Below are 53,262 nucleotides of genomic sequence, written 5' to 3'. Positions count from 1 at the left end.
TCTTGCCATTGGTCAACTCCACGCCCTCTGTATTATACCTATTGGTGGGGCAACAATGTTGACACAGAGGGGATCGCGCCAGGATGGGTGCAGACGGGCGCCGGGTGGTGGAAGAGGCTCTCAGCGAGGATGTGGTGGTAGAGGCGACGTTGGCGGCGGTGCGCAAAGTTGGTCGGTTTTGATGTACCACTGTGGCCCTGGATTTGGCATGCTGTGGTCTCGGCAAGGAGCAGGCCCTTGCCAGCGTCCGCAGGAGAGCTATCATGACCACATTGGCGTTTGAATCGCTCAGGTATGCCCGCAGGTTGAGAGATGCCGGCGTACCGTAGCCCCAGGCTGATGCGCAGGCGGAGCTTATGGCGGAAGCGTTCGGATTTTATGCGGAGAACATCCTGACGAAGGACCACTTCGAGGCGGTGCTGGACGCCAAGCTGGATGCGCGGTTTGCGCAGCAGGATGCGAAGTTTGACAAGCGTTTTGCGGAGCAGGGTGCGAAGTTCTTTGGGTGCTTTTCTGATCAAATCGCAAGATTCGAAGGACGTTTTGGCAAAATGGAACGAACACAGTACCTCCATACATGGATGCTCGGCATTCTCGTTGTCGCCATAGTTGTGCCGCAGGTGCAGGCGTGGCTGGGGTGATGCGGCGCCTTATATTCACGCGTGTTGATTGCTTGCGCCTGGTTATAACCGAAAAGCGTCTCCGCGGAGATTTTGATTGGATTTGATGGCCAATGCGGGGACCAGGTGGTGCGGTTGAGTTCCACCAAGGCCGCGGAAATGACTAAGCTGAGACGCAGTATAAACAAAAAAGCCCTGAATCTCAGGGCCTTAGTGACGTTCCAGGATGGTGCTGGATGTGTGATTGGTGGAGGCGGCGGGAGTTGAACCCGCGTCCGCCAGTACTCTGCCTTCGGCTCTACATGCTTAGTTTCCGTTAATTAATTTAGCCTCATACAGCCCAACGGGCAGGACGTAATTGGCGAGCCTGAATAAGTTTTAGCAGATCCACCTCAGGCGGGCTTCTCAGCGATCCAGTTCTATATGACAGTCAGTAGCGCGGTACTGGCACCTTGCTAAAGACCGCTAGGGCCGAAGCCACTAGTTGGTGCTTCACGGGCTGCTTACGCAGCCAGTTGGGCACCGTAGTTGTCGTCGTTGGCAACTAATAGTTTGCAGCTTTGGATTAACGTGATTGGCTACCATCACGGCATGCACCTCAGGGTTCGCTACCGTCGTCGAATCCGTATCGCCCCCAGTGTGACTTCGCAATTGTACCTCAATTGCACAGTGTTAGACTGTGTTTTTTGCAGAAGTTCAGTATCAGTACTGTACCCGCTGTTTTCCCATTTGCAAGGAGCCTCCATGTCTGTCTGTTATGACCACACCGACCTCCAGCAGTTCTCCACCCGGCTGTTCGTGGCCGCGGGGCTGGCCGAGGACCGCGCCAGGGTGATGGCGGAGGTGCTGCTGGAGGCGGATTTGCTGGGGTTCACGACCCACGGCATGAACCGGGTCGCACATAATGTGCGCTGGCTGCTGAGCGGCGAGAGCCGCAGCGTCGGGGACCCGGAGGTGCTGGTAGACCGCGGCGCCCTGTTTAACTGGGACGCGGGGTTTCTGCCCGGCCCCTGGGTGGTCAGCCAGGCGGTGGATACGGCTCTGGCCCGCCTGCCCGAGTACGGGGTAGTGACTGCCACTCTGCGCCGCAGCCAGCATATTGCCTGTCTTGCCGCCTATCTGCCGAAGGTGGTGGAGGCGGGCTACATGGCCGTCATGACCTGTTCGACGCCCGCGGAGCATACGGTCAGCGCCCACGGCGGCATTGACCCGGTGTTTTCTGCCAACCCCATTGCCATGGCCGCCCCGGGCAATGAATATCCGCTGCTGTTCGATATCAGCATGTCCATCACCGCGGGCGGCTACGTTGCGCGTGCGCTGCGGGAGGGCAGCCGCATGCCGGAACCCTGCCTCAAGGATGCCAATGGCAAGGTGACGGACGATCCCCGCGCCCTGGCGGGCCCGCCGCCCGGCAGCATCATGCCCATCGGCGGCGCCGGTCATGGCTACAAGGGTGCGGCGCTGTCGGCGGCCACGGAAGTACTCAGCATGGCTCTGGGGGGCTACGGGCGCGCGGATCCCGACGCTGCCGGTGACGGGGAGGCCAACTCCGTGTTCCTGCAGCTGATCGACCCGGCGGCCTTTGGTCCCCTGCCGGGGTTCAGGCAGCAAATTCACGCCCTGCAGAATCTGGTGATGACCAGTGCTGTCGCCGAGGGTGCACCGCAGGCGCGCTTGCCGGGCCAGCGCGCCTGGGAGCAGCGCCGGGAACAGTTGGCGGCCGGTGTGGTCCTGTACCCGACCATCATGGAGGATCTGGCGCCGCTGGCGGCACAACTCGGGGTGCCGCTGCCGCAGTCGCTGCCCTAGGGGGCCTACTGCTTGACGTTGTCGCGGATGATCCGCTGCTTCTGCCGGTCCCAGTCGCGCTCTTTCTCTGTATCGCGCTTGTCGTGGCTCTTCTTGCCCTCGGCCAGGGCGATGCGGGCCTTGACCAGATGGCCCTTCCAGTACAGCTGGGTGCAGACGCAGGTCAGCCCTTTCTGGGAAACGGCGGTCAGGATCTTCGCCAGCTCCTTGCGGTGCAGCAGCAGGCGGCGGGTGCGGGTGGGGTCGCTGATAAAGTGGGTGGAGACAGTGTCCAGCGGCGTGATCTGGACGCCCAGCAGCCAGGCTTCGCCGTCTTTCATCAGCACGTAGGAATCCGTGAGCTGCGCCTTGCCCATGCGCAGGCTCTTTACCTCCCAGCCTTCCAGGGCTACGCCCGCCTCGAAGCTTTCCAGGAGCTGAAAGTCAAAAGACGCACGTTTGTTGCGCGCGATGACGTTGTCGTTGTTGCCGGGCTTCTTCTTGCTCATGGCGCGCATTATACGGACAAGCCCGCGCCCTGAAACGTGAATTTGGCCCTTTTCATGAGCGAGGGCGTCGGGCACTCTAACTGCATGATAAAAGGTCAGTTTTTGCAATGACGGGGGCGACCCTGAATCCACTGGGGGAGTGGCGGTCGCGCATGACCTTCGTGCTGTCCCTGGCCGCCGCCGCAGTGGGCATGGGCAGCATCTGGCGCTTTTCCTACCTCAGCGGTGAGTATGGCGGGGCGCCTTTTGTGATCGCCTATGTGGTTTTCCTGGCGCTTCTGGCGGTACCGATACTGATTGCCGAGCTGGTGCTGGGTACCCAGGGGCGGGGCAGTGTGGTGGAGTCGGTGGCGCACGCGGTGGAGCGGTCCCACTGCGCCCCCGCCTGGCGCCTTCTGCCCTGGTTGGCCTGCCTGGCAGGGGTGATGCTGCTGGCTCTCTACGTGGTCGTCGCCGGCTGGTCCCTGGTGTACGCCCGCGCCATGTACAGCGGCAGCTTCAGCGCCGCCAGTGTGCTCAACGCCGGCCAGTATTTTGCCGAGCTGGTGGCCGATGCCGGGCGCATGCTGCTGTGGCAGTCCCTGTTCCTGTTGCTGGTGCTGACAGTGGTCGCCGCCGGCGTGCGCCGGGGCATCGGTCTGCTCGCCTGGCTGCTGGTGCCCACCCTGCTGGCCAGCCTTGTCCTGCTGGTTCAGTACAGTATTACTAACGGCGATCTCATTGCGGCCGGCAAATTCCTGTTCTCCGTGCAATGGCTGGACTTTAACCGCGATGCCCTGCTGATGGCCCTGGGGCAGGCCTTTTTCACCCTGGGTGTCGGGGTTGGCACAGGCATCAGTTTTGGCAGCTACGCACCGGTGAGGGTGCCGATCGGGCGCTCGGTCATCGCGGTGGCGGTATTCGACACCCTGGTGGCGCTGGCCATGGGTCTGGCGATTTTCCCGCTGGTGTTTGCCTACAACCTGGTGCCCGCCATGGGCCCGGGCCTGATGTTCATCAGCATGCCCCATGCTTTCGGCAATATCATGGACGGCGAAATTTTTGGGACCCTGTTTTTCCTGCTGATGGCCCTGGTGGCGCTGGGGTCCTGTGTCGCGATTCTGGAACCCGTGGTCGGGGCGGTGAAACAGCGCTTTGGCCTGCGTCGGGTGACTGCGGTAGCCATTGTCGGTGCGCTGGTCTGGCTGCTGGCCTACGCTGCCGCAGTCACCCTGGACAGCAGCAGCGGCGAGGGCGGGATCGACCTGTTCCGCCTGCTGGATCGCCTGGCCGGTGGCCTGCTGCTGCCTCTGGTGGCGCTGGGCACGACCATCCTGGTTGGCTGGGGGCTGCGCCGGCCGCTGCTGCGGGCGCATCTGTACCGGGAGAGCAACCTGTTTTTTTCGCTTTGGTACTTCCTGTTGAGGTATATTGCGCCGCCGGCCATCCTGCTGGTGATGCTGGGTGCGCTGCTCACTTACTGAGTACAGCATCGCGCCATTGATTGAGACTACGATGACGATAATCCATCGCCACGCCTTGCTGCCCTACCGCGACCGGCTGCTGTTCGACCTGGTCAACGATATCGAAGCCTACCCCCAGTACATGGAGGGTTGCACCGGTGCCGAGGTTCTGCGCCGGGAGGAGGATCTGGTGGATGCGCGACTGCGGTTGTCCCGGGGCGGCATCAGCCAGAGCTTCAGCACGCGCAACCGGCTGCAGGCTCCGGAAATCATTACCCTGGAACTGCTGGACGGTCCTTTCGACTATTTTCAGGGGCGCTGGGAGTTCCGCGGGCTGGCCGAAAACGCCTGCAAGGTGAGCCTGCATCTCGAGTTCACCATCAGCAACCTGCTGGTGGGTGCGGCGGTGGGGCGCCTGTTCGACCGTGTGACCAACAATCTGGTGGACGCCCTCGGCCGGCGCGCCAGACAGCTCTATGGGTAGACAAATGACCGATGAACAGACCATTCATGTGGAAGTGGCCTTCGCCCTGCCGGAGCGGCAGGCGATCATTCCCCTGCAGGTGCTCCCCGGCACTACCGCGTTGCAGGCGGCCCAGCGCTCAGGGATAGCCGAGCGCTTCGAGAGTCTGGACCTGGAGAACGCCCGCCTGGGTATTTTTGGCAAGCTGGTCGCGGCGGACCAGGTGTTGCAGGAAGGAGACCGGGTGGAGATCTACCGGCCTCTGAAAGCGGATCCCAAGGAAGTGCGCAAGGCGCGGGCGGCGCGGGTCAAGGAGCGCCGGCAGGAGGAAGCAGAGGGCTAGCAGCGTGTCAGGGTACCTGGTTCGCCGCCCAGGTCGGCAGGTAATCGCCGCTGACGTTAACCAGGCTGTCGCCGTCGAAATGCATGGTGACAGTGGCCTCGCGGATAACCTTGGTGCCGTTGCGAATGACGTAGGGGTAGTCCCAGCGCGTGCGGTTGAAGGAGTCTTCCAGCAGGGGGGTTCCCATTATGAAACGCACCTGGCGCTGATTCATGCCGGGCTTGAGTTGGTCTACCATGTCCTGGGTGACGATATTGCCCTGCTCGACGTCAATGCGGTAGACCCCGGGGAATCCGAAGTTGCCGCAGGCGGTGAGCATGGCCAGTGCCGCTGCCAGGAAAATGCTGCGCATGGGCTTGAACTTCCACTTGAGAGGATGGAGTGGCATGATACCCGTCCTGACCAGCACAGAGAACCCCTTCCATCATGCCTGTCGATAATCAGGAGTTGCGCAACGCCGGTCTCAAGGTGACCTTGCCACGGGTCAAGATCCTGCAGATTCTGGAAGCCACCGGTGAGACCACCCAGCATCTGAGTGCCGAGGATGTCTACCAGAAACTGCGCGATGCCGGCGAAGATGTCGGATTGGCCACCGTCTATCGGGTACTGACCCAGTTCGAGACTGCAGGCCTGGTAAGCCGCCACAACTTCGAGACCGGCCACTCGGTGTTCGAGCTCGATACAGGCCACCACCACGACCACATGGTCTGCGTGTCCAGCGGCGCGGTGATCGAGTTCAATGACCCGGTGATTGAGCGGCGGCAACAGGAAATCGCCCGCGAACACGGCTACGACATTGTCGACCACTCGCTGGTGCTGTACGTGCGCAAGCGCAACGACGAGGACTGACTTCCGGCCGCACTGCACGACCTTCTGGCGGAAACTGCATTTGTGTGCAAATATGCACAAATGTATAGTTTAGTGCCCGCGCTGGCACAGGAGCAGGACCATGCAGGCCGCCATCGAATCCCAACAGCCCATTGAGGCGCTGTTCAACCCGGCTTCCCCCGAATACCTGAAGGACCCGGTGTCCCAGTTCCTCGCCCTGGCGCGGCGCGGGCGGCTGGTCTGGTATGAGCCCTGGCAGGCATGGATCATGACCCGCATGCCGGACATCATGGAGTGCTGGCGCAACGAATACCTGTCCTCCGACTTCTACGACTGGGAATTTGCCCCGCCGCGGCCGCCGGAAGACAAGTGGAGCAATTTCGAGCGGGCGATGATCGGCCACAGCCTGCTGGCGGACCATGACCATCACCGGCTGGTGCGACGCGTGGTGTCGCCGGCGTTTTCCCGCAACGTGGTGGATGAGATTCAGCGTCGGATCAAGCCCGATGTGGTGAAGCTGATCGATGCGCTGGGCGACCTCGAGAGCTTTGACTATATCGACAAGGTGGCCAACCACATCCCCTTCATTTCCATCAGCCGCATGGTGGGCTTGCCCGAGAAATACTGGCCGGAGATCAAACAGGTGGTGCTCACCTTCACCGAGGCCTGGAACCCGACCATCAGCGACGAGCGCCGGGAAGCGGCGCGGCAGGACAGCAACCGCGCCATCGAGATCCTGCAGCGGGTGATCGCCGAGCGCCGCGCCAACCCGGGCGAGGATGACTTTCTCAGCGTGCTGCTGAAGATCGAAGCGGAAAACGACAACTTCGGCGAATGGGACATCATCACCCTGGTGCTGGCGCTGATTGGCGCGGGCGCGGATACCACCCTCGTCGCCCAGCAGTGGACGCTTTACTCCCTGCTCAAGCACCCGGACCAGATTCCCGCGGCACTGGAGTCGCCGGACGCTTTCTCCAATGCGTTCAGCGAAATCATGCGCTGGTCTCTGTCCTCGAAGATGGGCTTTGCGCGTTACGCGCCCGAAGACATGGAGGTGCTGGGGCAGCAGGTACGCAAGGGCCAGATGGTGTTGATGATGCCGCACCTGAAGGACCACGACCCGGAGTACTACGACCACCCCGAACGCTTCGACGTCAAGCGCAAGTTCGATCCCGATGTGCTGTTCGGCTACGGCCCGCGCTACTGCATCGGCGCGGCCATGGCCAAGCGCCAGCTGTACCTCACCATGGTCGAACTGTTCCGGCGCTTCCCCAACCTGGAACTGGATGGCGAGCCGGAAATGGACAATTCGGACCACAACGCGGTGGTGTTTCGCGAGCTGCGGGTGCGGACGAACATCGGCAAGTCTCGCGGCGGCAGCTCGCCCGCGGGCTGAACCTTGCTCAGGCCTGGGCGGCGTCCGCCAGCATCTCACGGGCGTGGGCCAGGGACTGCTCGGTAATCTTGACCCCGCCGAGCATGCGCGCAATTTCGCGGGTGCGCTCGTCTCCCGCCAGCGGCGCCATGCGGGTCCAGGCCGCGGTCTTGTCGGAGGTTTTGCTCACCTGCAGGTGCTGGTGGCCCTGGGAGGCAACCTGGGCCAGGTGGGTCACGCACAGAACCTGGGTATCCTGCGCCAGCGAACGCAGCAGGCGACCGACCACTTCGGCCACGGCGCCGCCTATCCCCACGTCCACCTCATCAAACACCATGCTGGGCAGGGTGCCGCCGCTGGCGGTCACCACCTGTATGGCGAGGCTGATCCGGGACAGTTCACCGCCGGAGGCGATCTTGGCCAGTGGCTGCGGCGCCGCGCCGGGGTTGGTGCTGATCAGGAACTCGACATCCTCCGCGCCCTGGGGGTGGGGGTCCTTGCTGTCCCTGGTAGAGAGGGCAATCTCGAACCGGCAGTCGTCCATCGCCAGGGTCCTGAGCACGGTGGTGGCCTTGCTCACCAGGGACTTCGCAGCCTTGGCCCGCTGCTTGCCCAGAGTGACGGCGTCTGTGCGGTAGCGCTGTTCCAGCTGTGCCAGCTCTGCCTGCAGCTCTTCGATGCGCTGGCCGCCGTGGGCCAGACCCGCCAGCTCCTCCTGCAGACCGGCCTGGAACTCGGGTAACTGAGGTGGCTTGATGCGATGTTTGCGGGCGATGTCGTGGATTTGCTCCAGGCGTTTCTCCACCTCCGCCAGCCGCTCCGGGTCGATCTCCACGGAGTCGATATAGCGCTGAATTTCGCTTTGGGCCTCCTCCAGCTGGATTGCCGCCGATTCCAGCAGTTCGCGGGCATTGTCCGCCACTTTGCTGGCCCCGGTGGCGCCGCGGATCAGCTGCAGCGCGTGGCGGGCGCCGCCGGCCTGCCCCTCGCACAGCTCCAGGGCCTGGTGTGCGCCCTGCAGTATTTCCTCGGCGTTGGCCAGCTGGGTCTGGTCCCGTTCCAGTGCCTCCAGCTCGCCCTCGCGCAGGTCCAGCGCCTCCAGTTCCTCCACCTGGTAGGCCAGCAGCTGGGCGCGGGCACCCTGTTGGTCGCGGCTGCTGGTCAGCAGGGCGAGTTCACGCCCGCCGCGCAGCCACTCCGAGGCGGTCTGCTCCACGTTGCGCGCGAGCGCCGTGTGTCCGGCAAAGTTGTCCAGCATTTCCCTCTGCACCGGCTTGCGCAGCAGGGACTGGTGGGCATGCTGGCTGTGGATGTCGATCAGCAGCTCGCCCAGTTCCGCGCAATCCTGCACCGTCGAGGCGCTGCCATTGATGTACGCGCGGGAGCGGCCCTCGCCGGTGACTACCCGCCGCAGCAGACACTCGTCGCCATGATGGAGGTCCCGGGCGCGCAGCCAGGCCGTGGCCTGCGGGTTGTTTCTGATGTCGAAGCCGGCGGTCACCTCCGCCCGCTCACTGCCCGTGCGCACTGCCTTGGGGTCCGCCCGGTCCCCCAGGCACAGCCCCAGGGCGTCGAGCATGATCGACTTGCCGGCGCCGGTTTCCCCGGTGATGACTGTCATGCCGCCCCGGAACTCCATGTCCAGGGCGTCGACGATGGTGTACTGGTTGATGCTGATATGGGTGAGCATGGCTGGCCGCTGCAGGATTTGCCCTGTTATACCGCAGATCCGGCACTGTATAAACATCCATTGCGGTCACAGCTTTGTATTAAAGCTTCCCTGTGATACAACCAAGACAGGTATCAACATTGGGGACAGTATGAGCTCGGCGGACCTGTCAGAACGCGCGCGGATAATCCTCAAGGCCCTGGTGGAGCGCCACATCCGCGATGGCCAGCCGGTGGGGTCGCAAACCCTGCTCGAGGAGGCCGGCTTGCCGGTCAGCGCCGCCACCATCCGCAATGTGATGTCGGACCTGGAGGAGCGCGGGCTGCTGCATTCCCCCCACACCTCCGCCGGCCGGGTGCCCACTGCCCAGGGTTACCGCCTGTTCGTCGACCGCCTGCTACAGATGCAGCCCATTGACGAGCACGCAGTCAGCGCCCTGCGCGAGCAGCTCAACCCCGACAAATCCGCGACCGAGCTGGTGCAGACGGCGTCCTCCCTGCTCTCAGCCATCACCGCCCAGGCCGGGCTGGTGACCGTGCCGCGCCCCGACACCCACCAGTTGCGCCAGGTGGAGTTCCTGCCCCTGTCCGGGAACCGGGTGCTGGTCATTCTGGTGGTCAATGAGCGCGAGGTGCAAAACCGTATCATCCACACCCAGCGCCCCTTCACCGAAGCTGAGCTGAGGGAGGCCGCGGCCCTGGTCAACCAGCGTTTCGCCGGCCAGCCCCTGAGCCGGGTCCAGAGCCAGATCCTGCGGGAAATGCAGGAGGCGCGCAGCCGGATCGACAGCTACCTGCAGGCGGCCCTGGATCTGGCCAGCAAGGCGCTGGACCAGGACGAACCCGAGGACGAGTACCTGGTGGCGGGGGAGTCGCGGCTATTGGGCAATGTCAGTCCGGAGGATCTCAGCCGCCTGCGGGAATTGTTTGACGCATTCGAGCGGAAAAAAGACCTGCTGCACCTGCTTGAGCGCTGCTCCAAGGCCAATGGCGTGCAGATTTTCATTGGCGAGGAGGCGGGCTTCGAGGTCTTTGGTGATTACAGTGTGATCACCGCTCCCTACACCGACGGCGCCCGCACCCTGGGCGTGCTGGGGGTGATCGGCCCCACCCGCATGGCCTACGAGCGGGTCATTCCGGTTGTGGACATCACCGCCAGGATGCTGAGCTCCGCCCTGTCCCACTGAGTGCACCCGCTGTGGGCCCGCTCTGGGTGTGGGAGCCCGCTCTGGGTGTGGGAGCCAGCTCTGGGTGTAGGAGCCCGCTCTGGGTGTGGGAGCCCGCTCTGCGGGCGGGAGCCCGCTCTGGGTGTGGGAGCCCGCTCTGGGTGTGGGAGCCCGCTCTGCGGGCGATCGCGCAGGGACTGCGCTCCTACTCTGTCCGCTGCGCGGCCATTCACCTTGTCCGCGGGCGATCGCGCGGGGACCGCGCTCCTACCGTGCGTTTGCCGGCCTTGAAAAGCTAGCCTGAGTCCCAATATCCCTGTTAAGCAGCTGACGGGCGGCCCGCGTGGTCCTGTCCGTCACTCAATCCGTAACCGCCATTGATGGAGTAGCGACGTGGCCGAGAGCGAGCAGAACAAACCCGAAACTGAAGAGACCCTGGCGCCCGGGCTGGCTACCGCGGACACAGAGCCCGAAAATGTCGGCGCCGCCCAGGGTGACAATGAACTCACCCCCGAGGAGTTGATGGCGAAACTGGAAGAGGATCTCAACGCCGCCCGCGATGCCGCACTGCGGGCCCAGGCCGACGCCCAGAACATCAAGCGCCGCGCCGAGCAGGATGTGGAGAAGTCGCGCAAATTCGCGCTGGAGTCCTTCTGCAAGGAGCTGCTGCCGGTGGTCGACAACCTGGAGCGGACGCTGGCGGTAACGGCGGGTCACGACGAGACGGTGAAGCCGATCATCGAGGGCGTGGAGCTGACCCTGAAGAGCTTCACCGACGCCCTGCGCAAGTTCAACATCGAGCCCGTTGACCCCGAGGGCGAGCCCTTCGACCCCCAGCTGCATCAGGCCATGAGCCTGGTGGAAAACCCTGATGTCGAACCCAACACGGTGATCGCGGTGATGCAAAAGGGCTACACCCTGAACGCCAGGCTGGTGCGCCCCGCCATGGTGATGGTGAGCAAGGCGCCGTCGGCGCCGTAACAAGCGAAGGGCCGGCCCTTGAATTTTTTCGCTCAGGGCCAATATACAGAACAACTGAGTCAAGGTGGCCGGCAGTGCCGGCCCGCATAAGGAGACGAACACATGGGCAAGATTATCGGTATCGACCTGGGTACCACCAATTCCTGCGTTGCCGTGCTGGAAGGCGGCAAGGCGCGGGTGATCGAGAATTCCGAGGGTGACCGCACTACGCCCTCCATCGTCGCCTACACGGAAGACGGTGAGATCCTGGTAGGCCAGAGCGCCAAGCGCCAGTCGGTCACCAACCCCCACAACACCCTGTACGCCGTCAAGCGCCTGATCGGGCGCAAGTTCAAGGACGATGTGGTGCAGAAAGACATCAAGATGGTCCCCTACAAGATCATCGAAGCAGACAACGGCGACGCCTGGGTTCAGGCCAAGACCGAAAAAATGGCGCCGCCACAGGTGTCAGCAGAGGTGCTGCGGAAAATGAAGCGCACCGCCGAGGAGTACCTGGGTGAGGCGGTCACCGAGGCGGTGATCACCGTACCGGCGTACTTCAACGACTCCCAGCGCCAGGCTACCAAGGATGCCGGCCGCATCGCCGGGTTGGAGGTCAAGCGCATCATCAACGAGCCCACCGCGGCCGCGCTGGCCTACGGCATGGACAAGGCCAAGGGCGATCGCACCATTGCGGTGTACGACCTCGGCGGCGGGACCTTCGATATCTCCATCATCGAGATTGCCGAAGTGGACGGCGAGCACCAGTTCGAGGTACTGGCCACCAATGGCGACACCTTCCTCGGTGGTGAGGATTTCGATATGCGCCTGATCGAGTATCTGGCGGCGGAGTTCAAGAAGGAAAGCGGCATCGACCTGCACAACGACCCGCTGGCCCTGCAGCGTCTGAAGGAAGCGGCCGAGAAAGCCAAGATCGAACTGTCCTCCAGCCAGCAGACCGAGGTCAACCTGCCTTATATCACCGCCGATGCGACCGGGCCCAAGCACCTGGTGGTCAAGCTGTCCCGCTCCAAGCTGGAGTCGCTGGTGGAGGAGCTGGTCAAGCGTTCCATGGCGCCGGTGAAAGTAGCCTTGCAGGACGCGGGCCTGAGCCCCAGCGAGATCAACGACGTGATCCTGGTGGGCGGCCAGACCCGCATGCCGATGGTACAGAAGGCGGTCGCGGACTTCTTCGGCAAGGAGCCGCGCAAGGACGTGAACCCGGACGAAGCGGTAGCCATGGGTGCAGCCATCCAGGGCGCGGTGCTGTCGGGCGATGTCAAGGACGTGCTGCTGCTGGACGTGACGCCCCTGACCCTGGGTATCGAGACCATGGGTGGCGTCGCCACGCCGCTGATCGAGAAGAACACCACCATTCCGACCAAGAAGTCGCAGGTGTTCTCGACGGCGGACGACAACCAGACCGCGGTCACCATTCACGTGGTGCAGGGCGAGCGCAAGCAGGCGGCGCAGAACAAGTCCCTGGGGCGTTTTGACCTGGCGGATATCCCGCCGGCACCGCGCGGCTTGCCGCAGATCGAGGTGACCTTCGACCTGGACGCCAACGGCATTCTCAACGTCTCCGCCAAGGACAAGGCGACCGGCAAGGAGCAGTCCATCCGGATCACCGCTTCCGGCGGCCTGAGCGAGGAGGAAATCCAGCAGATGGTCTCGGATGCCGAGGTCAATGCCGACGCGGACGCGAAGTTCGAGGAACTGGTCGGCGCCCGCAACACCCTGGACGGTCTGGTGCACGCGGCCCGCAAGACCCTGGAAGAGGCGGGCGACAACGCCACTGCGGACGAGAAGGCAGCCATTGAGGCGGCCATTACCCAGGCGGAAGAGGCGCTGAAGGCCAACGACAAGGATGCCATCGACGCCGCGGCCACCAAGCTGACCGAGGCCACCGGCCCGGTCGCGCAGAAAATGTACCAGGCTCAGGCCGGTGCGGCTCAGGACGAGGCGCCTGGTGACAGCGGTGGTGACCAGGCCCAGGGCGGCGACGACGCTGTCGATGCGGAGTTCGAGGAAGTGAACGACGACAAGAAGTAAGCGATAAAACTTCTGTCACACGGGGCGGGCAGCCGTCCCGGATGTCAACATCGACCACGCGGGACTTAAGAGCCCGCGTGGTCATTTGCGAGGGTGCGGTTTAACGCCAGACTGTCTATGTCAAAACGCGATTACTACGAAGTGCTCGGGGTCGAGAAAGCGGCCGATGAGAAGGACATCAAGAAGGCCTATCGCCGGGTGGCCATGAAGTACCACCCGGACCGCAACCCGGACGATCCGGACGCGGACGAGAAGTTCAAGGAAGCCACCGAAGCCTACGACGTGCTGATGAACAGCGAGAAGCGGGCCGCCTACGACCGCTTCGGCCATTCCGGGGTTGATCACGGCATGGGCGGTGGCGGCTTTGGTGGCGGCAGCTTCAGCGATATTTTTGGCGACGTGTTCGGCGACATTTTCGGGGGTGGCGGTCGCGGTCGCGGTGGCCCCCAGCGCGGTTCCGACCTGCGCTATACCCTGGATATATCTCTCGAGGACGCCGTGCGCGGCACCACCGTCGAGATCAAGGTGCCCACGCTGGCCGGCTGCGATGAATGCGACGGCTCCGGCGCACGCAAGGGCAGTGCGCCGATCTCCTGTTCTACCTGTGGCGGTCTGGGACAGGTGCGGATGCAGCAGGGTTTCTTCCAGGTGCAGCAGACCTGTCCCACCTGCCGCGGCCGCGGCAAGATGATTTCCGACCCCTGTCCCAAATGCCGGGGTCAGGGCAGGGTCGAAAAGAGCAAGACCCTCTCGGTCAAGGTGCCGCCGGGCGTGGACACAGGCGACCGCATCCGCCTTTCCGGTGAAGGGGAGGCGGGGCCGGACGGCGGGCCCCCCGGGGATTTGTTCGTGCAGATGTCGGTGCGGCAGCACCCCATCTTCGAACGCGACGGCAAGAATCTGTACTGTGAAGTTCCCATCACCTTCGTCGCGGCAGCGCTGGGGGGCGAACTCGAAGTGCCGACCCTGGACGGTAGGGTCAAACTCAAGATTCCCGCGGAAACACAGACCGGCAAGCTGTTCCGCCTGCGCGGCAAGGGCGTGAAGCCGGTGCGCGGCGGCGCACTGGGCGACCTGCTGTGCCGGGCGGTGGTGGAGACACCGGTCAATCTCACCAAGAAGCAGAAGGAGCTCCTGAAGGAGTTCCAGGAAAGCCTCGGCCAGGGTGGCAACGCGCAGTCCCCGCGCCAGAGCAGCTGGTTCGAGGGTGTGAAGGCGTTCTTTGACGACATGAAGCCATGACTGTACGCGTCGGGATTACCGGCGCCGCCGGTCGCATGGGGCGCACCCTGATCGAGGCCATTGGCCAGACCCCGGGCCTGGAGGTGACGGCTGCCCTGGAGCAGTCCGCCAGCAGCCTGCTCGGCGCCGATGCCGGCGAGCTGGCAGGCCTGGGCAAGATCGGGGTGACTGTCAGCAGCGACCTGGCTGCGGTGATCGATGTTATCGACGTGTTGATCGACTTCACCGTACCGGCGGCGACCGTGGCCAATCTGGCGCTCTGCGTTACCGCGGGCAAGGCGGTGGTTATCGGCACAACCGGATTCAGCGCCAGTCAGGACGAAGAGATCAATCGTGCCGCCGCCCGCATCCCGGTATGCAAGGCCTCCAACTTCAGTACCGGCGTCAACCTCTGCTTCAAGCTCCTGGACATGGCGGCGCGCGTGCTCGGTGACGACGTGGATATCGAGATCGTCGAGGCCCACCACCGCCACAAGATCGACGCCCCATCCGGCACCGCCCTGGCCATGGGCGGCGTCGTCGCCAATGCCCTGGGTCGCGACCTGGCGGAGGTGGCGGTGTATGGCCGCGAGGGCCAAACCGGCGCCCGTGAGCGGGAGACCATCGGTTTCGCCACCGTGCGCGCCGGCGATATTGTCGGCGACCACACGGTGATCTTTGCGGGCGACGGCGAGCGGGTGGAGGTCACCCACAAAGCGTCCAGCCGCATGTCCTTCGCCCGCGGCGCGGTGCGTGCCGCGGGCTGGCTGGCCGGACGCGAGCCGGCCCTTTACGATATGCAGGACGTGCTGGGGCTGTAGCACCCGGCTTGAGTAATGTAGGAGCTCGCTCCGCGAGCGATGCTTCAATCGCCCACAGAGTGGGCTCCGTAGGAGCTCGCTCCGCGAGCGATACTTCAATCGCCCACAGAGTGGGCTCCCACAGAAGAGTGGGCTCCCACAGAAGAGTGGGCTCCCACAGAAAGAGTGGGCTCCCACAGAAGAGGAAAATCTGGCGTGACGGATTACATTGTCAACATCGATGAGAGCAACGCTGCGGCCCTGCTGATCGAGGAATCCCATCAGCGCCCCGTGGTGGTGGATTTCTGGGCCGACTGGTGCGGCCCCTGCAAGACCCTGATGCCGCTGCTGGAAAAGCTGGCCAACGAACACGCCGGCGCGTTCCTGTTGGCCAAGGTCAACGCCGACGAACAGCCCATGATCACCCAGCAGTTCGGGGTGCGCAGCCTGCCCACGGTGATGGTCATGCAGGGCGGGCAGCCGGTGGATGGCTTTGTCGGCGCCCAGTCCGAACAGCAGGTTCGCGAGCTGCTGGAAAAGTACCTGCCCAAACCCTGGGACGCCCTGTTGCAGCAGGCGCAGGCGTTCATGGCCGAGGGTGATTTCAGCTCCGCCCTGTCGCCGCTGCGGCAGGCCTTCGAGGATTCGCGCCAGCGCCACGACATCACCCTGGCCTACGCCCATGCCCTGGTCGAATGCAATCGCCTGGATGATGCCGACAGTGTCCTGGCCACGGTGAAGATGGTGGATCAGGACCCGGCCTGGGAGCAGCTGGTGGCCCAGGCCAAACTGCAACGCGAGGCAGCCCGCTCACCGGAAATAGAAGCCCTGGAGCAGCGCCTGCAGACGGAACCCGACAACCACGATGTGCGTCATCAGCTGGCGGTGCAGTACACCAACGCCGGCTATTACCGCGAGGCGCTGGAGCACCTGATCACCATTCTCCGGCAGGATCTGCAGCACGGTGACGGCTCCAGCAAGCAGACCCTGCTCGACATTGTTGCCAGCCTCGGCAAGGGCGACCCCCTGGCGGTGGAGTACCAGCGCAAGCTCTATAGCCTGCTGTACTGACCCACGGGTTCTTGTTTTGCACAGCCGGAATCGTTAAGGTACATGCCCCGGCGATGAAAAACATACCCGAAGGTCAAATCCGGCATGGTGAAGGCGTACATCACAGAGTCCCGTCGGTCTGCCGCGCGCATGTTGGCGTCGCTCTGTGCCGCGGCACTGTCTGCCTGCGGGGGTGATCCGGCGCCTGTCGCACCGCCTGCGGCACCGGCCAGCGAAGCCCTCGCGGCCCACAGCGCCGAGTTCCAAAAGGATATTGTCGAGGTCGTGCCCGGGATCCATGTGGCGATCGGCTACGCGCTGGCCAATGTCATCCTGATTGAGGGTGATGACGGCGTCATCATTGTCGATACCACGGAATCCCTGGCCGCCGCACGGGCGGTCAAGACAGGGTTTGAGCGCATTACCGACAAGCCGGTCGCCGCCATTATCTATACCCACAATCACACCGATCACATTTTCGGCGCCGCCGCCTTTGCCCAGGGGCGGGATGTGCCGGTCTACGCCCACGCTACCACCTGGTCCCATATCGAGCGCATCATGAACGTGCTGCGCCCGGTGATCGAAACCCGCTCTTTCCGCATGTTCGGCAACTACCTGGCGCAGGGTGGCGAAGCTGTCGTCAACGACGGCATTGGCCCGGCGCTGGCGCACACGCCCGGAACCGATACCGACCTGTTCGGCCTGTTGCAGCCCACGCACACCTTTCAGGACCGACTCGAAGTCACCATCGCCGGCCGCCATCTGGTGCTGCTGCACGCCCCGGGGGAGACCGATGACCAGATTCTGGTGTGGTTGCCGGAGGAGAAGGTTCTGCTGCCCGGCGACAATGTGTACAAGGCGTTCCCCAACCTCTACACCATCCGCGGTACCCGCTATCGCGATGTCACGCAGTGGGCAGAGAGCGTGCGCGCCATGCGCGGGCTCGGTGCCGAGCATCTGGTGCCCAGCCACACGCGCCCGGTGACGGGCGCCGCCAGGGTCGATGAGATCCTGCGGGTATACAGCGACGCTATCCAGTATGTCCACGACCAGACCGTGCGCGGCATCAACCAGGGCCTGGACGCGCTGACTCTGGCAGCCAGCATTGAGCTGCCGCCGGACCTCGCCGCGCATCCCTGGTTGCAGCCGTTCTACGGCACCGTGCCCTGGTCGGTGCGGGCGATCTATGCCGGGTACCTGGGATGGTACGACGGCAACAGCAGCAATCTGTTCCCGACCCCGGCTGCCACCCGGGCCAGCCGGCTGCTGGCGCTGGCGGGCGGCGAGGCAGCGGTGCTGGCAGAGGCCGAGGCCCGGTTGGCACAGGATCCCCAGTGGGCGGCGGAGCTTACCGATCTGGTACTGGCGGCGAATCCCGGTTCTGTCCCGATTGCGGCTGACCTGAAGGCGCAGGCGCTGCGTATCCTGGCTACACAGACTCCGAATCCGAATGCCCGCAACTGGTACCTGACAGAGGCTCTGGAACTGGAAGGCAGGCTGACGGTGGCACCCTCACCGCTCACGGCAGAGCGGGTGGAGTTTGCCCGCGGCTTCCCCATAGCGGGGGTGCTGCGAAGCATGGCGGTGAGCCTCGACCCGGCGCGCAGCGCCGGCGTGGATCAGCGTGTGGTGTTTGTCTTCCCCGACCAGGGAGCACAATATGCCATTCATGTGCGCAACCAGGTTGCCGCCATCGAGTCATTGCCTGCGGTGCCAGACGACGGCAGCCTGACGGTAACCGTAACCGCAAGTGACTGGCTGGATCTGCTGAGCGGCCAGCGCGGGCTCCCCCTGGCGCTGGCGGACGGGACCCTGCAGGTGTCCGGTGGCCTGGCTGACAAGGGTGACTTGCTGCAGTTTCTGGCGCTGTTTCGACAGGATTAGTTAACCGCGGCCCCGGGTCGCTATTGGACAACAGAGAGGTGTTGACGTGGATACAAGTTTTGCTCCGGAAGATCTCGCGTTTCGTGATGAAGTGCGGGCATTCTTCGCCGAGGCCTATGACGCCGAATTGCAGGCGCGCCTGAATAACCTGGAGACCTTCAGGGACGCCGTTATCGACTGGCAGAAACGGCTGTACAAGCAGGGCTGGATCGCGCCGGGCTGGCCGAAGGAGTACGGCGGCACCGGCTGGAACGCTACCCAGAAGTTCATCTACGAGACCGAGCGCACTGCCGCGGGCATCCGCGACGTCATCCCTTTCGGACTCAACATGGTGGGCCCGGTCATCTACCAATTTGGCAACGAGGAGCAGAAGGAACGCTTTCTGCCCCGTATTCTGCAGAGCGAGGACTGGTGGTGCCAGGGTTACTCGGAGCCCGGCGCCGGTTCCGACCTGGCGTCACTGAAAACCAGGGCGGTGCGGGAGGGCGACGAGTATATCGTTACCGGCGCCAAGATCTGGACCAGCTACGCCCAGTATGCGGACTGGATCTTCTGCCTGGTGCGCACCAACAGCGACGGCAAGAAGCAGGAAGGCATCAGTTTCCTGTTGATCGACATGAAGTCCCCCGGCATCAAGGTCAACCCGATAGTCTCCATCGATGGCCACTACAGCCTCAACGAGGTGGAGTTCAATGACGTGCGGGTGCCCGTGGCCAACCTGATCGGGGAACAGGACAAGGGCTGGACCTATGCCAAGGCCCTGCTGGCCCACGAACGCACGGCTATCGCCGGGGTTGCCGACAGCAAGCGCACCCTGGCCCAGACCCGTGAATTCGCCGCGCGTGAGGTCAATGGCGGCAAGTCACTGCTCAGCGATCCCCTGTTCCAGAAGCGCCTGTCGGATATCGAGATTGAGCTGATGGCGCTGGAATTCACCGAACTGCGAGTGTTGGCGTCGGTCGCCTCGGGCGGTGCGCCGGGCGCGGAGTCCTCGCTGCTCAAGATCAAGGGGACGGAGATGCAGCAGGCGGTACAGGAGCTGAAGATGGAGGTCGCCGCCTACTACCAGGGCGTGTTGCCCAACGAACTGACGCCTGAGCAGCTGGGCCACGACTTCGGCTCCCAGGCTCGCCAGAGCTACATGTATGGCCGTGCCTCCACCATCTACGGTGGCTCCAACGAGGTCCAGAAAAACGTTATCGCCAAGGCCGTGCTCGGCCTGTAATCCCGTATTCGAGAGGCAACAGTCATGAATTTTGAATTTACTGAAGAACAGGGCATGCTGCGGGACAGCGTGGCGCGCTTTATCCAGGACAGCTACGCTTTCGATACCCGCTGCAAGATTGCCGCCTCCGACGAGGCCATGAGCCGCGACAACTGGCAGACCTTGGCCGAGCTGGGCTGGTTGTCGGTTCCGTTTGCCGAGGAGCACGGCGGTTTCGGTGGCAGCCCCGTCGATACCATGGTGGTGATGGAGGAGTTCGGCAAGGGCCTGGTGCTGGAGCCCTACCTCGCCACGGTGCTGCTGTTCGGCGGCCTGCTGCAGCGGGGCGGTACGGTGGAGCAGCAGGCCGAGCTGATTCCCCGCATTATCGAGGGGGGCTGTCTGGGGGCTTTCGCCTATCTGGAGCGCCAGAGCCGGTATGAGCTGGCGGATATCAAGACTACGGCCAGCGCACAGGGCGACAGCTTCGTCCTCAACGGTGAGAAGGTTGTGGTATTCAATGGCGCCAGCGCCGACCAGCTGATTGTTTCGGCCCGGACCCGCGGTGAGCAGAGCGACCGCGACGGCATTACCCTGCTGCTGGTGCCCGCGGACGCCGCCGGCATCGAGCGCAGCAGCTACCGGCTGATGGACGGACAGCTGGTAGCCAATATCCTGTTCCAGGACGTGCAGGTGCCGGCCGCGGACGTGGTGGGGGAGCAGCACGCTGGCTTCGACCTGATGCACGAGGTGGTGACCGCCGCCAATATCGCGCTCGCCGCGGAAGCACTGGGCATCATGGGCCAGCTCAACGCCAAGACCCTTGAGTACACCAAGACCCGCAAGCAGTTCGGTGTCGCCATTGGCAGCTTCCAGGCCCTGCAGCACAGGATGGTGGACACTTTCATGGCCTATGAGCAGACCAAGTCCCTGCTCTACCGTGCGGTGTGCGAGCTGGACGGTGGCGGCGACGATGTGGCCGCCTGTGTGCATGCGCTGAAAGTGATGGTCGACCGCAGCGGCAGGAAGATCTTCGGCGAGGCGATCCAGCTCCACGGCGGTATGGGTATCACCGACGAGCTGGACATTGGCCACTATGCCAAGCGGCTGATGATGATCAACACCACCTTTGGCAACGGTGATTATCATCAGGCACAATTCAGCCAGCTGCGCTACAGTGCTTGATCAATAACCGGGAGACAACACCATGAAACTGGGCATCCTGCTGGGCTACTCCGGCAAGCAGATCGATATCCCCATCGATCTCATTCGGCAAGCGGAATCCATGGGCTATGATTCGGTGTGGACGGCCGAGGCCTATGGCAACGACGCCGTTACCGCGGCCGCCTGGGTCCTGGCCCAGACCGATAAAATCCGCGTCGGCACCGCCATCATGCAGATGCCCGCGCGGTCACCGGCCATGTGCGCAATGACCGCGATGTCCCTGGACCAGCTGTCCGGGGGGCGCTTCATCGTCGGCCTGGGAGCATCCGGGCCGCAGGTGGTGGAGGGTTGGCACGGCGTGCCTTACGGCAAGCCGGTCACCCGCACCCGCGAATACATCCAGATCATGCGCAAGATCATGGCCCGGGAGGGCCCGGTGGAATTTCAGGGTGAAGTGTACCAGTTACCCAACACCGGCCCCGGTACCACGGGATTGGGCAAGCCGCTCAAATCCATCCTCGAGGGCAATCCCGACATACCCATCTACACCGCGTCCATTACGCCGGCGGGCCTGCGCTGTGCCGGCGAAGTGGCGGACGGCGTGTTCCCGGTATGGATGGACCCGAACAAGTTCAGCATCCTTGGCGAGCATATCCAGAAGGGGCTGGACACTGCGGGTGGCGGCAAGAGCCTGGCAGACTTTGATATCGCACCCTTTGTCTCGGTGGCCGTGAACGACGACCTGGACGCGGCCTATGATTCCCTGCGTCCCTGGCTGGCGCTGTACATCGGCGGCATGGGCGCCAAGGGCAAGAACTTCTACCACGATTACGCCTCCCGTGCCGGCTACGGCGATGTCGCCGGACGGATCCAGGACCTGTACCTCTCCGGCAAGAAGGCCGAGGCGGAAGCGCTGGTGCCGAATCAGTTGCTCGACGAAGTGGCGCTGGTTGGCCCCCGCGAGCGGGTCATCGAACGGCTGGCCGACTGGAAGGCTGCCGGCAAGCGGGGCGAGGTCGGTACCATGCTGCTGGGGGTACACGATCCCGCCGTGCTGGAGCTGTTCGCGAAGGAAATGCTCTGATGCAGGTGCAAGGACGGGTCGTGGTTGTCACCGGTGGCGGCAACGGCATCGGCAAGGCCCTGTGCGAACGCTTCCACGCTGAAGGGGCAGAGAAAGTCATTGTCGCGGATCTCGACCTGGTCGGTGCCGAGGCAGTTGCCGCGGCGGTAGAGGGTGAAGCTTTTGCGGTGAACGTCCGCGACGAGGACGCCATCAAGGCAATGGTCGACGACGTGGTCGCCCGTTACGGCCATATCGACCTGTTCTGCAGCAATGCAGGCATTATCGCCGGTGACGGGGACCCCTGGTGGGCAACCTCTGCACCGAACAGTACCTGGCAGGCCATGTGGGAGATTCATGTGATGGCGCACGTCTACGCTGCCAGGGCCTGCCTGCCCGGAATGCTCGAGCGCGGTGAGGGTTTCTTCCTCAACACGGTGTCGGCGGCGGGGCTGCTGAACCAGGTCGGGGACGCGGCCTACTCCACGACGAAGCACGCTGCGATCGGTTTTGCCGAGGCGCTGGCCATTACCCACGGGGATGACGGGATCAAGGTCGCCGCCCTGTGCCCCCAGGCGGTGGCGACACAAATGATCGGCAGCGTGGAGGAGGGTGGCACCGCCGGTGTCGATGGCATCCTGACCCCGGAACAGGTAGCAGACGCAGTGATTGAGGGCCTGGCCGCAGAGCGCTTCCTGATCCTGCCGCACCCGCAGGTGGCGGACTACCGTGCCGCCAAAGCAGCGGATTACGATCGCTGGTTGGGTGGAATGCGCAAACTGCGGCGCCGTTTCGGCAACCCAAACCTTTGATGCCATGCAGGCAATGGGCATGACCTACAGCCGCGGCCAGCAGGAGCGCTTTGCGCGCACCATTCTGAACGGGTTTGAGTCCTATTTTGCCGAATTCCAGAACATCACCCTGGCGGCCCGCGCACGCTTTGAGGCGCAGGACTGGCAGGGCATGCACGCGGCTTCCATCCAGCGTATTGACCTGTACAAGGAGGCCACGACCCGGGTCCTGCAGTATGTGGAGCTGATTGCCGGTGAGCAGCTGCACAGCCTGCAGTTCTGGCAGGACGCGCGCGGCAGCTATGCCGACCTGATCCGCGGCCACAACAACTTTGAAATCGCAGAAACGTTCTTTAACTCGGTTTACTGCGGAGTGTTCAAACATCGCAAGATTCGCGATGAATACGCCTTCGTGTTTTCACCCCAGGGAGACATGCCGACACCGGACGTGCGCCCGGTCTACCGTGCCTATTCCTGCGCTGGCGACTTCGAGACACCCTTGCGGCAGCTGCTGCAGGACTATGGCTTCAGCCTGCCCTGGGAAGATATGGAGCGCGATATCGCCAGTATCGTCGAGGCCGTCGAACTCTACCTCGCGCCACGTTTTGACCTGACCCGGGACGGTGTCGAGATCCAGACCCTCGAGCCGCATTTTTTCCGCAACAAGGGCGCCTACATCGTCGGCCGCATCGTTTCCGGCCCCGACTCCATGCCCATTGTAATCCCCGTTCTGCACAGTGGCAGTGGCGAGGTCTACGTCGACACGATTTTGTTCGGTGCCGACAAGATGAGCGTGATTTTCAGTTTCACCCGCGCCTATTTCATGGTGGACGCCAGCGTCCCGTCCCAGTATGTCCTGTTCCTGCAGCAGCTCATGCCCGCCAAACCGATTTCTGAAATCTACAGCTCGATGGGCTACAACAAGCACGGCAAGACCTATTACTACCGCTGCGCCTTCAGGCACATGAAGAGCACCAGTGACAAGTTCATTATTGCCCCGGGTATCAAGGGCATGGTCATGAGTGTGTTCACCCTGCCTTCCTACGATTTCGTGTTCAAGATCATCAAGGACCGGTTCACGCCGCCCAAGGAAATGACCCGGGAACAGGTAAAGGAAAAGTACCGGCTGGTGAAGCGCTGGGACCGGGCGGGCCGGATGGCCGACACCCAGGAGTTTACCAACCTCGCCTTCGCCCGCGAACGCTTCTCGGATGAGTTGATGGAGGAACTGCACAAGGTGGCTCCGTCCCTGATCGAAGAGCATGGCACGGCACTGCTGATCAAGCATGTCTATGTCGAACGGCGCATGACCCCGCTGAACCTGTACCTGCAGGATGCTACCGAGGAGCAGGTGGCGGCTGTCATGGACGAATACGGCAATGCTATCAAGCAGTTGGCGGCGGCCAATATTTTCCCGGGCGATATGCTGCTGAAGAATTTCGGGGTTACCCGCCACGGTCGTGTCGTATTCTACGATTACGACGAGATCGTGCCGCTGATGGACTGCAATTTCCGCGAGATACCCGCACCCCGGAACGAGGCGGAGGAGATGGCCAGCCAGCCCTGGTACAGCGTCGGCCCCAATGACATTTTCCCCGAGGAGTTCCGGCTGTTCTTCTCCGGCAACCAGCGCGCGCGCAAGGTGTTCGACGCCATGCACAGCGATATCTACGAGGCATCGTTCTGGCAGGGTCTGCAAGAACGGATACGCCAGGGCTACGTCGAAGACTTTTTCCCCTACCGGCGCAAGCTCCGGTTCAATCGCACACCCGGGCAACAGGCAGCAACTGGATAATGGCAACACTGTATCTCTTCCGACATGGCCAGGCGTCCTTTGGGGCACACGACTACGACAAGCTTTCCGATCTCGGCTGCCGCCAGGCGGAAGTGCTGGGCCATTATTTGCGCGACCAGGGTATCCAGCTCGACGCATCCTACAGCGGCGGTCTGCTGCGGCAGCGGGAAACCGCTGCACTGGCCCTGGCCAGCCAGCCCCGGGAGGTGCCGCACCATATTGACGAGCGCTTTGATGAGGTTCGCAATGACGAGCAGATCAAACACCTGGTGCCGACTGTGGCGACCACAAACCCCAGGATCAAGGCGCTGGTGGACCAGGGCTTGAGCTCCAGCAAGGATTACCAGAAAGTGATCGAAGCGGTGTTTACCCATTGGGTATCACCCGCCTGCGACGAGCCGCGGATCCAGAGCTGGGCTGAGTACTCCGGTGCGGTAAGCGCAGCTTTTCGGGATGTCATCGCGGCCCAGGGCTCGGGCAAGACCGTGGGTGTATTCACCTCGGGAGGAACCATCGCCACTATTGTCAGCCAGGTATTGGGTTTGAGTGGTGAGCACGCCTACAAGTTCTACGAGCCGATCTTCAACTGTTCGGTGACGCAGCTTTTTTACAGCGGAGACAAGGTGTCACTGTCCTACTTCAACGATCGCTCCTTCCTGCAGGTGCTGGGCGGTCAGCACGGCGAGCAGCTCATCAGCTATCGCTGACGACCCGCTTCTTGCGCAGCAGGGACTCCTGGGCTACCGAGGCCACCAGCTCTCCGCTGCGGCTATAGAAAGTGCCGCGGCTCAGACCCCGGCCGCCGTGGGCGCTGGGGCTGTCCATCGCGTAGAGCAGGTACTCGTCCACGCGTAGCGGACGGTGTAGCCACAGTGCGTGATCCAGGCTCGCGGGCTGCAGTTCCGGGCTCATGCCAGTATAGGGGTGGGGCAGCAGGGCGGCGCCCAGCAGGGCAAAGTCGGAGATGAAGGCGAGAATGGTCTGGTGACGCACCGGGTCATCGCCGATATCACCGGCCGGGTCCAGCACCCGGAACCACATGAACTGTTCCGGTTCCTGGGGCTGCGGATTCAGATAGTCCCGGCGCTTGACCGGGCGCCGCTCCAGCGCCTGCATCAAGGGCCCGGTAAAACGGTCGGGATACTTCTCTGCCATCATGCTCCAGAACTCGAAATCGGTTTCCAGTTCTTCCGGCGGCGTTACCACCGGCATGTCAATCTGGTGGCTCAGTCCCTCCTCGATGGCGTGAAAAGACACTGAGGTGCTGAATATCGGTATGCCATCCTGCTTGGCGATCACCCGCCGGGTGGTGAAGCTGCCGCCGTCCCGAATAGGGTCGACCTCATACACAATCTGCTTCTTCGGATTGCCCGGGCGCAGAAAATAGGCGTGCATGGAGTGAGCGCTGCGCGAGGCTTCCACGGTCTTGCTGGCGGCATAGAGCGACTGCGCCAATACCTGGCCGCCGAACACGCGTGGCGGGTAGCTGGGGCTGTTGCCGATGAAGAGATATTTGTCGATACGCTCCACTTCGAGCAGTGCCAGCAGTTTTTCCAGTTTGTCAGCCATGGTGGTGTTCCTCGTTGGACTCGGCCGCGACGGTGTCAGCGCGGCTGCAGGCCATTAAAAAAGATGTCGAAGTAGTCCACAGCAACGGCATCGAGGTCATCGACCCGGCGCCACAGTTTGATGTCCATTGCCGCGTTGATGGCGCCTGCAATGAGTTGCTGGGCAATAAATGGTTCGATATCGCGCACACTGCCGTCGGCGATTCCCTCCCGAATAAATTCACCGAAGTGCTGGTTGGATGACTCGGTGCGCTTGAGGATCTGCTTGCGCCTGGCCATGGGGAGGGCGGTAATCGTACTGTAGCGTATCAGTGGCCCCCGGTCGGAATTCTGGGCGTGAAAGATTCGCCTGCAGACCTGGTCGATTTTATGCAAACCCGTCCCTTCCAGTCCCAGTGCCTGCTGATAGATCTCCTCGGTCACGTCCAGGGAGTAGGTGTAGCAATTGAACAGCAAGTCTTCCTTGTTGCGGATATGGTAGTAGAACGCGCCTTTGGATACGTTCAGGTGCTCTGCAATCTCGTCCAGGGAGGTGCCATTAAAGCCCTTCTTGTTGAAGAACCAGGAGCCGGTCTTGTAGAACGCCTGCTGCTTGAGCCGGTTCCGCTCATCGCGATCGAAGCCGTGGACATAGTTCTCCGCGGCGGAATCCAGCAGCAGGGAGCCGTGCTGGTACTCGCCAGCACCGGGATACAGCCCGCGGGCCAGCAGGTCCCAGGCCTGTTGTGCCAGAGCGCCAACCTGTTCCCGCGGCTGGCTGTGTAGCCAGGAGAAGATCCAGTCCAGTGAGCCCAGCATGGCACGGGTTGCCGCAATGGTTTCACAGGGCCGGATTTCTCCGGCGTCGATACCCGCCCGCAGGTAGCCGCGCAGGCGCTTGAACAGGGCGATGTACTGCGCTTCCACCTCACTGCGGTGAGCTCCCTGCAGGGACGCAATCTCCAGCAAAGCGGCAAGATGCGGGCCGCGATTCTCCTGGGCCGCCAGCCAGTTCTCGAACTGCAGCAGGAAGAACTGCCGTGCCCGTTCCAGGGGGCTGCTACAGCGCTGCTCTATATCATCCATTGAGCGCAAGTGATGGCCCAGGGCAGCCAGGTAGCACTGGTAGATCAGCTCTTCCTTGGTTTTCACGTAGTAGTAAAGGCTGGTCTTGGTCAGGCCGAGGGTTTCGGCGATATCGCGCAGGGTGGTAGCGCGTGATCCCTTGGAGTTGAACAGGCGCGCCGCTTGCGAGAGTATCGCGGTACGTTTGGCATCGTGCTGAGCAGATCGATTGAAGGGGGAGCCCGGCCCAGTCGTTTCTTTATCCCTGCTCTTGCCCATGTAACGCCTCTGCCGGACCTGGATGCCGACTGCCCGTACCCGGTGGTCGATAATTCCAACTTTAAGTATTTTTTTTGTCGCTGTCTACAGCGCCGGCTTGGGATTGTGCTCAAAACGCAGGTCCAGCCACTTGCGGGAACGGTAGCGGTAGATCAGCAGCACAGCTTTCAGGCTGTAGTCCAGCAGCATCACTCCGAAGATCCAATACACGGAGAGCCCCAGCCGCGTGCACAGCCAGGCCGGGATCAGGCGCCCAAGGATGATGCCGATAAATGTTGCTACCAGGGGGAAACGCGTATCACCGGCGCCGCGCAGAGCACCGGCGAGAGCAAAGTCGCAGGCCATCATGGGCTGTGCCAGGCAGATCACATAGATGAAAACGACGGTCAGGGAGATAACTTCGGGGTCGCTGATCATGAACGTGGCCAGGTCCTCCGCAAACCAGGCCATGATAATTGACAGACTTATCATGGCAATGAGTGCCATTCGCAAGGACCGCCAGCCAGTGGCCATGGCGCGGTCGGGTCGGCCGGCGCCGAGCTGCTGCCCTACCAGCGTGGCAGTGGCTACCCCGAATCCGAAACCGACCACGATGGGAAAGGCCACCAGGCTTATGCCGATGCCGTAGGCTGCGTAGGCAGTGGTACCGTAATTGGCAATAATCGCGAAGAACGCAAGAAAAGCCACTTGCACCACCGCCTGCTCGGTGACCGCGGGGGTGGCTATCCGTACCAGATAGCGCGCGCCGCCCCAGTCGATGTTCAGGCGCTGAACTGGTTTCAGGCCAAAGTTGCCCCGCCACCAGAAAGCGAGAAAGCCGCAGGTGACCACGGCGCCCGCCGCTCCCCCGCCGAGTGCAACACCGGCGACCCCCATTTCCGGCAGCGGACCCAAACCAAAGGCCAGCGCGTAACCAAAGCTAACGTTGAGCGTCGAGCTGACCAGGAGAAAGTAGAGCGGCGTAATGACGTCCCCGGTTGCGCGCAGGGAGGTCGCCAACATCATGTTGGCCGCCGAAAACAGGTTGAACATGCCCAGCCAGAAGATAAATCGCGCTGCCAGCGTGGTTGTGAGTGGGTCCAGCCCAAACAAGCCGGCGATGCTGCCGGGAATCAGGAGCACCGGAATACTGAGCAGCGTCGCGATCAGCAGCGCCAACAGCAGCGCCGTCCAGCTGGCCATTTCTGCCCGCGCGATATCCCCAGCTCCCCAGTACCTGGCAACCATTGCCGTGGCTGCAACCGAAAGCCCCATGAGAATCGCCTGGACCAGGAAGAACACGCGGTGGCCCGTAGTGACGGCTGCTACCGCGGACGTCCCCAGTCCTGCAGCGATTTTGATATGCATGAAGCCGACTACAGTGAACAACAGGTTGGATATGATCGTCGGCCAGGCGAGTTGCCATACCCTTCCGCTGGTAGATTCACGTTTGGCGGTCGCGGGCTTCGTCTCTCCTTCCATTGGGCTTCCTAGATTCCTTGGTACAAGCCTGCGAGCTCACTGCATTCGCTGTGCCGGAAACAGGAGAGTATATGGTCGTTGACCATGCCGGTCGCCTGCATGTGGGCATACAGGATGGTGGTGCCTACAAAGGTGAACCCCCGCTGCTTCATATCCTTGCTGATGGCATCCGACAGCGGGGTACTGGCGGGCACTTCCCCCATATTCGCCCAGCGATTGCGTATGGGCTCGCCGTCCACAAAGCGCCACATGTAGTTGGCAAACGATCCAAATTTCTCCTGCACGGCAAGGAAAGCCCTGGCGTTCTGCCGGGCGCCGTAAACCTTGAGTCGGTTTCTGATGATACTGGGGTCGCCCAGTAGACTGTCCAGCTTGCGGTCGCTGAAGCGGGCTATCCGCTGGGCGTCAAAGCCAGCGAATAACTTCCGGTAGCCCTCTCGCTTGCGCAACACCGTAATCCAGGCCAGGCCGGCCTGTGCGCCTTCAAGGATCAGGAATTCGAACAGGGTGCTGTCATCGTGTACCGGCACACCCCATTCAGAGTCATGGTAGGCCACATAGAGTGGGTCCGATCCACACCAGCCACAACGTTCCGGCATTGTCGCGTCATCCTCCAGGGGCTGCAGGGTAAACCGAGTATCAGCCTCGCGGCTGGGCTTGTCTAGCGCCGCAGCTCGCAGCCGCGGCGCAACCTTGCATTCGCTGTGGCACAAAGCGGCGGCCTGTGCCAGAATCCGGCGCATGACCGACACCATACTCTACGAGCGAACCGGGCATATCGGTCGACTCGTTCTGAACAATCCGAGCCAGCACAATGCGCTGGGGCAAGAACAGCTGGCGGCGATCCAGAAGCATCTGGCGACTGTTCGTGCTGACGAACAGGTGCGCGTTCTGATCATTACCGGGTGGGGCGACAAGACCTTCTGCGCCGGAGCGTCACTCCAGCAGCTCGGTAGCGGTGACCTATCCGGCGACCAGTTTCAGGAAACCACAGACATGGTGGCTCATCTTGCCATCCCGACGATCTGTGCAATCAACGGCAACGTCTATGGCGGTGGCGTCGAACTGGCCCTCAGCTGTGATTTCAGGGTAGGTATCGCAGGCAGCAAGTTGCGCGTTCCCGCCGCCGCCATCGGCTTGTGTTACCCCGTCACCGGTATAAACCGTTTCGTGGAACGCCTGGGTGTCAGCGCCGCCAAGCGTATGCTGTTGGCCGTCGAGGAAATAGAGGCTGAAACACTGCTGCAGCTCGGTTTCCTGGATCATCTCGTGCAACCCGCCGCTCTCGACAAAGCCGCTGAGACCCTTGCGCTACAAATATCCAACCTGGCCCCTCTTGCGGTTCGCGCCATGAAGCAGATCATCCAGCAGGCTGCCTCCGGCCAGATTGATCGTGACGGGGCGCAGGCTTTGGCGAAGGCCTGTCTTGATTCGGAAGACCTGCAGGAGGGTTTTGCGGCCAAGCGGGAAAAAAGGTCACCCCGGTTCCAGGGAAAGTAACCACCCGCAAGATCCCCGTCAGAGAGTCATCCAGCCTGCAGATTCGCCCAGGGGAGATCGAAGCGGCAGGCAACCATGCACCGATCCTTCTCTCCGATGGCCAGTTCACAATCCAGCGTTTCAGCTGCATGCCCGATAATCGCAAACCCCGCAGACTCTGGTGACTCAAATGTCAGCCCCGACGGTATGCCCACTCCGTCATCCTGATAAATGAACCTGACCGCATCACTGCACGTATCTGGGTCGGGTGTAATGGTTACTGAAAATCGCACAAAACAGGTGGCGCGTTTAGCGGCAAAGGCATGCGACAGTGAGTTATCAAACAGTTCCGCAAGCATGATGGCGAGAGGAATAGCCTGCGCTGCGGGAATCAATTCCCTCTGGATATCATTGACGATGGTGAGTCGATCGCGCACCTGGGGATGGCCCTCACACAACTTGTTTGCCAGTGCGGTCGCGCAGTTGTGGAGGTTGGCATAGAGTCTTTCACCTTGATAGTAAAGACTGTCGTGTATCGTCTCAAGCACTCCCAGTCGGAACCGGGTTCTGTCCTGAATATGCTGCTTATCTGAAGCTTCGTACTCAGCGGTCGAATCCGTGCAGAATCGTGCCCAATACAGCAAATCCTTGTTGTATGAATGAATTGAGTCGGTGAGTTTGCTCCGAAAATCGATCTGATCCTGCAGTTCATCCGCAAAGCGATCAGCTACCCGCTGCATCTCGTTCGCCTGTTTTAGCTGCTGTTCCTTGAGCATATACTTGCGGGAAAACTTCAAAACCACAATAAACACGCCTACAGCAGCGAGCAAATAAACCGTAAAGGCCCACCAGGTTAACCAGGGCGCAGGCTCAACCTCGAGGTCGATGGCCAAGCCGTCGTAATTCCAGATTCCTGCTGAATTCACAGCCTGTACCCGGAAAACGTAATCTCCCGCAGGCAAGTTGGTGTAAGTAGCTGACCCGCGGTCGCCTATGTCTATCCAGTCTTTGTCGAATCCAATCAGCTTGTGCCGATAACGAGTGCTCTCCGGGTCTGTGTAATCCAGGGCACTGAACTCAAAAGTTATGAAGCGATCTTTGTGGCTTAGGATAATTGAGTCTAATCCCTCGATTGTAAACATTGCCGGCCATTCAGCCCCCGAGAAATAAATCCGCGTAATGAAAATTGAAGGAGGACTCGTGGAAGTTGAGATTTGGCTTGGGAGAAATCTGTTGTAACCTCGGCTGCCTCCGAAATAGAGAAATCCATCTCTGTCAATAAATGATGACCCGAAGTTGAATTTATTGCCCTGAATTCCATCTGCGGCGTTATACCTACGAAAGAAATCGAAAGTATCAGAGTAAAGGAACAAGCCGTTTGAAGTGGCTATCCATAGGCGGTTTTCCGTATCCTCTTCAATTGCGTACACGGCAGCTGCGTAGGAATGAACCTCCTGCAGATCTGATTCTGCGTGGAGAATGGTTTGATCTTTATCCTCATGGTTTACGGTAAATAAACCGTGACTCTGAGTGCCGATAAGAATTTCGTTCTCAGACATTGAGTGCACGGCCGTTATCGTCGGCTGCACGTTATGTAGAGGAAAAACAAGGCTCACTGGACTGAAGTTCTGGGACTCAATGTGGTAAAGGTAGACTTCAGTCTCGTTAGTGGCGATGACTTGGTTGGCATGCTTTCTCAATATTGTGATAGTGCTGTCAGTGACCTTGTGCGCGACATACACAGTTCTATTTCGTCTAGTCAGTTTCTCTAATAAATACACCCCATAATTAAAGGATGAGACGAGGACTTTTGTGTCAGAGAGCCTTAAAACCTGAGTGACTTGAAGATCACGATTGGGGTTGATAGTGTTCTCAATAACCTCTCGCGAGGTTGTATCTATAATTAGTAGCCCCGATCTCCGCGTTCCAATAAAAATCTCTGAGCCGTGCACATCAAGCGCCATTACCCTGTTGTCAACTAAAGATATATTTGGGAAGATTTTCGAGAAAGGTTTATGTAACATAGTTTCTGGATCAAACCTAAATAGGCCGTCATAGGTGCCGAGCCAGATATTTCCTGAATTATCTTGAGAGAAATTTAGGATCTCGTTGGAGATTGAATCTGAAAGATAGTTGTAAATTTCAAAGTCTGATATTCTTAAATAAGATAAACCTTCATACGTTCCAATCCAAAGCGTATTGCCATTGGAATGTAAGTGAGTGATATGGTCGTTAGTAAGCCCTGAATTGCGCGTGGTGTACTTTTCGACGAAGCTACCATCCAGGCGAAAAACGTAGAGTCCTTCATCGGTGCCAGCAAAAAATAATTCCTTATGAACGGCAGTAATCTTAGTGGCTGGCGATATATTGTGCTCGCTAATAATCTCTGCGCTTAATCCTTCGCGCGGAATCCGGACTACAGCACCTTCATCGAGCGCAATTTTTGTGATGTCGGCGAGTCTTTTAGTCTGAGTTACGGCTGGTTCCTCGGTTGTGCGGAGCAAGAGCGGCGCTCTATCGTCAATAGAGTTATTCTTGAGATTAATTTGAAATATTCCCAAGTCTGCGAACACAATGAGGTTTGATTCGTCCTCGACTAGTACTCTGGATACGGCGCCAGTAATTTGGGCGTGCTCGTGAAGCGTGGAAGCTCGCGAACTTGAAGAAACTGGGTGGCCTTTGATCGTGCCTTCATGAACGTAGACAAGGGTGTCGTGATCCATAAAAAGAACTTGCGAGACGCTGCTGTTGGGTAACCCCTCTACGTTTTCGAAAATCCGCTTCTTTGGGTTATATCGAGTAATTCCTGTGCTGCGTGATGATGCCCAGACATCTCCCTTGTCGTCTTGGGTGATAGACGAAATATCCAATGAGGGGGCGTAGTGTTGTTGGTGGGGGTCTGTTGTAGTGAATGAAACCAGCCTTTGCCCGTCATGCATATGAAGTCCGCTCTGTTCTGCGACCCATAGTTGACCATTCTTCTGGCTGAGTATCGACGTTATGGCAGCATCACCAAGTGCGCTTGTCTGCATTAGCGGCTGTATGCGTACCGTCTTGGATACACCGTCGTATAGCTCTTTTTCTAGAGAGCTGTCAAATTCCTGAGTCGCCTGAGAAAGCGTTGGAAACGCCAATGCCAGAAAAGCTAAATAAAGTGCACAATAAACTATGGAATTTCGTGTGGGCACAGATGCGGGTAATCCGGCTCCCCCATCAAGTCGTCTGTGTGAGTTCTTCTGCATGCTGTAAGAACTCCTTATAAGCCAGTTCTATATCTTCAATTTTACTATCTAAATCTGTCAGATCCCCTCTCCTGGATTTCTTCTCAACTTCGGCACTTATTAATCGAACTTTCTCGGCCCCTAAATTTGCGCTCATAGACTTGATGGCGTGCGCTACTGTAGACGCCAACTCGGCGTCCCTAGTCATTTCGGCTTCTGCGAGTTCCACAATTTTTCCGTTCATTTGTTCTTCGAATCCTATAAGTAGTTTTAGCAGGATTGGATTGCCTGTTTGTCTTTCTACCGCCTTTATATTTTCTATTGAATTTAGATTGAATATTTCCGATTTTGCAAAGTCTTTAGTTGTTGTTTGACTACTGGCAGAGACAGAAGAATAGCTGGGGCCTAGGGATGTTTCGGCGGCAGGTTTGAATAAAGAGTATGTCTCCAAAACCTCGCGAATATCTCCGATTTTAAAAGGTTTTGTCAAATACCTATTCATCCCGGCACTTAATCCGCGCTGTTTTTCCTCGCTAGTATTTCCGGCAGTAAGCGCGATGATAGGCGTCTTTGATCTATTCTCTGTCTTTTCGTATTCCCGAATATTTGCGGTTGCCTGGTATCCGTCCATAATGGGCATTTGGCAATCCATGAAAATAATGTCGAATTGCTGCCGTTTGGCTAGTTCTAGCGCCTCAAGTCCGTTTCCAGATATCGTGATGTTGCAGCCATACATTTGAAGAATCTCGCCTATTATCTTTTGGTTTGTTTCTAAATCCTCTGCCACGAGCACACTAGGTTTAATGTCTCTCATAGGGTGTTGCGTTTGAACTTTGTTACCGCTGCGTATGTGATCAATGTCAAAGAGTTCTTGTAGATGTTGCAACAGAACGCTGCTGGTAAGGGGTTTTGTAATAACATGCAAAATACTGCGGTCAAGGCCTGAAGTATCTTTCCTCAATGGGCAGAGTAAGATTATTTTTTGTGTCGGGCATGAGCGGATAAAGCTGTTTGTTTCATTTATGCTGTCAAAGTAATCGGAGTCGATCAAAATTGCGGTATAGGGTTGGGCGCAATTCATGGCCTCCCGCCAATCTGTAGTTGTCGAAAATCCTATTCCCGCAACTTTAAGCTGAGAAGTTATCGCTTCTGTAGTGGTGTCTTGGGCGGCAAGCACCACTATATTGTGGTTTCCCCAGTCTGCACAAGTTCTTGCATTTGTGCTTACTCTCACAGGCACATTTATCTTGATTTTCGTGCCGACATGCACCTCTGAGTCGACAAGTATCTCTCCTGACAACAAATCGACGAATCGTTTAGATATTGCCAGTCCCAGACCAGTGCCGCCATATTTCCTGGTGGTGCTGGCATCTGCTTGAGTAAACGCTTCAAACATTCCTTCTCTAGCGGCTTCATCCATTCCTATGCCAGTGTCTTCAACGGTGATTGAAATGGATCCACTATTGCAATTGACTGCGTCATTCTGCCAGTCAACTGTGACTCGGATGAATCCTTTTTCCGTGAACTTAATAGCATTACTGGTGAGATTTATTACTATCTGCCTCAGTTTGGTGGGATCGCTTATTACTTTACCCGGTAGCGGGCCTTCGATTACATAAAGGAAATCAAGAGATTTTCTGCTCGCGGGTTCGCTTTGAAGGTAGCACACATCATCAAGTAATTGGATAAGATCGAAGTCGATGTTCTCAACTTCCACTCGCTCAGCCTCTATTTTTGAGAAGTCTAATATAGAGTTGATAAGTTGGAGTAGAGCTTGGCCACTTGCATGAGCTGCGTTTGCAAACTTTTGTTGCTGATCCGATAGCTTGGTGTGTAAAAGCAGCTCAGTCATACCAATCATTCCATGCATCGGGGTTCGAATTTCATGGGTTACTGTAGCTAAAAAATCTGACTTTGATCTGTTGGCGCGTTCTGCCAAGTTCCTAGCTTCTTCTAAATCAACCGTTCGTTCTTGAACCTTTAATTCGAGCTCCCTTTGTCTTTTTATCGCCTGTTGGCTTTTTGCCCGTTGATTCATTGTTATCAGGTAAACTATAGATAACGCAAAGATGGCGTACGCGAAGTACGCTTGCTTGCTCAACCACGGCGCAGGTGTGACGTTCAATTCAAACGCGACGCCATTATCGCTCCATATTCCGTCTGAGTTACTACCTTGCAGTTTAAAAACATATGATCCCGCTGGGAGACTAGTGAAAGAAACGGACCTCGAATTTCCCAGTTCGATCCATGAATCGTCAAATCTCTCAAGCATGTAGCGGTATTGGTTAGAAGAGGGGTTGGTGTAGTCAAGGGATGCAAACGTGAAACTCGCATAACGAAAGTTGTATGGGAGCGAAATTTCCTGCACTTGATCGTAAGGCACGTCGAAAAATACTTCTTCATTTAGTAGTCTATATTCGGTGATTTGGACCGGTGGTAGATAAACGTTTCTTTCGATATTTTCCGGCTCTATAACGTTGAATCCGTTATTTCCTCCGAAGAAAAGTCTCGACTGCTTGTCTCTGAGCACAGCGCCGTGGTTAAACTCAGACCCTTGAAGCCCGTCAGTCAAATCAAAGTGCTCTGCGGTGCCATTTTTTCTCGATATGCGCGACAATCCTCGGTTATGTGATAGCCAAATATCCGAGTTGGAGTCGCTAGTGATCCCATAAACATCTGCGCTGGGAAGGTCGATGTTCTCTTGATACTGGGAGAATCTATTAATCTTATTTTTCTTGTCTGAGTTAGACCATTTGTTTACTCCTCCACTCTGCGTGCCAATCCAGAGATTTCCTCGTATATCTTCATGTATTGCCCATGCAAGATTACTTGAAAGACTTTCTGGGTTGCTGGTTTCTGAAATGAATCGTCGAAACGTACCGTTGACATGGTCAAAGAAATTAAGGCCGTTTTCCGTGCCTATCCATACTTCTCCGTTGCTGTCCTCAGTTATCGCTACCACGTTGTTACTACTTATGGACTCTTTATCGTTTGGGTCCCATCTGAAATGAGAAAAGCTATCAGCTGTTTCGTCGTATATGTTTAGTCCGCCACCATAGGTGCCGATGAGCATTAGTCCGGTCTTTGTCCTGGTAATTGAAGTGATGCCGTTGGCGCTTATGCTCGTGGGGTCACTGATCCGTCTTCGATAAACTTTTGTATCACCGGTTTCTAGGTCTACTCGATTTAGTCCTGAATTCAGTGTTCCCACCCATAGGATCGAGTCCTCAATGAGCAAGCTCATAACTTGTAGGGAAGAAATGCGATCGTTCAATGCATTCTGAGGGAAATAGTGATCTTCTGTGGTGTTGTGTGGGTCATAAGTATAAAGTCCAGTATTGCTGCCAACCCAAACTATTTCATCGTTGTCTTGGGCAAACGCATTTATTGAGTCATTTGGGGGGCCTAGAATAGAGTCAACACGCTTAAATAGCGATCTTGTGCCGTATGCGAGTCCGTTGTAAGTGCCGACCCAAATTATTCCTGACCTGCTCTGAAAAACACTTAGTATCTGGTTGTCTGGTATGTTTGAGTTAGAGGAATTAAGCCACGTAAAAGTTTGGCTAGCTGGTTCCCAGACACTCACGCCACTTCTTGTGGCAACCCAAATGTTGTTAGAACGGTCTTCCATCGTCATATAGACTGTCTGATCGGAGACTGATTTTCCCTCCGGGGAGGAAGTGTCGAAGTATTCGAATTTTTCAGTTTTCGTAGAGAATCGTACGATTCCGGAGTCTAACGATGATATCCACACACTGCCGTCTGAAGCAGTCATTATATGACTTAGCCTCGTAAGAGGTCTGGAACTATCTGTTGCGCTAGGAACTCGAATAGTTTCTATGGACTCTTCATTCTGGTTTATTCTTAAAAGCCCGAGGCCGTCGATCAATGCCCAGATCACCCCGTCCGAGGATTCAGAAAATGATACAGCTCTAGTTGCAACAGAGTTTTGGTCGGGTGGAAAATGTTCGAAGGTTTGCGTTGCAGGAGAGAATCGACTGAAGCCGGTGCCTATATCATAACCAAGCCAAAGATCTCCTTGGCTATCGAGGAACAGGGTGTAAATTTCATTAGATAGAGGGTGGCGGTGAGAAGGGAGTTCACCTGCTTTTATGGCCTTGAAAGTATGATTGGTAGGATCGTACTTATTGAGCCCCCCCCCCGCTGTAGAGATCCAAATATATCCTTCGCTGTCCTCGGCTATGCCTGTTGTTGATTCATGACTTATCGAATTTGGATCCCGATTAGATGCCCTGAACCGTGTTACGGTATAACCATCATATTTGTGTAATCCCTCTTGGGTGAGTAACCATATAAAGCCTCTGCTGTCCTGATAAATGGTCCGCACAGACTGTTGGGTCAACTCTCGGGTGGCAGGGGAAAGCTGAAAGGTGTAGTCCTTCGGACTAAGAGCTAGGCTTTTCTCCGATAACAAAACAATAGAAAGAGTGAGAGCAAAACGAGCTATAAGCTTCACAAAGACTGCCCAGTTAATAAATTCAAAACGCGTGACACGAATGTTACCGCGATTATATAGCTGAGACTACGGTGGGTGTGGGTGTAGGGGAAACAAAAAACGGCCCGTGAGGGCCGCGTACGTTAGAGCAAATTGTGTTGCTCGCTTTCTATCTGATTCCCCAGCGGTAGCCGGCCTGGTCAGCGATGTTGCGGATGCCCCAGCGGTAGCCGGCCTGGTCAGCGATGTTGCGGATGCCCCAGCGATAGCCCGCCTGGTCAGCAACGTTGCGGATGCCCCAGCGATAGCCGGCCTGGTCAGCGACGTTGCGGATGCCCCAGCGGTAGCCGGTTTGGTCAGCGACGCTGCGGATGCCCCAGCGATAGCCGGCCTGGTCGGCGATGTTGCGGATGCCCCAGCGGTAGCCGGTCTGGTCAGCGACGCTGCGGATGCCCCAGCGATAGCCGGCCTGGTCAGCGACGTTGCGGATGCCCCAGCGATAGCCGGTCTGGTCAGCGACGCTGCGGATGCCCCAACGGTAGCCGGCCTGGTCAGCGATGTTGCGGATGCCCCAGCGGTAGCCGGCTTGGTCAGCGATGTTGCGGATACCCCAGCGGTAGCCGGCCTGGTCAGCGACGTTGCGGATCCCCCAACGGTAGCCGGACTGGTCAGCGACATTGCGGATGCCCCAGCGATATCCAGCCTGTTGTACGTCACTAGAATACTCGTTGGAACTAACTAGGTGTTGAGAAAGGGCTTCTTGGGAGTGCTCCGTAGTTCGGTTACTCACCGACCACTTATAACCGGACTCGGTTGCGTCATTGGCTACCCATGATGAATCAGAGGCTTGCAGATGGGATTCCTCGCTTCCCCAGTGGTAGCCACCGTGGTTACGGTAAGACTGCTTGGATGCTAATGCCACCGAAACTGATGAGTGATCTACTGTTGAAGTAGAGCGAGATATAGGAGCACTTGCAGTCGCTACCTGCTCCGCGTGAGCGGCTCCATTGATCGATATTAATAGTAATGAAGCGGTGCCGATCATTGCCAGCCGAGATTTAACTTCTACGTTTTTCATTGAGTACCTCATTTTTTTTCGGCCACCAGGTGGCATCACATTCCTAAAGTCATCTCGTCCGTGAGAGGCTTATCACATCTTCTATCCGTGAAGCTTGACTCAGTTATAGGGAGCGGGGCGGTATCAATGAAGGGACGGCCATACCCTTTTTGGGGTAGACGGTGTGGCAGCGCACAGTCTCTCGGCGTGAGTTATGGTGGTGTGAAGGAAATGGGGTTGCGTAACTATCTGAAAGTTATGCAGAAAATAACTTGCCTTGGGGCGGCCCCGTGTGCTTGACCCAATTGGGGCAATGTCCGGGAGATGAATGCTACTCGACGGCGTGGGGCCTTGTTTGCGTGGATAGTGCTTCTATCAAATCTCGCTCGGAAAGGTAGATTTCCAGCCATTGAAATGGCAAGTCGGGCGCGGGATCGGCGGCGTGCTCGCGCTCAATGTGATCCTTCACCCCCCACTTTCGGTCGCTGCTTGAACCATCGGCGGAGGGTTCGCTGGCCAGCATGCGGTAGAGCCCGGGCAGGGTGGCGTTTCCTTCCTCATCTATTATTGCCGGGCCTTCAAAGTACTCTTCGCCAGCAATGTCCCGGCCCAGATTCAGGTCGCTGTTGCCACAACCGCGTTGTCCCAGCGTCACAGCCCTTACGGCGTTGACGGCCCCGCTGCCCTGCTGGAACGGGCTGTAAGCGAGCTTGCCGTCGCGGTTGATCGCCGGCTCGGCACTGCTCATGAGTTTGCACTTGACGTCGTCCGGGGTCAGGTCTGGCTCGAGTTGCAAGAGGAGCGCGGCAATGCCCGCCACCAATGCGCTGGCCTGGGATGTGCCGGTCATCACCAGTTCGCCGGTACTGATCATGTAATTCGGGTGCTTGCGGGTGAGGGTGCTGCCTGGCTTGACCAGGCCGGCGATATGCCCCCCCGGGGCCACGATGTCGGGTTTGATATGCCCACTGGGTGTCGGGCCGCGGGAAGAGAAGTCTGGAATGTAGTCATCGTCCCGGTCTGCAACAGTCCAGGAGTCAGTGTAGGCGCCCACGGTAATCAGGTAGGGCAGATTGCCGGGGGAGCCTATGGTCATCGGCTCTGGCCCCTCGTTGCCGGCTGCGGCAACGACGGTGATGCCGGCTGCCCAGGCCTTCATCAGGGCCTGGTCGATGGGGTCGAGATAGTAGGGCCAGCGCGGTCGTGCGGCGAATGACAGGTTCAGAACCCTGATGTCCAGCGCCTCGCGCTGCTCTACAATCCACTGGATGCCGCGGACGATGTCAAGGAAGTCACCTTGACCATCTTCGTCGAATGCTTTTACCGCCACCAGGTTCACATCCGGAGCGATCCCTTTCCAGGTCCCTGATGGGGCACCATTAGTGAGCACTTCCTCACTGTGCGCGACAACACTGGTCATGTGTGTGCCATGGCCGCTGGCATCTGCGACGGGCTCGCCGGCGATGTTGTCCATGGCGTCATAGCGCCCGACAATCCGTTTTTTGCCGTGGGTGTCCATGGTCAGCGCCGGGTGTTCCCAGAGGCCGGAATCGAGTACCGCGACCGTGACGCCGCGGCCGGTAATGCCGTGTCGATGGAGCTCGGACGCACCCGCAACGGTGGGGTAATAGGTATCGCCGGCGTAATCGGCGTAGCCGGGGATGAGTTCGCTAGTGCATTCATCGCCGAATTCCAGCTTCAGGCTGAAGTCTTTCTGCGCCCAGGCAAGTCGGCCATCGGGGCCGGCGAGGCCGCGGGAAAATCCGATATGCATGTGGGCAATGCCGGTGAGAGACGGCGTCTGCCCGGGCTCATATTCCAGCGTCAGGCTCCGCCGCCCCCCTGCGTCGGTTGTCTCGGAGCCGCGTGGCAGATCATTGGCGTCAAGGCGCAATTGAGAGAGGTCGCCGAGTGCATCGGGCCAACTGATCTCCAGCCGTGTCAGCTCCGCGGGGGTCTGGCCCTGGTTGAAGAGCGGCCAATGGATACCGTCTGCTCGCAGCGTCGCCTCCAGGGCGCCGCCAATGGTGCAGGCTGCCTTGTCGGGGGGTGGCAGGGGTTCGGACATGTCCATGGACAGGTCGTCGATCAGACGCAGGATCAGCGGCGAGTTGCGTATGTTTTCCAGCTGGGCGGGGGTGACCAGCGCCCCCACCGCGTCGATGATGGTCAGGTCGTGGCTGACGCTGCCGCCTGCATCTTCCACCAGCTGCCTGAGCGCGGCTGCGGAATTCCCCTGTAGCATGACGCGGAGGGACTCGGGTTGCTCCGGTTCGGCAGACACCGCTGCGCTGCACAGCATAGTGCAGAGGGCCAGCGGCAAACGCAGAAAGGGAAAGTTTGGCCGGGTGCGCAAGTCAGCTTCCTGAGGCAAGTTGCTCAGCGAAGTTCTGCCGCAGTAGGTTGGGTACTTCTTCGGGGTAAACGGGCATGGAGAGATAAAAGCCCTGCAGCAGGTCGCATTTCATATCCACCAGGTAGCGCATCTGCTCAAAGGTCTCGATGCCTTCGGCTATCACTCGCAGCTTGAGGGTTTTCGACAGCGCCAGGATGGCGTCGATGATCGCCGCGCCGTCGGGGCTGCCCAGGTCGGCGACAAAGCTCTGGTCAATCTTGAGCGTATCAATCGGGAAGCGCTTCAGATAGCTGAGCGATGAGTAGCCGGTGCCGAAGTCGTCTACCGCAAGGTCCAGTCCTATGGCCTTCAATTCCTGCAGCTTGACGATATTGGCCTCGGCGTCGGTCATGATGGCGCTCTCGGTCAGCTCCAGTTCCAGGCGGTGTGGCAGTATCTGGGACTTTTCGATAAAGCCGCGCACAAACTGCGACAGCCCGGTCTGGTTGAACTGCAGCGGGGATATGTTCACGCTCACCCGGAACTGGGGTAGCCCAAGGGAATCCCAGTACAGGCAATCCCTGGCGACCTGGGACATCACCCATTCACCGAGCTCGATGATCTGCCCGGTCCGCTCGGCCACGGGAATGAACTCGGAGGGGGACACCATGCCGCGCAGCGGATGCTTCCAGCGCACCAGCGCCTCCAGGCTGACCACATCGCCGGAGACCACTTCGATCTGGGGCTGGTAGCGCAGTTCCAGTTCTCCGTTCTGCATCCCGTGGCGCAGTTCCTCCTCCATCTTCAGCTGCTCGACAGCCTTGGCATTCATTTCTTCGTTGTAGAAGCGGAAGCAGGCGCGGCCTTCGGCCTTGGCCACGTACATGGCGGTATCGGCATTGCGGATCAGACTGTCTGGATCCTCTCCATCCATGGGGTAGATGGCAATGCCAATGCTGGGAGTCACTACCGGGTTATGTGATTGCAGGGCGATCGGCTGGGAGAGGCTGTCGAGAATGCGCCGGGCGATAGTCTCGACATGCGCGGTATCCGGCACATCGGAGAGGACCACGGTAAACTCGTCGCCGCCGAGGCGGGCAATCTCGGTGCTGCCATCCTGGTCCTCGGCGTCATCGTCGCCGAAGAAGTTGATGGCATCGTCCTCGCGCAGCTCCAGGGTCAGGCGCTTGGCAATCTCCACCAGCAGGCGGTCGCCGCGGCCATGGCCGATGGAGTCGTTGATGCGCTTGAAATGGTCGAGGTCGATGAACATCAGTGCTGCGAAGGAATTGCGGCGCTGGCTGCGCTTCAGGATGCGCACCAATTGCTCGTTGAAGCTGCGCCGGTTGGGCAGGTTGGTCAGCGGGTCGTAATAGGCGAGGTAGCGCAGACGATCTTCCTGGCGCTTCAGGGAGTTGAAGGCCTGGCTGGCCCGCAGCATGTAATGGACGTCCCGTCCCAAAAGTGACCAGTTGACTGGCTTGGTCTTGTACTGGGTGGCGCCGGCGTCAAAACCCTGGTCGATGGATTCGCGGTCATCCGAGCCGGTGACGATCATGATGGGGATGGACTCGCCCTGAGGCATCTCGCGGATGCGCCGACAGACTTCCAGGCCCGACATGCCGGGCATTTCCACATCGAGGAATACCAAATCAGGGCGCTCGCGCACGAACATGTCCAGTGCCTCGTGGCCATTGCTGGCCTCGATCACGATCATGTCTTCCGCTTCCAGACACTGTCGGGTCAGCATGCGCACAATCTGGTCGTCATCGCTGACCAGTATCTTGGCGCGCATTGGGGGTGGATTTGTGTGGGGCATCAGGGAGCCATGCGAAGGTGCGAAAATTTATGTTTACAGGCTACCATCACCGGGATCGGTCGCCTAGTGCCAGCCCCGTCATGGGCGTCCTGCCCGGGCGCCATGCCGCCCTGGTTCAGGATAGGATGCGCTCACGGATCTTGAAGCGCTGCTCCTGAACGAAGCGGGGTAGCTGCTGCAGCGGAATCGCCGGGCTGTAGTAGAAGCCCTGCACCTGCTGGCAGCCCTGGTTACGCAGGAACTCTATCTGTTCGTGATTTTCGGCGCCCTCGGCCACTACCTCAATGTCCAGACGCCTGGCCATTTCGATGATCAGGCTACACACGGCCGCCTGCTGGGGATGGTGGGGCAGATCGCGGACAAAAGCTGCGTCTATTTTCAGCGCGGTGATCGGCAATTCGGTCAGGTGGGTGAGCTGGGAAAAACCGGTGCCAAAATCATCCAGGGAAAAGCGGATACCCAGCAGGCGCAGCTCATCCATACGGACCTTGATGGCTCCCGGTTGCTTCAGGATGGTGGTTTCCGTCAGCTCAAACTCCAGCCGGCGCGGGTTCGCGCCAGTGCGCTGCAAAGTGTCTTTCACCGCGGTCACAAACCGGTCGTCCTGAATCTGGGAGAAGGAAATATTGACCGCAACCACCACGTCTCCGAGGCGCTGCTCGGCCAGCCAGTTGAGGGCGCAGCAGGCATGCTGGATGACCTGGTGACCGATACTTTTCATCAGCCCCATGTCCTCGCACTCGGCAATGAATTCGCCGGGGCAGATCAACCCGCGATCGGGATGGTTCCAGCGCAGCAGAGCTTCCAGTCCTGCGAGCTGGCCGGTCTCAAGGGCGATGCGCGGCTGGTAATGCAGCTCGAACTGGTTTCTGCGCGCGGCACCCCGCAGCTCGGCTGCCAGCGTATTGATGCCGGCCATGTCAAACTGCAGGCGGTCGCTGTAGGGAATAAATTTGCAGCCCAGGATGGACTTGGCCTGTTGCATCGCGCTGCGCGCCTGCTCCACCAGTTCACTGAAGTCGGCGGCATCATCGGGATACAGGGCGCCGCCGATACTGGCGTCGACCTGGACATGTTGTTCATCGAGACTGAGTGGAGCGGCGATAGCCTGCAGCATTTTCTCCGCAATCCGCGCCATGTCGCCGGCGGAGTTGACGTCCTCCAGCACAACCCCGAATTCGTCTCCACCGAGCCGGGCAATGCTGTCGCTGCTGCGCAACTTGCTGACCATGCGCTGGCACAGGCTGCGGATCAGGAGGTCGCCGTTGAGTTCCCCGAAGTGGTCGTTGATGTTGGTGAACTGATCGATGTTGATATAGAGCAGGGCAGTCTTGAAATTGTAGCGTTGGGAGCGTTGCATGGCGCGCTCCAGATGGGCGCGAAAACCCACCCGGTTCAGGGCGCCGGTGAGGACGTCCCGGTTCGACAGCTCGTGAATGGTGGTCCGCGCCTGTTTCAGTTCGATGCTGTAGTCCAGGATTCGGTGCACCAGGGCGTCTTGCAGCTGGCCCCGGACCAGGTGGTCCTGGGCGCCGCTTGCACGCAGCTGCGCCGCCGCGGCGCTGCCCGGTGCCTCGTCCAGCAGCAGGATCATGGGCAGCGAAGGGGCGTTTTTCTGGGCCAGGCGCAGCAGGTAATCGGTTTCCGGTCCAGCAGCCATGATAACGGCATCGACAGCGGGGTTCAGCAGCGCCTCAAGTGGCCGTTCAGGCCCATCACTGCTGACCAGCCGAAAGCGTGAAGGCACAGCGCGGCCGAGGCAATCCGACAAGACCAGATGATCGGTTTTGTTGGCGGAAATCACCAGTACGGTACGCAGTTCCACAAGTGCCCCGGAGTGTGTCTTGGCAGATTCTGTCTCATTGTCTCCCAGCCAAGAGGCGGGACACAATATTATTCTATAAATAACATGAACTTATACGCTGTATTTCAATGAACTTCTAGTGGTTTTTGGGTAAATGTACCGCTTGCATGTCCAGCGAGACCCTGGCGCGCGGTGCGGGCTGTTCAGCAGCGGCAGGGGAGCGCGTGGCAAAATGCAATCTGTGGTAAAATTAGCAGCCGTTTTTCTTGATCGCCGCACTATGAGCATTGCCTCCGACAAACTGGAAACCATCCGTCGACAAGTCCAGGTCCACCTCGACAACGCCGAACACCACAAGCTGAGCCCGGCCCAGGAGCAGGAGCTCAAGGATCGTATTGCCGCCCGCCTGAGGGCGGAAAATGCGGTAATTGTGGCGCACTACTACACTGCGCCTGGCATTCAGGCGCTGGCGGAGGAGACCGGGGGCTGTGTTTCGGATTCCCTGGAGATGGCCCGCTTTGGCCGCGATCACCCGGCGACCACACTGGTAGTGGCGGGAGTCCGGTTCATGGGCGAAACCGCCAAAATCCTGACTCCGGGGAAGCGGGTACTGATGCCGACCCTGGAGGCCACCTGTTCCCTGGACCTGGGCTGCCCGATCGAGGAGTTCTCGGCTTTTTGCGATGAGCACCCGGACCGCGAGGTAGTGGTTTACGCCAACACCTCCGCCGCGGTGAAGGCGCGGGCGGACTGGGTGGTGACGTCCAGTATCGCCCTCGACGTGGCGGAGCATCTGGCGGCCCAGGGCAAGAAAATCATCTGGGCGCCGGACCGGCACCTCGGCGACTATGTGCGTCGGCAGACCGGCGCCGATATCCTGATGTGGGATGGCGCCTGTATCGTTCACGAGGAGTTCAAGGCGCGGGGCATTGCGGATCTGAAGCAGGTCTACCCCGACGCCGCAGTACTGGTGCATCCGGAATCTCCGGCCGCGGTGGTGGACATCGCGGACCGGGTGGGTTCGACCACGCAGATCATTCGCGCCGCGCAGGAACTGCCCAACAAGCGTTTTATCGTCGCCACCGACCAGGGCATTTTTTACAAGCTGCAGCAGCAGGCGCCGGACAAGGAGTTCATCATCGCCCCGACGGCTGGCAATGGCGCGACCTGCCGCAGCTGTGCCAACTGCCCGTGGATGGCGATGAACGAGCTGGAGTCCCTGGCCCAGGTATTTGACCGCACTGACAACGAGGTTTTTGTCGACCGCGAAATCGGTGAGCAGGCGATGATTCCGCTGCGACGGATGCTGGATTTTGCCGCCAGCCTGAACAAGGGCGTGATCGGCAACGCGTAGTGGGGGCGCCGAGCCCGGGGGCGCCCAGCCGGGGGCGCCCAGCCGGGGGCGCCCAGCCGGGGGGCGTAGCCGGCCGCTCCTGGGCGGCCCTTCCTTGCCGGCCGCTCCTTATCAGATATCCATGCGCTCGCGCAAGGTGGCGACGTCGCGCAAGCGTTCGTTGATCCGTGCGGCGGCCACGTGGTCGCTGCCCACCAGTTTCATGGCGTAGTTGAGCTGCCGCTCCGCTTCCCCCATGTTGCCGGTGAGGATGAAGTATTCGGCGCGCGATTGGTGCAGTCCGACAATATTCCCGGACAGGCCCTGTACCTCGGCCAGCAGGTACCACAGGCCGGGATCATCGGGCCGATTCTTGCTCTGATCGACCAGTACTTCCTCCGCCAGATGGGGTTTGCGGCCCTGCATCAGCGCGGTGGCATAGGCCATGGTCAGCGGGTGGTTGCCCGGGGTCAGTTTGAGCTCCGCAGCGAGTGCCGCCGCAGCTTTGTCTGGCTCGCCCCGGGTCATCAGGATGTTCGCATTGGCCAGCTTGTACTCCAGCCGGTCCGGGCTCTGTGACCAAATGCTGTCCAGCTCCAGCGCGGCCTGATCAACGCGACCGGCGTCGGTGAGGGCAAGTACCAGGCCGTAAGTGGACGCCTCCCGCGAGCGGGTGGTGCCGTCCAGTTCGCCGCGAAACTTCTGGATCGCCTCCTCTGGGGTCGTGGCCAAGTGATTGATCACGCGGGCGCGCATGAGCTGGTATTGGGTGTCGTCACGCAGGGGTGGCCGCGAGTACTGGCGGGCCCGGTTGCGGGTATCGGCGATGCGGTTCTCGGAAAGCGGGTGGGTGCGCAGGAATTCGGGGATACGACTGCCGCTGGCATAGCGCGAGGCCTGCATCATCCGTTCGAACATGGAAGCCGCGGCATGGGGGTCCAGCCCGGCCGCTACCACGGTCTGCATCCCGACCCGGTCGGCCTCTGCCTCGTTGCTGCGGCTGTAGCGCAGGGCGGAGTCCTGGGCAGCGGCCTGGGCAGCGGACAGCGCCGCCATTCCCGCGTCACCGCCGGCGGTGGCCAGCAGCACAAAGCCGGCCAGCATGGCGGCCAGATTCAGGGGTTGCTGATTGCGCTGGAATTCCACCCGGCGCGAGAAGTGGCGCTGGCTCAGGTGGGCGAGTTCATGGGCCAGTACCGTGGCCAGCTCGTCTTCCGTCTGGGCGTAGACCAGCAGCCCGTTGTGGACCCCGACCACCCCGCCCGGCACGGCAAAGGCATTGATGTCGGGGCTGTCCACGACGACCAGATCGATACGGCGGTCTTCCAACTGGCTGTGGGTGACCAGACGGTAAACCAGGTCTTCCAGGTAGTCGAACAGCAGCGGATCATCGACAGTCGGCGCCTGGTTGCGGAAAATACGCAACCAGGTGCGGCCAAGCTGGTATTCGTACTCCGCCGAGAACAGGCTGGTGCTGGACTCGCCGAGATTTGGCAGCTTCAAGCCTTCGGTCGCGCGCAGGTCTCCGCTCGGTAGCAGCAACGCCAGCAGGAGTGCCAGCAGGGGTGCCGGTCTGGTGACGGGCAGCCGGGCGCGCTTGGGGAAATGAAAGGTCATGCCAGGAGAGTTCACCGCGGATTGGTGCCGGCGCAAGCCGGCAGATGTGCACATTGTACGCCAGCGCCCGGTGATCAGCCCAGCATTGACGCTGTGAATGGGATGGCGGCGGAGTGGAAAAGTTCAATCCTGTTTGGGGTGCCGGCGGTGAATGGATATACTCGGGCGCCTCAAAGGCAGGGGGACACAGGCGGATGACAGCGGAAGTGGCAGTGGAGGTGGATGCCTGCGGCCTGCAATGCCCCATGCCCTTGTTGCATGCCAAGCGGGCCCTGAACCGGATGCAGTCCGGAGAGTGTCTGCGGGTATTGGCAACCGACCAGGGCTCGGTGCGGGATTTCCGGGTGTTTGCGGAACAGTCAGGGCATACTCTGCTGGCATCGGAAGAGCGCGCGGGTGTGTACATTCACCTGTTGCAGAAGTCGTAACGGTCCGGAATAGAATTCATGCTGGATATCTTCAACAAATGGTACAGGCGCTACCTCTTCGAGGAAGAGTCGGTACTGTTGCTGGTGCTACTGGTTGTCGCGGTGCTGCTGCTGGTGACGATCGGCGATATTCTCGCGCCGATACTGGCGTCCATTGTGTTGGCCTATCTGATGCAGGGCCTCGCGGGCCGCTTGCAAGCCTCCGGTCTGCCGCCCTGGGTGGGGGTAGCGGTTGCCTATATCCTGTTTATCAGCATTTTCTTCGGCGTGACCCTGGGGCTGCTGCCGCTGGTATGGCGTCAGCTCGTGTCCCTGGCGACAGAAGCGCCGCGGATGCTGGAGCAGGGCCGGCAATTGCTGGCAGTGCTGCCCGCGCGCTACCCGGAGGTCTTCAGCCAGCAGCAGATCAACCAGATGGTCACCCTCGCCCAGGCGGAAATGGGCGGCATGGGCCAGAAACTGGTGGCCCGCTCGCTGTCGACCATTCCCAGTATTCTCACCGTCCTTGTCTACATGATCCTGATCCCGATTCTGGTATTTTTCTTCCTCAAGGACCGGCAGGTGATCCTGGCCTGGCTGGGTACTTTCCTGCCCACCGAGCGTCCCCTGCTGCGGCGTATCTGGGCGGAGATGGATGTTCAGGTCGCGAACTACGCCCGCGGCAAGGTGCTGGAAATCCTGATAGTGGGCTCGGTCAGCTATGTGAGTTTCGTTCTCCTGGAGCTGAACTATGCGGCCCTGCTGGCCCTGTTGGTGGGGCTGTCGGTGATTATTCCGTACCTGGGCGCGGCGCTGGTTACGTTTCCGGTGCTGCTGGTGGGGTATTTCCAGTGGGGCTTCGTCAGTGAATTTTATTACCTCGCGCTTGTCTATTTCGTGATCCAGGCACTGGACGGGAATTTTCTGGTCCCGCTATTGTTTTCCGAGGCAGTGAACCTGCACCCGGTAGCGATTATCCTGGCGGTGCTGTTTTTCGGCGGCATCTGGGGTTTGTGGGGGGTGTTTTTTGCGATCCCGCTCGCCACCCTGATCAAGGCGGTTATCAATGCCTGGCCCAAACCTGTGGAAGGGGCCGGCGACAACACGATTCTGGAGTAAGGCATGCAAGCAACATTTTTCGGCCAGTGGATGCGACCGCTGGTCGGCAGCTTTGTGCTGCTGTTTCTGGTGGCCTGTGCCACCCTGCCCGGTGCCGGCATCCAGCCGGTGCAAAGCCCGAACGACGATTATGCCTACCGCTACCTGACGCTCGACAACGAGTTGCAGGTGCTGCTGATATCTGACCCCGAGGCGCCCAAGGCCGCCGCCGCGCTGGATGTCCTGGTCGGCAGCGGCGACAACCCGCCCGGCCGCGAAGGGCTGGCACACTTTCTCGAACACATGTTGTTCCTCGGCACCGACAAATATCCGGAAGCGGGGGACTACCAGCAGTACATCGCCGAGCACGGTGGCAGCCACAACGCCTATACCAGCTTCGAGAACACCAATTACTTCTTTGATATCCAGGCTCCGTACCTTGAGGACGCGCTGGACCGGTTCGCCCGTTTCTTTATCGCGCCGCGCTTTGACGAAGCCTACGTTGAGCGCGAGATGAACGCAGTGGAGGCCGAGTTCCAGATGGGTCTGCGCAGCGACCCGCGCCGCGGCCTGGACGTGCTGCAGACAGTAATGAACCCCGAGCACCCCTTCAGCCAGTTCACTGTCGGTAGCCTGGAAACCCTGGCGGACCGGCCCGAAGCGAGGATCCGCGACGATTTGCTCCGGTTCTATGAGCAGCACTACTCCGCCAACAAGATGCGGCTGGTGGTGTTTGGGGCCGAGTCCCTGGACGAGCTGGAAGCGATGGTGGTGCCCAGGTTCGCGCCCGTACCGGATCGCGACAAAGTGACTGAGGAGATTGCCGCGCCCCTGTTCGCCCCTGACGCCCTGCCGATGCAGGTACAGGTGCAGCCCCAGGCGACCCTGCGCCAGCTGGAAATCTCGTTTCCGGTGCCCGACTATCGCAGTGCCTACCGCAGCAATCCGCTCGGCTACCTGGGCAATCTGGTCGGCCACGAGGGTGCAGGTAGCCTGCTGGCCCGGCTCAAGGAGGAGGGGCTGGCGGAGAGCCTGGGCGCCGGCTCCGGCCTCGGCTGGCGTGGCGGCGCCCTGTTCAGCGTCAGCATTGGCCTGACTGAGGAAGGGGTGGCGCGGCAGGACCGCGTGCTGCAACTGCTGTTCGCCTATCTGGACATGCTGCGGCAGGAGGGGCCCCAGCAATGGCTCTACGAGGAACAGTCGCAGCTGGCGGAGCTGCAGTTCCGGTTCCGCGAGAAAGCCAACCCGGTCAACTATGCCAGCGCCCTGGCCAGTGGCATGCACCATTACGCACCGCAGGACATTCTTCGGGGCGGGAGCCTGATGACGGACTACGATCCCGGGATGCTGGCGGAACTGCTGTCGCTGCTGGTGCCCGACAATGCCCTGGTGACCCTCAGCCACCAGTCGGCGGAGGTCGACCGCGAGTCGCCTTTCTACGCTGTGCCCTACAGCGCCGAAACCGTGTCTGCCGAGCAGCTGCAGCGCTGGACCGCGCCGGTGGAGGATGTCGGTCTCGCCCTGCCACCCCCCAACACGTTCATTGCCGAAGACGTGACTCTGGTGTTGCCAGACCCGGTTGCCAACGCGCCGACCAAAGTGCTGACTGCTACCCGACAGTCGGTCTGGTTCGCACAGGATACGGAATTCCGGGTGCCGCGTGGCGCGCTGTACATCAATTTTCGTTCGCCCGAGGTGGGGGAGAGTGCGGCGCAGGCCGCCGCGGGGGTGCTTTACACCGCGCTGTTGAAGGATGCCGTCAATGAGTTCACCTACCCGGCAGTGCTGGCGGGGCTCAATTTCGATGTCTACAAGCATGCCCAGGGGATCAGCCTGCGGGTCAGCGGCTACGATGACAAGCAGCTGCTATTGCTGGACCGGTTGCTGGATGTGGTGGAGGCATCGTCGTTCGGTGAGCAGCGCTTCGACAATATCCGCGCGGACATGGTTCGCAGTCTGGAGAACAGCGTGGCGAAGCGCCCCAGCAGCCAGGTCATGGATGACCTGCGCGAGGCGCTGCTGCACGGCGAGTGGGGCGAGCAGGCGCTGATCGAGGCGCTGCAGGCGATGACGCCGGGCGAGTTGAGCGGCTGGGTAGAGGCTTTCTGGGCCGAGGCGACGGCAGAGACCATGCTCTACGGCAACTACGATGCCACTATTGTCCCGCAATTGGCGGACCGAGTCGGGGAACTGTTGGCGGGCAGCGAGCCGCCGCCCCTGCCACCCCTGCGGGTGACCCGGGTCGCCCCGGGCGAACACCTGCAATATCCGGTTGAAGTGGATCACGATGACGCTGTTGTGGGCTGGTACCTGCAGGGCCGCGGCCGCAGCTGGCACGATCGAGGGGCAACCACCTTGACCGCGCACATCATCAAGACCGGCTTTTTCCAACAGTTGCGCACCGAGCAACAGCTGGGCTACGTGGTCAGCGCATTCTCCTGGCCGCAACTGGACGTGCCCGGCCTGGTGCTGTTGATCCAGTCGCCCAATGCCTCGGCGCCCGAGGTTACCGGTGCGATCGACAGCTATATGGACAGCGTGGCGGGTTCGCTGGACGAGGAGCAGTTCCTGCGCTACCGCAACTCGCTGGTGGCTGAGATCCAGCGCCCCGACAAGAACCTGTGGGAGCGGGCGGAGTTCTACTGGCAGTCCATTGCCAAAAAGGAGTTTGCCTTTGACGGCCGCGAGCAACTGGCGGATGCAGTCAGTGCCCTGACGCTGGCAGACTGGAGCGACTACTTCAGCGACGTGTTCCGCGCGCAGCGCCGCTCGCTGCTGGTGGTAGCGCCGGGCAACGCACAGGCTCTGCCGCAGGGCTATGGCGCGGCAGTGGAATCCGCGGCCGCGCTCAAGGCCCGCCAGGAATTCTACACGGTCGATTAGGGGTTGCGCCGGGGTCTGGTTCGAGCCGCGTGATGACTAGTCGGTTCCATAAAGGAACTATCTATTTGTCACGCGGCTTTTCTTCGTGTACCTTGCTTCTGCCGATAGCGTCGAAGCCGCCCTTTGCGGGTGGGAACCCGAGGCAGAGTCTATACTGTCGGCAGCGGGGGCACCGCTAATAGGTTTCATTTTGGGACTATCAATCGACCCCCCTCCCAGCTTAAACCTCTCGTCAGGAGCGATTGCCGCATGACCGAAGACAAGGACCCGATTGAAACCCGGGAGTGGATGGAAGCACTCGATGCGGTGAGCAAATACAGCGGCCCCGAGCGCGCCGCGGAGCTGCTGCTTGAGCTCGCCAAGCACGCCACGGAGACCGGCGTGCGACTGCCCACCGCCATTACCACGCCGTTCCGCAACACCATCGCTCCCGAAGACCAGAAAATGATGCCCGGGGACCTGTTCATGGAGCGGCGGATCCGCTCGCTGGTGCGCTGGAACGCGCTGGCCATGGTCATGCGCGCCAACGACAACGACGAGGCGTTGGGTGGCCACATTTCCAGCTTCTCCTCCAGCGCGACCTTGTACGATGTTGGCTTCAACTACTTCTTCCGCGGCACGGACGGCGAACACCCGGGGGACCTGGTGTTCTATCAGGGTCACAGCGCGCCGGGCATGTATGCCCGCTCCTACCTGGAGGGGCGCCTGAGCGAAGAGCAGCTGGACAATTTCCGCCGCGAAGTGGACGGCAACGGCCTCTCCTCCTACCCGCACCCCTGGCTGATGCCCGACTACTGGCAGTTCCCGACGGTGTCCATGGGGCTGGGGCCGATCCAGGCCATCTACCAGGCCCACGTCATGAAGTACCAGCAGAGCCGCGGCTTGCTGGAGCATGGCGATCGCAATGTCTGGTGTTTCCTCGGGGACGGCGAAACGGATGAGCCCGAATCCCTGGGGGCGATCTCCATGGCCGGGCGCGAGCGCCTGGGCAACCTGATCTTCGTGGTCAACTGCAATCTGCAGCGGCTGGATGGGCCGGTGCGTGGCAACGGCAAGATTATCCAGGAACTCGAGGGTGTATTCCGCGGTGCCGGCTGGGACGTGCTCAAGGTCATCTGGGGTCGCAAGTGGGACCCGCTGCTGGAGAGAGACGACACCGGCCTGCTGCAGCAGCGCATGGACGAGGTCTGTGATGGCGAGCTGCAGAACTACAAG

40 protein-coding genes and 1 other RNA gene (1 of these 41 running past the window's edge) are annotated in these 53,262 nt (G+C 60.1%); 26 read left to right on the top strand and 15 right to left on the bottom strand.

What is annotated here, in order from left to right; genetic code table 11:
- Nucleotides 1–356 precede the first annotated feature (356 nt).
- Entirely contained in the window at nt 357–641 is a 285-nt protein-coding gene (locus Q6D67_RS12900) for a hypothetical protein (RefSeq protein WP_304706029.1), read from the top strand.
- Nucleotides 642–865: 224 nt separating this feature from the next.
- On the opposite strand, the gene ssrA is transcribed toward Q6D67_RS12900, so the two are convergent.
- Nucleotides 866–1,256: a transfer-messenger RNA gene (ssrA, locus tag Q6D67_RS12895) on the bottom strand.
- A gap of 108 nt (nt 1,257–1,364) precedes the next feature.
- Between ssrA and Q6D67_RS12890 the strand changes: the two genes are divergently transcribed.
- Nucleotides 1,365–2,429 carry an Ldh family oxidoreductase gene (locus Q6D67_RS12890; protein ID WP_304706028.1) on the top strand — a complete coding sequence of 355 codons (1,065 nt, stop codon included), beginning with the start codon at nt 1,365–1,367 and terminating at the stop codon, nt 2,427–2,429.
- 5 nt (nt 2,430–2,434) lie between these two features.
- Here Q6D67_RS12890 and smpB read toward each other — a convergent pair whose 3' ends face one another.
- Nucleotides 2,435–2,917: an SsrA-binding protein SmpB gene (gene smpB, locus Q6D67_RS12885; protein WP_304706027.1), complete on the bottom strand. Its 483-nt coding sequence runs from the start codon at nt 2,915–2,917 to the stop codon at nt 2,435–2,437.
- Between the two features lie 107 nt (nt 2,918–3,024).
- Between smpB and Q6D67_RS12880 the strand changes: the two genes are divergently transcribed.
- Genes Q6D67_RS12880 through Q6D67_RS12870 form a run of 3 tightly spaced genes read left to right on the top strand, consistent with a single transcriptional unit; the run spans nt 3,025 to nt 5,165 of the window.
- Complete coding sequence (locus Q6D67_RS12880) at nt 3,025–4,380, top strand: sodium-dependent transporter (RefSeq protein ID WP_304706026.1); 1,356 nt, start codon at nt 3,025–3,027, stop codon at nt 4,378–4,380.
- A 31-nt stretch (nt 4,381–4,411) separates the two neighbouring features.
- Nucleotides 4,412–4,843 (top strand): type II toxin-antitoxin system RatA family toxin, encoded by a 432-nt coding sequence (locus tag Q6D67_RS12875; protein WP_304706025.1) that lies wholly within the window; start codon nt 4,412–4,414, stop codon nt 4,841–4,843.
- Nucleotides 4,844–4,847: 4 nt separating this feature from the next.
- Nucleotides 4,848–5,165, top strand: coding sequence for an RnfH family protein (locus Q6D67_RS12870; protein ID WP_304706024.1), 318 nt, complete (start codon nt 4,848–4,850; stop codon nt 5,163–5,165).
- 7 nt (nt 5,166–5,172) lie between these two features.
- On the opposite strand, the gene Q6D67_RS12865 is transcribed toward Q6D67_RS12870, so the two are convergent.
- Nucleotides 5,173–5,553, bottom strand: a complete 381-nt coding sequence (locus tag Q6D67_RS12865; protein ID WP_304706023.1) for an outer membrane protein assembly factor BamE — start codon at nt 5,551–5,553, stop codon at nt 5,173–5,175.
- 38 nt (nt 5,554–5,591) lie between these two features.
- On the opposite strand from Q6D67_RS12865, the gene fur reads away from it, so the two are divergent.
- Both fur and Q6D67_RS12855 read left to right on the top strand, forming a co-directional pair.
- Nucleotides 5,592–6,014, top strand: a complete 423-nt coding sequence (fur, locus tag Q6D67_RS12860) for a ferric iron uptake transcriptional regulator (protein WP_304706022.1) — start codon at nt 5,592–5,594, stop codon at nt 6,012–6,014.
- A 100-nt stretch (nt 6,015–6,114) separates the two neighbouring features.
- A complete protein-coding gene (locus tag Q6D67_RS12855; protein WP_304706021.1) occupies nt 6,115–7,389 on the top strand; it encodes a cytochrome P450 in 1,275 nt (424 codons plus the stop codon).
- A gap of 7 nt (nt 7,390–7,396) precedes the next feature.
- Here Q6D67_RS12855 and recN read toward each other — a convergent pair whose 3' ends face one another.
- Nucleotides 7,397–9,058, bottom strand: coding sequence for a DNA repair protein RecN (gene recN / locus Q6D67_RS12850; RefSeq protein WP_304706020.1), 1,662 nt, complete (start codon nt 9,056–9,058; stop codon nt 7,397–7,399).
- Nucleotides 9,059–9,188: 130 nt separating this feature from the next.
- Between recN and hrcA the strand changes: the two genes are divergently transcribed.
- The 13 genes from hrcA (at nt 9,189) to Q6D67_RS12785 (ending at nt 24,893) form a co-directional block, all read left to right on the top strand.
- The gene (gene hrcA / locus Q6D67_RS12845; RefSeq protein ID WP_304706019.1) at nt 9,189–10,223 is read left to right on the top strand and encodes a heat-inducible transcriptional repressor HrcA; all 1,035 of its coding nucleotides are present in this window, start codon (nt 9,189–9,191) and stop codon (nt 10,221–10,223) included.
- A 372-nt stretch (nt 10,224–10,595) separates the two neighbouring features.
- The gene (gene grpE / locus Q6D67_RS12840) at nt 10,596–11,183 is read left to right on the top strand and encodes a nucleotide exchange factor GrpE (RefSeq protein ID WP_304706018.1); all 588 of its coding nucleotides are present in this window, start codon (nt 10,596–10,598) and stop codon (nt 11,181–11,183) included.
- A gap of 102 nt (nt 11,184–11,285) precedes the next feature.
- On the top strand, nt 11,286–13,214 hold the full coding sequence (gene dnaK, locus Q6D67_RS12835) for a molecular chaperone DnaK (RefSeq protein ID WP_304706017.1): 1,929 nt from the start codon (nt 11,286–11,288) through the stop codon (nt 13,212–13,214).
- Between the two features lie 117 nt (nt 13,215–13,331).
- Entirely contained in the window at nt 13,332–14,456 is a 1,125-nt protein-coding gene (gene dnaJ / locus Q6D67_RS12830; RefSeq protein WP_304706016.1) for a molecular chaperone DnaJ, read from the top strand.
- Complete coding sequence (gene dapB, locus Q6D67_RS12825) at nt 14,453–15,256, top strand: 4-hydroxy-tetrahydrodipicolinate reductase (RefSeq protein ID WP_304706015.1); 804 nt, start codon at nt 14,453–14,455, stop codon at nt 15,254–15,256. Before dnaJ ends, dapB begins: the two co-directional genes overlap by 4 nt.
- Nucleotides 15,257–15,451: 195 nt before the next feature.
- Complete coding sequence (gene trxA / locus Q6D67_RS12820; RefSeq protein WP_304706014.1) at nt 15,452–16,306, top strand: thioredoxin; 855 nt, start codon at nt 15,452–15,454, stop codon at nt 16,304–16,306.
- A gap of 84 nt (nt 16,307–16,390) precedes the next feature.
- Nucleotides 16,391–18,169, top strand: coding sequence for an alkyl sulfatase dimerization domain-containing protein (locus Q6D67_RS12815; protein WP_304706013.1), 1,779 nt, complete (start codon nt 16,391–16,393; stop codon nt 18,167–18,169).
- Nucleotides 18,170–18,215: 46 nt separating this feature from the next.
- Nucleotides 18,216–19,394 carry an acyl-CoA dehydrogenase family protein gene (locus Q6D67_RS12810; protein WP_304706012.1) on the top strand — a complete coding sequence of 393 codons (1,179 nt, stop codon included), beginning with the start codon at nt 18,216–18,218 and terminating at the stop codon, nt 19,392–19,394.
- 24 nt (nt 19,395–19,418) lie between these two features.
- Nucleotides 19,419–20,558: an acyl-CoA dehydrogenase family protein gene (locus Q6D67_RS12805; protein WP_304706011.1), complete on the top strand. Its 1,140-nt coding sequence runs from the start codon at nt 19,419–19,421 to the stop codon at nt 20,556–20,558.
- A gap of 22 nt (nt 20,559–20,580) precedes the next feature.
- On the top strand, nt 20,581–21,621 hold the full coding sequence (locus Q6D67_RS12800) for an LLM class F420-dependent oxidoreductase (RefSeq protein ID WP_304706010.1): 1,041 nt from the start codon (nt 20,581–20,583) through the stop codon (nt 21,619–21,621).
- Nucleotides 21,621–22,412, top strand: coding sequence for an SDR family oxidoreductase (locus Q6D67_RS12795; protein ID WP_304706009.1), 792 nt, complete (start codon nt 21,621–21,623; stop codon nt 22,410–22,412). The genes Q6D67_RS12800 and Q6D67_RS12795 overlap by 1 nt, the downstream gene beginning before the upstream one ends.
- Nucleotides 22,413–22,431: 19 nt before the next feature.
- Nucleotides 22,432–24,186, top strand: a complete 1,755-nt coding sequence (aceK, locus tag Q6D67_RS12790) for a bifunctional isocitrate dehydrogenase kinase/phosphatase (protein WP_370551959.1) — start codon at nt 22,432–22,434, stop codon at nt 24,184–24,186.
- On the top strand, nt 24,186–24,893 hold the full coding sequence (locus tag Q6D67_RS12785) for a histidine phosphatase family protein (RefSeq protein WP_304706007.1): 708 nt from the start codon (nt 24,186–24,188) through the stop codon (nt 24,891–24,893). The genes aceK and Q6D67_RS12785 overlap by 1 nt, the downstream gene beginning before the upstream one ends.
- Here Q6D67_RS12785 and Q6D67_RS12780 read toward each other — a convergent pair.
- The 4 genes from Q6D67_RS12780 to Q6D67_RS12765 all read right to left on the bottom strand — a co-directional run bounded on the left by Q6D67_RS12780 (nt 24,880) and on the right by Q6D67_RS12765 (nt 29,137).
- Nucleotides 24,880–25,755, bottom strand: coding sequence for an acyl-CoA thioesterase II (locus Q6D67_RS12780; protein ID WP_304706006.1), 876 nt, complete (start codon nt 25,753–25,755; stop codon nt 24,880–24,882). The two genes, Q6D67_RS12785 and Q6D67_RS12780, sit on opposite strands and share 14 nt — an antisense overlap.
- A gap of 35 nt (nt 25,756–25,790) precedes the next feature.
- On the bottom strand, nt 25,791–27,077 hold the full coding sequence (locus tag Q6D67_RS12775) for a TetR/AcrR family transcriptional regulator (protein ID WP_304706005.1): 1,287 nt from the start codon (nt 27,075–27,077) through the stop codon (nt 25,791–25,793).
- 84 nt (nt 27,078–27,161) lie between these two features.
- Nucleotides 27,162–28,538, bottom strand: a complete 1,377-nt coding sequence (locus Q6D67_RS12770) for an MATE family efflux transporter (RefSeq protein WP_304706004.1) — start codon at nt 28,536–28,538, stop codon at nt 27,162–27,164.
- A gap of 8 nt (nt 28,539–28,546) precedes the next feature.
- Nucleotides 28,547–29,137, bottom strand: a complete 591-nt coding sequence (locus tag Q6D67_RS12765; RefSeq protein WP_304706031.1) for a DNA-3-methyladenine glycosylase I — start codon at nt 29,135–29,137, stop codon at nt 28,547–28,549.
- A 142-nt stretch (nt 29,138–29,279) separates the two neighbouring features.
- Here Q6D67_RS12765 and Q6D67_RS12760 point away from each other — a divergent pair, with 142 nt between their 5' ends.
- On the top strand, nt 29,280–30,038 hold the full coding sequence (locus Q6D67_RS12760; protein ID WP_304706003.1) for an enoyl-CoA hydratase/isomerase family protein: 759 nt from the start codon (nt 29,280–29,282) through the stop codon (nt 30,036–30,038).
- 26 nt (nt 30,039–30,064) lie between these two features.
- On the opposite strand, the gene Q6D67_RS12755 is transcribed toward Q6D67_RS12760, so the two are convergent.
- From Q6D67_RS12755 to Q6D67_RS12730, 6 genes are all read right to left on the bottom strand, one after another.
- Entirely contained in the window at nt 30,065–33,259 is a 3,195-nt protein-coding gene (locus Q6D67_RS12755) for a triple tyrosine motif-containing protein (RefSeq protein WP_304706002.1), read from the bottom strand.
- A complete protein-coding gene (locus Q6D67_RS12750; protein WP_304706001.1) occupies nt 33,231–37,715 on the bottom strand; it encodes a two-component regulator propeller domain-containing protein in 4,485 nt (1,494 codons plus the stop codon). The genes Q6D67_RS12755 and Q6D67_RS12750 overlap by 29 nt, the downstream gene beginning before the upstream one ends.
- A gap of 148 nt (nt 37,716–37,863) precedes the next feature.
- Entirely contained in the window at nt 37,864–38,484 is a 621-nt protein-coding gene (locus Q6D67_RS12745; RefSeq protein WP_304706000.1) for a hypothetical protein, read from the bottom strand.
- A gap of 598 nt (nt 38,485–39,082) precedes the next feature.
- Complete coding sequence (locus Q6D67_RS12740) at nt 39,083–41,107, bottom strand: S8 family peptidase (protein WP_304705999.1); 2,025 nt, start codon at nt 41,105–41,107, stop codon at nt 39,083–39,085.
- A gap of 1 nt (nt 41,108) precedes the next feature.
- Nucleotides 41,109–42,905, bottom strand: a complete 1,797-nt coding sequence (locus Q6D67_RS12735; RefSeq protein ID WP_304705998.1) for a bifunctional diguanylate cyclase/phosphodiesterase — start codon at nt 42,903–42,905, stop codon at nt 41,109–41,111.
- Nucleotides 42,906–43,020: 115 nt separating this feature from the next.
- A complete protein-coding gene (locus Q6D67_RS12730) occupies nt 43,021–44,730 on the bottom strand; it encodes a bifunctional diguanylate cyclase/phosphodiesterase (RefSeq protein WP_304705997.1) in 1,710 nt (569 codons plus the stop codon).
- Nucleotides 44,731–44,989: 259 nt separating this feature from the next.
- Here Q6D67_RS12730 and nadA point away from each other — a divergent pair, with 259 nt between their 5' ends.
- Entirely contained in the window at nt 44,990–46,063 is a 1,074-nt protein-coding gene (nadA, locus tag Q6D67_RS12725) for a quinolinate synthase NadA (protein WP_304705996.1), read from the top strand.
- A 111-nt stretch (nt 46,064–46,174) separates the two neighbouring features.
- Here nadA and Q6D67_RS12720 read toward each other — a convergent pair whose 3' ends face one another.
- A complete protein-coding gene (locus Q6D67_RS12720; protein ID WP_304705995.1) occupies nt 46,175–47,659 on the bottom strand; it encodes a M48 family metalloprotease in 1,485 nt (494 codons plus the stop codon).
- Nucleotides 47,660–47,853: 194 nt separating this feature from the next.
- On the opposite strand from Q6D67_RS12720, the gene Q6D67_RS12715 reads away from it, so the two are divergent.
- The 4 genes from Q6D67_RS12715 to aceE all read left to right on the top strand — a co-directional run.
- The gene (locus tag Q6D67_RS12715; RefSeq protein ID WP_304705994.1) at nt 47,854–48,087 is read left to right on the top strand and encodes a sulfurtransferase TusA family protein; all 234 of its coding nucleotides are present in this window, start codon (nt 47,854–47,856) and stop codon (nt 48,085–48,087) included.
- Nucleotides 48,088–48,105: 18 nt separating this feature from the next.
- Complete coding sequence (locus Q6D67_RS12710) at nt 48,106–49,185, top strand: AI-2E family transporter (protein WP_304705993.1); 1,080 nt, start codon at nt 48,106–48,108, stop codon at nt 49,183–49,185.
- Nucleotides 49,186–49,188: 3 nt separating this feature from the next.
- Nucleotides 49,189–52,047: an insulinase family protein gene (locus Q6D67_RS12705; protein WP_304705992.1), complete on the top strand. Its 2,859-nt coding sequence runs from the start codon at nt 49,189–49,191 to the stop codon at nt 52,045–52,047.
- Between the two features lie 249 nt (nt 52,048–52,296).
- A protein-coding gene (aceE, locus tag Q6D67_RS12700; RefSeq protein ID WP_304705991.1) for a pyruvate dehydrogenase (acetyl-transferring), homodimeric type crosses the window boundary here: on the top strand, nt 52,297–53,262 show its 5' portion. Its footprint extends 1,686 nt past the window's final position; only the first 966 of its 2,652 coding nucleotides appear in the window; its start codon is at nt 52,297–52,299; the stop codon falls past the right edge of the window.

It is taken from the genome of Haliea sp. E1-2-M8 (assembly GCF_030649675.1).
In the GTDB taxonomy this organism is placed as follows: domain Bacteria; phylum Pseudomonadota; class Gammaproteobacteria; order Pseudomonadales; family Halieaceae; genus Haliea.
This window is presented reverse-complemented; position numbering and strand designations above follow the sequence as displayed.

Coding starts and splice junctions, on each gene's coding strand:
- Q6D67_RS12720 (WP_304705995.1), bottom strand. CDS start 47,659: ATGACCTTTCATTTCCCCAAGCGCGCCCGGCTGCCCGTCACCAGACCG.
- hrcA (WP_304706019.1), top strand. CDS start 9,189: ATGAGCTCGGCGGACCTGTCAGAACGCGCGCGGATAATCCTCAAGGCC.
- Q6D67_RS12880 (WP_304706026.1), top strand. CDS start 3,025: ATGACGGGGGCGACCCTGAATCCACTGGGGGAGTGGCGGTCGCGCATG.
- Q6D67_RS12815 (WP_304706013.1), top strand. CDS start 16,391: ATGGTGAAGGCGTACATCACAGAGTCCCGTCGGTCTGCCGCGCGCATG.
- Q6D67_RS12755 (WP_304706002.1), bottom strand. CDS start 33,259: ATGCAGAAGAACTCACACAGACGACTTGATGGGGGAGCCGGATTACCC.
- Q6D67_RS12800 (WP_304706010.1), top strand. CDS start 20,581: ATGAAACTGGGCATCCTGCTGGGCTACTCCGGCAAGCAGATCGATATC.
- Q6D67_RS12795 (WP_304706009.1), top strand. CDS start 21,621: ATGCAGGTGCAAGGACGGGTCGTGGTTGTCACCGGTGGCGGCAACGGC.
- Q6D67_RS12875 (WP_304706025.1), top strand. CDS start 4,412: ATGACGATAATCCATCGCCACGCCTTGCTGCCCTACCGCGACCGGCTG.
- Q6D67_RS12705 (WP_304705992.1), top strand. CDS start 49,189: ATGCAAGCAACATTTTTCGGCCAGTGGATGCGACCGCTGGTCGGCAGC.
- Q6D67_RS12805 (WP_304706011.1), top strand. CDS start 19,419: ATGAATTTTGAATTTACTGAAGAACAGGGCATGCTGCGGGACAGCGTG.
- Q6D67_RS12900 (WP_304706029.1), top strand. CDS start 357: ATGGCGGAAGCGTTCGGATTTTATGCGGAGAACATCCTGACGAAGGAC.
- recN (WP_304706020.1), bottom strand. CDS start 9,058: ATGCTCACCCATATCAGCATCAACCAGTACACCATCGTCGACGCCCTG.
- dapB (WP_304706015.1), top strand. CDS start 14,453: ATGACTGTACGCGTCGGGATTACCGGCGCCGCCGGTCGCATGGGGCGC.
- Q6D67_RS12855 (WP_304706021.1), top strand. CDS start 6,115: ATGCAGGCCGCCATCGAATCCCAACAGCCCATTGAGGCGCTGTTCAAC.
- nadA (WP_304705996.1), top strand. CDS start 44,990: ATGAGCATTGCCTCCGACAAACTGGAAACCATCCGTCGACAAGTCCAG.
- Q6D67_RS12760 (WP_304706003.1), top strand. CDS start 29,280: ATGACCGACACCATACTCTACGAGCGAACCGGGCATATCGGTCGACTC.
- fur (WP_304706022.1), top strand. CDS start 5,592: ATGCCTGTCGATAATCAGGAGTTGCGCAACGCCGGTCTCAAGGTGACC.
- dnaK (WP_304706017.1), top strand. CDS start 11,286: ATGGGCAAGATTATCGGTATCGACCTGGGTACCACCAATTCCTGCGTT.
- Q6D67_RS12890 (WP_304706028.1), top strand. CDS start 1,365: ATGTCTGTCTGTTATGACCACACCGACCTCCAGCAGTTCTCCACCCGG.
- smpB (WP_304706027.1), bottom strand. CDS start 2,917: ATGAGCAAGAAGAAGCCCGGCAACAACGACAACGTCATCGCGCGCAAC.
- Q6D67_RS12865 (WP_304706023.1), bottom strand. CDS start 5,553: ATGCCACTCCATCCTCTCAAGTGGAAGTTCAAGCCCATGCGCAGCATT.
- aceK (WP_370551959.1), top strand. CDS start 22,432: ATGACCTACAGCCGCGGCCAGCAGGAGCGCTTTGCGCGCACCATTCTG.
- Q6D67_RS12715 (WP_304705994.1), top strand. CDS start 47,854: ATGACAGCGGAAGTGGCAGTGGAGGTGGATGCCTGCGGCCTGCAATGC.
- Q6D67_RS12770 (WP_304706004.1), bottom strand. CDS start 28,538: ATGGAAGGAGAGACGAAGCCCGCGACCGCCAAACGTGAATCTACCAGC.
- dnaJ (WP_304706016.1), top strand. CDS start 13,332: ATGTCAAAACGCGATTACTACGAAGTGCTCGGGGTCGAGAAAGCGGCC.
- Q6D67_RS12710 (WP_304705993.1), top strand. CDS start 48,106: ATGCTGGATATCTTCAACAAATGGTACAGGCGCTACCTCTTCGAGGAA.
- Q6D67_RS12870 (WP_304706024.1), top strand. CDS start 4,848: ATGACCGATGAACAGACCATTCATGTGGAAGTGGCCTTCGCCCTGCCG.
- Q6D67_RS12785 (WP_304706007.1), top strand. CDS start 24,186: ATGGCAACACTGTATCTCTTCCGACATGGCCAGGCGTCCTTTGGGGCA.
- Q6D67_RS12780 (WP_304706006.1), bottom strand. CDS start 25,755: ATGGCTGACAAACTGGAAAAACTGCTGGCACTGCTCGAAGTGGAGCGT.
- Q6D67_RS12765 (WP_304706031.1), bottom strand. CDS start 29,137: ATGCCGGAACGTTGTGGCTGGTGTGGATCGGACCCACTCTATGTGGCC.
- Q6D67_RS12775 (WP_304706005.1), bottom strand. CDS start 27,077: ATGGGCAAGAGCAGGGATAAAGAAACGACTGGGCCGGGCTCCCCCTTC.
- Q6D67_RS12735 (WP_304705998.1), bottom strand. CDS start 42,905: ATGCCCCACACAAATCCACCCCCAATGCGCGCCAAGATACTGGTCAGC.